General features: G+C 44.8%; 57 protein-coding genes (1 of these 57 cut by a window edge). 39 read left to right on the forward strand and 18 right to left on the reverse strand.

The window, feature by feature from the left end; genetic code table 11:
- The first annotated feature begins 153 nt into the window (after nucleotides 1–153).
- Both CDG61_RS03205 and CDG61_RS03210 read left to right on the forward strand, forming a co-directional pair.
- Nucleotides 154–1,005 (forward strand): methylated-DNA--[protein]-cysteine S-methyltransferase, encoded by an 852-nt coding sequence (locus CDG61_RS03205; protein ID WP_087551379.1) that lies wholly within the window; start codon nucleotides 154–156, stop codon nucleotides 1,003–1,005.
- A complete protein-coding gene (locus CDG61_RS03210; protein WP_087551366.1) occupies nucleotides 983–1,603 on the forward strand; it encodes an alpha-ketoglutarate-dependent dioxygenase AlkB family protein in 621 nt (206 codons plus the stop codon). The genes CDG61_RS03205 and CDG61_RS03210 overlap by 23 nt, the downstream gene beginning before the upstream one ends.
- A gap of 46 nt (nucleotides 1,604–1,649) precedes the next feature.
- Here CDG61_RS03210 and secB read toward each other — a convergent pair whose 3' ends face one another.
- The 4 genes from secB to rsgA all read right to left on the reverse strand — a co-directional run bounded on the left by secB (nucleotide 1,650) and on the right by rsgA (nucleotide 3,983).
- Nucleotides 1,650–2,108 (reverse strand): protein-export chaperone SecB, encoded by a 459-nt coding sequence (secB, locus tag CDG61_RS03215; protein ID WP_087551365.1) that lies wholly within the window; start codon nucleotides 2,106–2,108, stop codon nucleotides 1,650–1,652.
- A 39-nt stretch (nucleotides 2,109–2,147) separates the two neighbouring features.
- Nucleotides 2,148–2,402 carry a glutaredoxin 3 gene (gene grxC, locus CDG61_RS03220; protein WP_087513091.1) on the reverse strand — a complete coding sequence of 85 codons (255 nt, stop codon included), beginning with the start codon at nucleotides 2,400–2,402 and terminating at the stop codon, nucleotides 2,148–2,150.
- Nucleotides 2,403–2,423: 21 nt separating this feature from the next.
- Nucleotides 2,424–2,831 carry a rhodanese-like domain-containing protein gene (locus CDG61_RS03225; protein WP_087513090.1) on the reverse strand — a complete coding sequence of 136 codons (408 nt, stop codon included), beginning with the start codon at nucleotides 2,829–2,831 and terminating at the stop codon, nucleotides 2,424–2,426.
- Between the two features lie 93 nt (nucleotides 2,832–2,924).
- Complete coding sequence (gene rsgA, locus CDG61_RS03230; protein ID WP_087513089.1) at nucleotides 2,925–3,983, reverse strand: small ribosomal subunit biogenesis GTPase RsgA; 1,059 nt, start codon at nucleotides 3,981–3,983, stop codon at nucleotides 2,925–2,927.
- Between the two features lie 122 nt (nucleotides 3,984–4,105).
- Here rsgA and orn point away from each other — a divergent pair, with 122 nt between their 5' ends.
- The 4 genes from orn (at nucleotide 4,106) to CDG61_RS03250 (ending at nucleotide 8,520) form a co-directional block, all read left to right on the forward strand.
- On the forward strand, nucleotides 4,106–4,663 hold the full coding sequence (gene orn, locus CDG61_RS03235; protein ID WP_087513088.1) for an oligoribonuclease: 558 nt from the start codon (nucleotides 4,106–4,108) through the stop codon (nucleotides 4,661–4,663).
- Nucleotides 4,664–4,891: 228 nt separating this feature from the next.
- A complete protein-coding gene (locus CDG61_RS03240; RefSeq protein ID WP_087551364.1) occupies nucleotides 4,892–5,626 on the forward strand; it encodes a Bax inhibitor-1/YccA family membrane protein in 735 nt (244 codons plus the stop codon).
- Nucleotides 5,627–5,780: 154 nt separating this feature from the next.
- Complete coding sequence (locus CDG61_RS03245) at nucleotides 5,781–6,584, forward strand: enoyl-ACP reductase FabI (protein WP_087551363.1); 804 nt, start codon at nucleotides 5,781–5,783, stop codon at nucleotides 6,582–6,584.
- 127 nt (nucleotides 6,585–6,711) lie between these two features.
- Nucleotides 6,712–8,520 (forward strand): tetratricopeptide repeat protein, encoded by a 1,809-nt coding sequence (locus tag CDG61_RS03250; protein ID WP_087551362.1) that lies wholly within the window; start codon nucleotides 6,712–6,714, stop codon nucleotides 8,518–8,520.
- Nucleotides 8,521–8,591: 71 nt separating this feature from the next.
- Here CDG61_RS03250 and CDG61_RS03255 read toward each other — a convergent pair whose 3' ends face one another.
- From CDG61_RS03255 to CDG61_RS03285, 7 genes are all read right to left on the reverse strand, one after another.
- Entirely contained in the window at nucleotides 8,592–10,013 is a 1,422-nt protein-coding gene (locus tag CDG61_RS03255; RefSeq protein ID WP_087551361.1) for an efflux transporter outer membrane subunit, read from the reverse strand.
- A gap of 21 nt (nucleotides 10,014–10,034) precedes the next feature.
- Nucleotides 10,035–12,029: a MacB family efflux pump subunit gene (locus CDG61_RS03260; protein ID WP_087551360.1), complete on the reverse strand. Its 1,995-nt coding sequence runs from the start codon at nucleotides 12,027–12,029 to the stop codon at nucleotides 10,035–10,037.
- Between the two features lie 2 nt (nucleotides 12,030–12,031).
- A complete protein-coding gene (locus CDG61_RS03265; RefSeq protein ID WP_087551359.1) occupies nucleotides 12,032–13,375 on the reverse strand; it encodes a MacA family efflux pump subunit in 1,344 nt (447 codons plus the stop codon).
- A gap of 168 nt (nucleotides 13,376–13,543) precedes the next feature.
- Nucleotides 13,544–14,539, reverse strand: a complete 996-nt coding sequence (gene holA, locus CDG61_RS03270) for a DNA polymerase III subunit delta (protein ID WP_087551358.1) — start codon at nucleotides 14,537–14,539, stop codon at nucleotides 13,544–13,546.
- Nucleotides 14,540–14,545: 6 nt separating this feature from the next.
- The gene (gene lptE / locus CDG61_RS03275; protein ID WP_087551357.1) at nucleotides 14,546–15,085 is read right to left on the reverse strand and encodes an LPS assembly lipoprotein LptE; all 540 of its coding nucleotides are present in this window, start codon (nucleotides 15,083–15,085) and stop codon (nucleotides 14,546–14,548) included.
- A gap of 236 nt (nucleotides 15,086–15,321) precedes the next feature.
- Entirely contained in the window at nucleotides 15,322–17,943 is a 2,622-nt protein-coding gene (leuS, locus tag CDG61_RS03280; RefSeq protein ID WP_087551356.1) for a leucine--tRNA ligase, read from the reverse strand.
- 146 nt (nucleotides 17,944–18,089) lie between these two features.
- A complete protein-coding gene (locus CDG61_RS03285; protein ID WP_087551355.1) occupies nucleotides 18,090–18,404 on the reverse strand; it encodes a DUF4124 domain-containing protein in 315 nt (104 codons plus the stop codon).
- A gap of 691 nt (nucleotides 18,405–19,095) precedes the next feature.
- Here CDG61_RS03285 and CDG61_RS03290 point away from each other — a divergent pair.
- From CDG61_RS03290 to ilvC, 3 genes are all read left to right on the forward strand, one after another.
- The gene (locus tag CDG61_RS03290; protein ID WP_087551354.1) at nucleotides 19,096–20,823 is read left to right on the forward strand and encodes an acetolactate synthase 3 large subunit; all 1,728 of its coding nucleotides are present in this window, start codon (nucleotides 19,096–19,098) and stop codon (nucleotides 20,821–20,823) included.
- On the forward strand, nucleotides 20,820–21,311 hold the full coding sequence (ilvN, locus tag CDG61_RS03295) for an acetolactate synthase small subunit (protein ID WP_087513074.1): 492 nt from the start codon (nucleotides 20,820–20,822) through the stop codon (nucleotides 21,309–21,311). The genes CDG61_RS03290 and ilvN overlap by 4 nt, the downstream gene beginning before the upstream one ends.
- A 111-nt stretch (nucleotides 21,312–21,422) precedes the next feature.
- Nucleotides 21,423–22,439: a ketol-acid reductoisomerase gene (gene ilvC / locus CDG61_RS03300; protein WP_087513073.1), complete on the forward strand. Its 1,017-nt coding sequence runs from the start codon at nucleotides 21,423–21,425 to the stop codon at nucleotides 22,437–22,439.
- A 64-nt stretch (nucleotides 22,440–22,503) separates the two neighbouring features.
- Here ilvC and CDG61_RS03305 read toward each other — a convergent pair whose 3' ends face one another.
- Nucleotides 22,504–23,622: a hypothetical protein gene (locus CDG61_RS03305; RefSeq protein WP_087551353.1), complete on the reverse strand. Its 1,119-nt coding sequence runs from the start codon at nucleotides 23,620–23,622 to the stop codon at nucleotides 22,504–22,506.
- Nucleotides 23,623–23,798: 176 nt separating this feature from the next.
- On the opposite strand from CDG61_RS03305, the gene CDG61_RS03310 reads away from it, so the two are divergent.
- From CDG61_RS03310 to der, 13 genes are all read left to right on the forward strand, one after another.
- Nucleotides 23,799–24,608, forward strand: a complete 810-nt coding sequence (locus CDG61_RS03310; RefSeq protein WP_087551378.1) for an XAC2610-related protein — start codon at nucleotides 23,799–23,801, stop codon at nucleotides 24,606–24,608.
- 102 nt (nucleotides 24,609–24,710) lie between these two features.
- Nucleotides 24,711–25,997 carry a glycosyltransferase family 4 protein gene (locus CDG61_RS03315; RefSeq protein WP_087551352.1) on the forward strand — a complete coding sequence of 429 codons (1,287 nt, stop codon included), beginning with the start codon at nucleotides 24,711–24,713 and terminating at the stop codon, nucleotides 25,995–25,997.
- 32 nt (nucleotides 25,998–26,029) lie between these two features.
- Nucleotides 26,030–26,581, forward strand: a complete 552-nt coding sequence (locus CDG61_RS03320; protein ID WP_087551351.1) for a phosphatase PAP2 family protein — start codon at nucleotides 26,030–26,032, stop codon at nucleotides 26,579–26,581.
- A gap of 90 nt (nucleotides 26,582–26,671) precedes the next feature.
- Entirely contained in the window at nucleotides 26,672–26,872 is a 201-nt protein-coding gene (gene iscX / locus CDG61_RS03325) for a Fe-S cluster assembly protein IscX (RefSeq protein ID WP_087513069.1), read from the forward strand.
- A gap of 121 nt (nucleotides 26,873–26,993) precedes the next feature.
- A complete protein-coding gene (ndk, locus tag CDG61_RS03330) occupies nucleotides 26,994–27,425 on the forward strand; it encodes a nucleoside-diphosphate kinase (protein WP_087513068.1) in 432 nt (143 codons plus the stop codon).
- A 121-nt stretch (nucleotides 27,426–27,546) separates the two neighbouring features.
- Nucleotides 27,547–28,782 carry a 23S rRNA (adenine(2503)-C(2))-methyltransferase RlmN gene (rlmN, locus tag CDG61_RS03335; protein WP_087551350.1) on the forward strand — a complete coding sequence of 412 codons (1,236 nt, stop codon included), beginning with the start codon at nucleotides 27,547–27,549 and terminating at the stop codon, nucleotides 28,780–28,782.
- Nucleotides 28,757–29,605, forward strand: a complete 849-nt coding sequence (gene pilW, locus CDG61_RS03340) for a type IV pilus biogenesis/stability protein PilW (protein WP_087551349.1) — start codon at nucleotides 28,757–28,759, stop codon at nucleotides 29,603–29,605. Before rlmN ends, pilW begins: the two co-directional genes overlap by 26 nt.
- Nucleotides 29,596–30,384 carry a helix-turn-helix domain-containing protein gene (locus CDG61_RS03345; RefSeq protein WP_087551348.1) on the forward strand — a complete coding sequence of 263 codons (789 nt, stop codon included), beginning with the start codon at nucleotides 29,596–29,598 and terminating at the stop codon, nucleotides 30,382–30,384. Before pilW ends, CDG61_RS03345 begins: the two co-directional genes overlap by 10 nt.
- 25 nt (nucleotides 30,385–30,409) lie before the next feature.
- Entirely contained in the window at nucleotides 30,410–31,531 is a 1,122-nt protein-coding gene (gene ispG, locus CDG61_RS03350; RefSeq protein ID WP_087551347.1) for a flavodoxin-dependent (E)-4-hydroxy-3-methylbut-2-enyl-diphosphate synthase, read from the forward strand.
- Nucleotides 31,532–31,534: 3 nt separating this feature from the next.
- Nucleotides 31,535–32,830 (forward strand): histidine--tRNA ligase, encoded by a 1,296-nt coding sequence (gene hisS, locus CDG61_RS03355; RefSeq protein WP_087551346.1) that lies wholly within the window; start codon nucleotides 31,535–31,537, stop codon nucleotides 32,828–32,830.
- 29 nt (nucleotides 32,831–32,859) lie between these two features.
- Entirely contained in the window at nucleotides 32,860–33,558 is a 699-nt protein-coding gene (locus CDG61_RS03360; RefSeq protein ID WP_087551345.1) for a YfgM family protein, read from the forward strand.
- Nucleotides 33,558–34,706, forward strand: coding sequence for an outer membrane protein assembly factor BamB (gene bamB / locus CDG61_RS03365; protein WP_087551344.1), 1,149 nt, complete (start codon nucleotides 33,558–33,560; stop codon nucleotides 34,704–34,706). Before CDG61_RS03360 ends, bamB begins: the two co-directional genes overlap by 1 nt.
- A gap of 170 nt (nucleotides 34,707–34,876) precedes the next feature.
- Complete coding sequence (gene der, locus CDG61_RS03370; RefSeq protein ID WP_087551343.1) at nucleotides 34,877–36,289, forward strand: ribosome biogenesis GTPase Der; 1,413 nt, start codon at nucleotides 34,877–34,879, stop codon at nucleotides 36,287–36,289.
- A gap of 107 nt (nucleotides 36,290–36,396) precedes the next feature.
- On the opposite strand, the gene CDG61_RS03375 is transcribed toward der, so the two are convergent.
- A complete protein-coding gene (locus CDG61_RS03375) occupies nucleotides 36,397–37,170 on the reverse strand; it encodes an SDR family oxidoreductase (RefSeq protein ID WP_087551342.1) in 774 nt (257 codons plus the stop codon).
- Nucleotides 37,171–37,272: 102 nt separating this feature from the next.
- Here CDG61_RS03375 and mazG point away from each other — a divergent pair, with 102 nt between their 5' ends.
- From mazG to yjgA, 9 genes are all read left to right on the forward strand, one after another.
- On the forward strand, nucleotides 37,273–38,040 hold the full coding sequence (gene mazG / locus CDG61_RS03380; protein ID WP_087551341.1) for a nucleoside triphosphate pyrophosphohydrolase: 768 nt from the start codon (nucleotides 37,273–37,275) through the stop codon (nucleotides 38,038–38,040).
- 2 nt (nucleotides 38,041–38,042) lie between these two features.
- The gene (locus tag CDG61_RS03385; protein ID WP_087551340.1) at nucleotides 38,043–38,468 is read left to right on the forward strand and encodes a ComEA family DNA-binding protein; all 426 of its coding nucleotides are present in this window, start codon (nucleotides 38,043–38,045) and stop codon (nucleotides 38,466–38,468) included.
- A 136-nt stretch (nucleotides 38,469–38,604) separates the two neighbouring features.
- Nucleotides 38,605–40,059 (forward strand): polynucleotide adenylyltransferase PcnB, encoded by a 1,455-nt coding sequence (gene pcnB, locus CDG61_RS03390; RefSeq protein ID WP_087551339.1) that lies wholly within the window; start codon nucleotides 38,605–38,607, stop codon nucleotides 40,057–40,059.
- Nucleotides 40,056–40,541, forward strand: coding sequence for a 2-amino-4-hydroxy-6-hydroxymethyldihydropteridine diphosphokinase (folK, locus tag CDG61_RS03395; protein WP_087551338.1), 486 nt, complete (start codon nucleotides 40,056–40,058; stop codon nucleotides 40,539–40,541). Before pcnB ends, folK begins: the two co-directional genes overlap by 4 nt.
- Nucleotides 40,542–40,584: 43 nt before the next feature.
- Nucleotides 40,585–41,394: a 3-methyl-2-oxobutanoate hydroxymethyltransferase gene (gene panB / locus CDG61_RS03400; RefSeq protein WP_087513054.1), complete on the forward strand. Its 810-nt coding sequence runs from the start codon at nucleotides 40,585–40,587 to the stop codon at nucleotides 41,392–41,394.
- Nucleotides 41,395–41,396: 2 nt separating this feature from the next.
- Nucleotides 41,397–42,242: a pantoate--beta-alanine ligase gene (panC, locus tag CDG61_RS03405; RefSeq protein WP_087551337.1), complete on the forward strand. Its 846-nt coding sequence runs from the start codon at nucleotides 41,397–41,399 to the stop codon at nucleotides 42,240–42,242.
- A 27-nt stretch (nucleotides 42,243–42,269) separates the two neighbouring features.
- On the forward strand, nucleotides 42,270–43,121 hold the full coding sequence (gene rapZ / locus CDG61_RS03410) for an RNase adapter RapZ (protein ID WP_087551336.1): 852 nt from the start codon (nucleotides 42,270–42,272) through the stop codon (nucleotides 43,119–43,121).
- Complete coding sequence (locus CDG61_RS03415; protein ID WP_087551335.1) at nucleotides 43,118–43,387, forward strand: HPr family phosphocarrier protein; 270 nt, start codon at nucleotides 43,118–43,120, stop codon at nucleotides 43,385–43,387. Before rapZ ends, CDG61_RS03415 begins: the two co-directional genes overlap by 4 nt.
- 2 nt (nucleotides 43,388–43,389) lie before the next feature.
- Complete coding sequence (gene yjgA / locus CDG61_RS03420) at nucleotides 43,390–43,929, forward strand: ribosome biogenesis factor YjgA (RefSeq protein WP_087513050.1); 540 nt, start codon at nucleotides 43,390–43,392, stop codon at nucleotides 43,927–43,929.
- A 136-nt stretch (nucleotides 43,930–44,065) separates the two neighbouring features.
- On the opposite strand, the gene CDG61_RS03425 is transcribed toward yjgA, so the two are convergent.
- A complete protein-coding gene (locus CDG61_RS03425; RefSeq protein WP_087551334.1) occupies nucleotides 44,066–45,712 on the reverse strand; it encodes an acyl-CoA synthetase in 1,647 nt (548 codons plus the stop codon).
- Between the two features lie 222 nt (nucleotides 45,713–45,934).
- Nucleotides 45,935–46,981 (reverse strand): AraC family transcriptional regulator, encoded by a 1,047-nt coding sequence (locus CDG61_RS03430; protein WP_087551333.1) that lies wholly within the window; start codon nucleotides 46,979–46,981, stop codon nucleotides 45,935–45,937.
- Nucleotides 46,982–47,100: 119 nt separating this feature from the next.
- On the opposite strand from CDG61_RS03430, the gene CDG61_RS03435 reads away from it, so the two are divergent.
- The 5 genes from CDG61_RS03435 to infC all read left to right on the forward strand — a co-directional run bounded on the left by CDG61_RS03435 (nucleotide 47,101) and on the right by infC (nucleotide 54,003).
- Nucleotides 47,101–48,813: a neutral/alkaline non-lysosomal ceramidase N-terminal domain-containing protein gene (locus CDG61_RS03435; protein WP_087551332.1), complete on the forward strand. Its 1,713-nt coding sequence runs from the start codon at nucleotides 47,101–47,103 to the stop codon at nucleotides 48,811–48,813.
- A 23-nt stretch (nucleotides 48,814–48,836) separates the two neighbouring features.
- The gene (locus CDG61_RS03440; RefSeq protein WP_087551331.1) at nucleotides 48,837–50,123 is read left to right on the forward strand and encodes a D-arabinono-1,4-lactone oxidase; all 1,287 of its coding nucleotides are present in this window, start codon (nucleotides 48,837–48,839) and stop codon (nucleotides 50,121–50,123) included.
- Between the two features lie 15 nt (nucleotides 50,124–50,138).
- Nucleotides 50,139–51,305, forward strand: coding sequence for an alanine racemase (locus CDG61_RS03445; RefSeq protein WP_087551330.1), 1,167 nt, complete (start codon nucleotides 50,139–50,141; stop codon nucleotides 51,303–51,305).
- A 218-nt stretch (nucleotides 51,306–51,523) separates the two neighbouring features.
- Nucleotides 51,524–53,446, forward strand: coding sequence for a threonine--tRNA ligase (gene thrS, locus CDG61_RS03450; protein WP_087513044.1), 1,923 nt, complete (start codon nucleotides 51,524–51,526; stop codon nucleotides 53,444–53,446).
- Between the two features lie 71 nt (nucleotides 53,447–53,517).
- Nucleotides 53,518–54,003 carry a translation initiation factor IF-3 gene (infC, locus tag CDG61_RS03455; RefSeq protein ID WP_394357279.1) on the forward strand — a complete coding sequence of 162 codons (486 nt, stop codon included), beginning with the start codon at nucleotides 53,518–53,520 and terminating at the stop codon, nucleotides 54,001–54,003.
- Between the two features lie 100 nt (nucleotides 54,004–54,103).
- Here the strand turns inward: infC and CDG61_RS03460 are convergent, their stop codons facing one another.
- Complete coding sequence (locus CDG61_RS03460) at nucleotides 54,104–54,502, reverse strand: hypothetical protein (protein WP_087513042.1); 399 nt, start codon at nucleotides 54,500–54,502, stop codon at nucleotides 54,104–54,106.
- A 327-nt stretch (nucleotides 54,503–54,829) separates the two neighbouring features.
- Between CDG61_RS03460 and CDG61_RS03465 the strand changes: the two genes are divergently transcribed.
- The 3 genes from CDG61_RS03465 to CDG61_RS03475 are packed head-to-tail and all read left to right on the forward strand — an operon-like array spanning nucleotide 54,830 to nucleotide 56,338.
- Nucleotides 54,830–55,447 carry a glutathione S-transferase N-terminal domain-containing protein gene (locus CDG61_RS03465; RefSeq protein WP_087551328.1) on the forward strand — a complete coding sequence of 206 codons (618 nt, stop codon included), beginning with the start codon at nucleotides 54,830–54,832 and terminating at the stop codon, nucleotides 55,445–55,447.
- A gap of 42 nt (nucleotides 55,448–55,489) precedes the next feature.
- Nucleotides 55,490–55,879 (forward strand): hypothetical protein, encoded by a 390-nt coding sequence (locus CDG61_RS03470; RefSeq protein ID WP_087551327.1) that lies wholly within the window; start codon nucleotides 55,490–55,492, stop codon nucleotides 55,877–55,879.
- Nucleotides 55,880–55,912: 33 nt separating this feature from the next.
- A complete protein-coding gene (locus CDG61_RS03475) occupies nucleotides 55,913–56,338 on the forward strand; it encodes a YqaA family protein (RefSeq protein ID WP_087551326.1) in 426 nt (141 codons plus the stop codon).
- Between the two features lie 370 nt (nucleotides 56,339–56,708).
- On the opposite strand, the gene CDG61_RS03480 is transcribed toward CDG61_RS03475, so the two are convergent.
- Complete coding sequence (locus CDG61_RS03480; RefSeq protein WP_087551325.1) at nucleotides 56,709–57,440, reverse strand: energy transducer TonB; 732 nt, start codon at nucleotides 57,438–57,440, stop codon at nucleotides 56,709–56,711.
- 91 nt (nucleotides 57,441–57,531) lie between these two features.
- Nucleotides 57,532–57,671, reverse strand: partial view of an MFS transporter gene (locus tag CDG61_RS03485; protein WP_087551324.1) — the end only. Its footprint extends 1,120 nt past the window's final position; 140 of the gene's 1,260 nt are visible here — the last part of the coding sequence; its start codon lies beyond the right edge, outside the window; the stop codon is at nucleotides 57,532–57,534.

Consider the following 57,671-nt stretch of genomic DNA (forward strand, 5'->3'; position numbering starts at 1 on the left):
AAGCCGCGTGTTCATCATGCGGTTTTTTTATTAATGTCTGATGTGATGGCAGAGAAAACTGCGCATGATCTGGATTTTGCAGACTGGAACAGACTGATACAGTGTGCTTAGGATTTTCATGAATCCATACCTGTCAGGACACTGGAGATGAATATGCAGCAGCAAAGACAGTTTGAACGGATTGCCAGTGCAATAGAATTCATTCAGCATAATTTTAAAACTCAGCCCAGTCTGGATGAGGTTGCTGCCCATCTGCATCTGAGTCCTGCGCATTTTCAGCGGTTATTTACTGAATGGGCAGGAACCAGTCCCAAGAAATTTTTACAGTACATCAGCCTGAATTATGCAAAACAGCAGTTACAGCAAAACTCTGTGCTCGAGAGTGCTTATGCCACAGGTCTGTCCAGTCCCAGCCGCCTGCATGACCTGTTTATTCAGATTGAAGGTATGACACCTGCTGAATATAAAAGTGGTGGGAAAAGTCTGAACATTCATTATCAGTTTGCTGATACGCCCTTTGGTAGGGTACTGATTGCGTCCACGGGTAAAGGTATCTGTCATATGTCATTCACTGATCTGTTGATGAGTAATGATATGAAGGCACTGGACGGCTTGCGGGCAAAATTTCCTGAAGCAACTTTTGTAGAGCAGCAGGACAGTTTTCAGCAGCATGCACTTGCGATGTTTCAGTCAGAACAGACTGAGTTTTCACAGATTAAACTGCATCTGAAAGGGACAGATTTTCAGCTGAAAGTCTGGGAATGCCTGTTGAAAATTCCAATGGGTCAACTGAGCAGTTATGGTGAAATTGCTGCCCGAACAGGAAAGCCAAAAGCATCCCGTGCTGTTGGAACAGCTGTTGGCTCAAATCCCGTGGCTTTTTTAATCCCTTGTCACAGGGTGATTCAGGCAACAGGAATACTCGGTGATTATCACTGGGGAAGTGTCCGTAAAACGGCAATGATTGGCTGGGAGGGAGCACATGTTCACTCAGAAGGACAATGATTCTCAGCCACTAGGCAGTTTGTTGCCTTATGAGGGGTGTGCCGAGTACTACGGCAAAGTTTTTGATGAGCAGGCAGCCAGTCTCTTTTTTGAAAAGTTGCTGAGTAATATTGACTGGAAACAGGACAAAGCCATTATTTTTGGTAAAACCATTTATACCCAGAGAAAAGTTGCGTGGTACGCAGAGCGACCATTTTCCTATACGTACTCCAGAACAACGAAACATGCGCTGCCGTGGACAGCTGAACTGCTTGAAATTAAAACGGTGGTGGAGCAGCTGACAGGGGAGCGTTTCAATTCCTGCCTGCTGAATCTGTACCATTCGGGCAATGAAGGAATGGCATGGCACAGTGATGGTGAGACTGAACTGAAAAAAGGGGGAGCAATTGCGTCAGTCAGCTTTGGCGCCGTGCGGAAATTCTGCTTTAAGCATAAACAGAGCAAAGAAAAAGTGGATGTGACACTTGAGCATGGCAGTTTACTGGTGATGAAAGAAAATACGCAGACTCACTGGTTGCACAGGCTTCCACCTGCAAAGAAAATCGAAACCGCACGCATTAACCTGACGTTCAGAATAATGACTGAAAACGGGCAATAAAAAAGACCGCATAAAGCGGTCTTTTTTTCTGAGTTCAGACTGAAACTTAAGCCTGACCTTCAGCAGCAGCGCCCTGAGCACGCTCAAGGTTCGCTTCAAACTCTGCATCAAAGTTGATTGGAGTCAGAAGCAACTGAGGGAAGCTGCCTTTGGTAACCATGTCATTCACAGCTTCACGCAGGAACGGGAAAAGAATGTTCGGGCAGTATGCACCTAAGATGTACGGAAGACGTTCTTCTTCAACACCATCCACCAGGAAAATACCAGACTGAGTCACGTCAACAATAAAAGCAGTCTCACCAGCATTGTTTGCCTGTACCACAACTTTTAAAGCCACTTCAAAGTGAGTCGGATCAATTTTTTCAGCCGAAGATGAAAGATTGATATTTAACTCTGGTTGCCATTCCTTCGTGAATACCTGTGCCCCAGGAACCTCAAATGAAATATCTTTTGTATAAATACGTTCTAATGCCAGTTGTGGCTGAACCTGTTGTTCTTCACTCATTCTTTAATCCTTAATTATGAAGACATAATCATCTGATGTTTATGCCAGTAATTCGTCAAGTTTACCTTCACGTTCCAGTGCATACAGCTGGTCAAACCCACCGATGAACTGTTCGTTAATGAAAATCTGAGGAACTGTACGGTGTTTAGTGCGCTGCATTAACTCCATACGGACTTCAGGTTCTTCATTGGATAAATTGATTTCTTTATATACCACACCTTTACGCTCAAGAAGCTGTTTTGCGCGGACGCAATATGGACATACAGAAGTTGAATAAATAGTGACTTCAGCCATTTTAAATCTCCTTAAGCGAAATTATTTGCTTTTAACCAGTGGTAAGCCCTGAGCTTTCCAGTTGTTGACACCACCGTCAAGACGGTAAGCATCTGCATGACCCACCTGCTGTAATGCAGTACCGGCAATCTGACCCAGATTACAGATAAAGACCAGCGGACGGTCTGTTGCTTTTAACTCTTCAAGATGTTTGGTCAGCTGGCTGTACGGAATATTGCGGCTGCCACTGATGTGACCTTCACGAAAATCCTTGGCATCACGCAGATCAATCAGCATGGCATTTTTTGCTTTGACTAAAATACCCAGTGATTGTGCTGAAATTTTACGACCGTTACGCTGTCCTTCAAGAACGAAAAACAGAACAATCAGAACCGCGAGTGTTCCAAACAGGAAGGGGTGATTCCCCATAAATTCGAACCAGCGTTCCACAAGTCACCTAACTACAATTTAAAATTGCCAAGAGTATAGCTCATAAATATGGCGATCAAAATCACCGCTTCAAGGGCTGGGAATGAATAAAACCTAATTTTTTTGCTGAGCTTCAACAATTTCATCGGTTAAGCGTAAAAAACTGTCCAGCCGACGGGCTAAAATTTCGCCATCCTGCACAGCCTGACGTAAAGCACATTGCTTTTCATGCTTATGGGTGCAGTTGCGGAACTGACAGTAGCCGAGCCGGTTTTCAATTTCAGGAAAGCCGCGCTGAACTTTTTCAGCATCCAGATGCCACAGACCAAATTCACGGATTCCCGGTGAATCAATCAGTGCGCCGTTTTCGCCAAAACGGATCAAACGGGTGGATGTAGTCGTGTGCTGACCCAGTGCGGAGTTCTCAGAAATAATATTGGTTTTCTGTGCTGCATCCGGCACGATGGCATTGATCAGAGAGCTTTTTCCGACGCCAGACTGCCCAACAAAAGCAACCGTTTCACCGTCCAGACGCTGCTGAAGCTCTGTCAGATCTCCCATGGAATGAGTCTGCATGACTTCATAACCAAGGTTCTGATACTCCTGGATCAGATCCAGTACCGGATCATTTTCCTGAAGCAGGTCAGTTTTATTCAGTACCAGCAGGGCAGCAATATCCGCTTCTGCGCAGGCAACCAGATAACGGTCAATCAAACCCGGTGCAGGTTCAGGCAGTGCTGCAAATACAATCACAATCAGACTGATGTTGGCAGCCACAGGTTTGACTTTATGATAACGGTCAGGTCGGGTCAGCAGGGATGTACGGGGTTGAATCGCAGTAATGATTCCAAGCCCTGTGTTTGGATCAGCCTGCCATTTTACACGGTCACCTGTGACCAACAGTTCAAGGTTGGTACGGGTGTGACATCGCCACACGCTGCCCAGTTCGATGGCTTTCCAGGCAGGCTCAGGTTCGCCTTCAGCAACGGTCGGTTTTTCAGGATGCACCTCAGGTACAGAAAGTGCCTGTACTTCAAGCTGTCGTCCATAATGCTGGACAATCAGACCTTCAAGGTCACTGGAAGTATCTGCTTCTTCCTGACGTGTCTTGTGTTGCTTATGAATGCGGCGCTGCTGCTGTTCAGTCAGTCGACGCTTGCGGATTAAAGCCATTCATTTCCTAAAACCGTGAACTCAGGTAGGCAAAAATAGCATGAAGCAGGGTATCAGTTACAGCCAGAAAGCAATTAATTTGCTACTATTGATGTTTTACAGCCTAATAAGATTGCACATTTATGAGCAGCACACCTGATACCCGCCTGATCTGGATTGACCTTGAAATGACAGGTCTTGATACTGACAACGACCGGATCATTGAAATTGCAACGATTGTTACGGATGATAATCTGAATATTCTTGCGGAAGGTCCTGTTCTTGCGGTGCATCAGTCCGATCTGATTCTGAATGCAATGGATGAATGGAATACCCGTCAGCATGGTCAGTCAGGACTGATTGAACGTGTACGTCGCAGTAAACTGACTGCTCAGGATGCAGAACAGCAGACGCTTGAGTTTCTGAAAAAATGGGTCAGCCCAAAATCATCACCGATGTGTGGTAACTCCATCTGTCAGGATCGTCGTTTTATGCACCGCCTGATGCCAGAACTGGAACAGTTCTTCCATTACCGTAATCTGGATGTTTCTTCGGTGAAAGAACTGGCAAAACGCTGGCGTCCAGAAATCATGGGTGGTCTGAAAAAGAATGCTTCGCATCTGGCAATGGATGACATCCGTGACTCGATTGCGGAACTGAAATACTACCGTGAATATTTCTTTATTATGAATAAAGACTGATGCAGATAAAAAAGAGGCGGAAGCCTCTTTTTATTTTTTAAATACATGAAAGCTAATAATTTAAGGCAATACCTGTAAGCTAAAAATGCGTTATAGTTCACGGAAAATTTGTGATGAATTTTTTTTCAGTTATAGTACAGAGTATCTTTGAAATTAAACCTTAGTCTGACATTGTATTGAGTAAGTGTTTCCCTTTCCCTGTTTTTAAATTATAAAAATGAGAGCGTTATGCAAAGTAATAACCCGATTTTAACCCGTGTGGAAGCCACAACTGACTTCAGTCAGCCGATGACCGTCCGTGGTGCAATTCAGAAATCTGTGCTGTTGACCGTCATTGCTGCTGTGCTGGGTCTGGGCGTGTTTCTCTACAGCTTTATGACACAGAATGTTTCTATGGCTTATGCGGCTGCACTGGTCGGTGGTATCGGTGGTTTCATTCTGGCACTGATCACGACATTCAAACCGAATACAGCGCCTGTACTGGCAATCCCTTATGCTTTTTTTGAAGGTGCATTTCTGGGCGGTGTTTCGGTCATTTTCCAGCTGCGTTTTCCTGGTGTACCGCTTCAGGCATTACTTGCGACCTTTGTGACTACACTGGTGATGTTTGGTCTGTACCGTTTTCAGATTATCCGTGCCACAGAGAAATTCAAAGCAGTGGTCATGTCTGCCAGTATTGCGATTGCGCTGGTATTCGTGGTGCAGATGATCATGCGCCTGGCATTTGGTTCGAGTATTCCTTATCTGTTTGAAACCAACCTGCTGGGTATTGGCTTTGCAGCATTTGTAGCGGTGATTGCATCTTTGAACCTGATTCTGGATTTTGATCTGATTGAAACAGGGGCATCTCAGTACGCACCTAAGGCTTATGAATGGCTGTGCGGTATTGCAATGCTGGCGACGCTGGTGTGGATGTATTATTCATTCATGCGTCTGCTGAGCATGTTACAGGGTGACGACTGATCTCCCTTAAATTTTAAGTTGAATGACTGATCGCTCTTTGAAAGGGCGATTTTTTGTTTATCTCTGCAGGATTTAAAAAAAGTCGCATTATGCAATTTCTTAAATACCTGAGACAGGGCATTATTGTCGTCAAATTACTTTAAGTGAGATTCACATGGCACAAGGACTACTGGCAGGTAAGCGTTTTCTGATTGCGGGTATTGCAAGTAAATTATCCATTGCTTTTGGTATTGCACAGGCATTACATCGTGAAGGTGCTGAACTGGCTTTTACTTATCCGAATGAAAAACTGAAAAAGCGTGTGGATGAATTTGCAGCGCAATTTGGTTCTGAGCTTGTCTTTCCTTGTGACGTTGCGGTAGATGCCGACATTGACAGTGCATTTGCAGAACTGGCAAAACACTGGGATGGTCTGGATGGCGTGGTGCATTCAATTGGTTTTGCACCTGCGCATACACTGGATGGTGACTTCACTGACGTGACTGACCGTGACGGTTTCAAAGTTGCACATGACATCAGTGCATACAGCTTTATTGCAATGGCACGTGCTGCCAAGCCTTTACTGGCTGCCCGTCAGGGTTGTCTGCTGACACTGACCTATCAGGGTTCTGAATATGTGATGCCAAACTATAACGTAATGGGCATGGCAAAAGCATCGCTTGAAGCAGGTGTCCGTTATCTGGCATCCAGTCTGGGTGCAGAAGGTATCCGTGTCAATGCGATTTCAGCAGGTCCGATCCGTACACTGGCTGCATCAGGCATTAAATCATTCCGTAAAATGCTGGATGCCAATGAAAAAATTGCACCACTGAAACGTAATGTCACCATTGAAGATGTGGGTAATGCCGCACTGTTCCTTTGCTCGCCGTGGGCAAACGGTATTACTGGTGAAATCCTGTATGTTGATGCTGGCTTTAATACGGTTGGTATGAGCCCTTCAATGATGGATGATGAATAAGTTTCTGTTCAAGTCTGACATTATTGAAAAAAGCGCCTGATTTCAGGTGCTTTTTTTATGGAAAAATTTAAAATAGACTGAAGCTGTTTTTAAAAATAAAAGAAACAATAATTTCTGGGGAAAGCTGATGTGGTTTTTACTGGTACTGATTTTAGCGATAGGTGGTCTGGCCTTCTGGATGTGGAAACGTCCTGACCCTGTTACACGGGATCAGAACAATGTTCAGAGCGAACTCTGGTTTGAACAGCTGGAGGCACAGCTCGGTTATGCAGAGGAACTTGTGAACAGTGGGACTGAAGCTGATCATGAGCGTGCATATCAGATTTATACCGATCTGGGGCAGAAGTATGAACTTCCTGATGCATTCATCAATATGGCTGCCATGCAGCTCAAGGGGCAGGTGAAATCACCTGATGTACAGACCGCGGTGGCTCAGCTGGAAAAAGCATACCGTATGGGCAGTGATGTTGCCGCTTTTCGGTTGGGTGAAATCTATGACTGTGCTGACTATGGGCGCGAAGATAAAGAAAAAGCAGCCTATTGGTATCAGCATGCCATTGCGAAAGGCAATACAGATGCTCAGTTTCAGATGGCAATCAAATTTATGCAGGGCGATGGAGTGGAAAAAGACGAAGCCCGCGCCATGAAAATTCTGAAAAATAATGCCGAGCAGGGCAATGCGGCATCGCAGTATATTCTTGGACAGCATTTCTGTGCAGAAGGTCCTGAGCAGGATTTTATTGCAGGGCATGGTTATCTGCATCAGGCTGCTGAAAACCGCCATCTGGATGCAACGCTGATGCTTGCTGAGCATTACAGTTGTGGGATTGGGGTTCCTGTAAATTCTGCAACAGCTTTAAAATATGCCAGAAACAGTGTGGAACTTGGAAGTACCCAGTTTGCCTATCCTTATTACCTGGCTGTCCTGCGTAGATTGTTTGATATCGAACAGCAGCCTGTGGTGGTCAGCCAGCTTGAAAAAATGGCAGAAAAGAAAGACAGCATGGCACTGAGCCTGCTTGGAACTGCCAGTTTTAATGGATGGGCTGTTCCCTGTGATAAGCAGCGTGCTTTTCAGTTATGGTCTGAGGCGGCACATGCCGATGATCTGATTGCATTATGCAGTATTGCAGCGCTGTATTTTGAGGGGGATGTCGTTGATAAAAACACCCAGAAAGCATTTGGCATTTATCAGCATGCACATGCTATAGAAGCTCAGATGACCAGTAAAATGGGACTCGGAATCTGCTATTTACTTGGGGAAGGAGTTGCACAGGATCACAATCAGGCAAAAGAGCTGATCAGTGATGCCGCTGAGAGTTATATGGGCTATAAAGTCGAGACTCAGGCGGATATCTATTATGCACTGGGGCTGTATTACAGCAGTGAACTGATTCCAGTCATGAACGGCATACGTACCCGTCAGTATCTTGAATATGCCTATATTTCAGGTTCAGAAAAAGCAGCCTGTAAACTGGCAGGCAATTATCTGAAAGGATTGGGTGGGCTTGAGCAGGATGATACTCAGGCATTCAAATGGTATGAAAAGGGTGCTGAGCGTGGCGACCAGGAATGTTATGCCCAGCTGGGTATTCTGTATCTGTCTGGACAGGGCACTGAGCAGGATTATGCGCAGGCTTTGCACTGGCTGAAACGGGCTGAAGAACATCAGGACAGTCTGGCAATCAATCATCTTGCAGAAATGTATGAAAAAGGATGGGGGGTGGAAAAAGACCTCAGCTATGCTGTCAGTATGTATGAAAAGGCAGCAGCGATGAATGAGCCTGAAGCCTGTTATCAGCTGGGACGCTTATATTTACAGGGAGAAGGTGTAGTGAGGAATCTTGCGGAAGCGAGAAACTGGCTGGATAAAGCCCGCTCACTGGGCTATGAAAAAGCAGAACAGCTGTATCAGCGGCTGGATGAATATTTCTGATCATATTCAGACCCTGTAAAAAAGAGCCTCATCGGAGGCTCTTTTTTTATGATGGATGTATGAGTGTTTATTCAACTGTTTGATTCAGAGCCTGGGAGCTGTTTGACAGGACTGCCACCCAGTGCCTGCATGAGTGTGACGTAAGCGTTGTACTGACTCTGTCTGGTCTGAACCAGCGTCAGTCGTGCATTACGGGTTGTCTCCTGTGCATCCAGCAGGTTTTTCAGGGCAATCGCGCCATTTTTATAACGGACCTGAGTCAGGCGTTCAGTCTTTTCTGCCAGTTCAAGATTACGTTGCTGTAAGGCAACCTGTTTGTCCAGTTCACTGCGGGCAGAAAGTGCATTTTCAGTATCTGCAAAAGCCTGATATAAAGTCTGACGGTACTGGATAATGGCTTTTTCATAATCCAGTTCACTGATCTTCAGATCTTTTTTCATGTCATTGTATTGAAGAAAAGGCAGGCTTAGACTTGCCCCAAGGGACAGTGCAGGATTCTGCAGGAGCTGCGTCAGCGATGTACTGCTTGCCCCCAGATTGCCCGTCAGACTGATGGACGGATAATAACTGGCTTTGGTGGCATCTTTATTTGCCAGTGCTTTGCGTAAGCGCAGTTCAGCTGCATTTAAATCGGGACGACGTGAGAGCAGGCTTGCTGGCAGACCTGCTGAAATATTCGGTAAGCTGACACGTGGCAGCCGCTGTGGTTCCTGAATATTCAGCTGCTGTACAGGAATATTGAGCAACACCGCCAGTGCGGTACGTGCTTCGACACGCTGCTGATCAATCTGGCTCAGACTGGCTTTCTGACTTTGTACAGACTGTTCAGCCTGGGTCAGATCCAGTCCGGAAACTGCACCTGCTTTATACTGGGCACGAACCAGTTCATAGGTTTTCTGTGTGGATGCCAGATTCTGCTGTACGGTGCTGTAGCGTTCATTTAAATAACCGAGCTGCCAGTAGAGGTTGGCTGTGGTTGCAACCAGGCTCTGACCGGTTGCCTGCAGATCCTGTTCGGTTGCTTTGGCTTCCCACTGACTGGCTTCCGTCTGACGGGCAAGTTTTCCAAACAGATCGACCTCATAGCTTACACCACCACTCAGAGACAGACCTTTAGAGGCATCATCACCTGAATGCAGGTCTACACTGTGTCCGGCAGAAACACCTGAACTGACCCGCACTCCCTGTTTATTTGCAGTGAGTCCAGCCTGTAAGCGGGCTTGCTGTAAATTGATACCTGCTACTGCCAGGTCACTGTTTCGGGTCATGACCTGATCCACCAGCTGGTTCAGCTGACTGTCACCGAACAGTGTCCACCACTGATCTGCATAGAGATCATTCTGAATCTGTTTGCTGCTGGCTTTGTTATAGGCAAAATTTTCGGGAATGCTGACTGCAGGTGCCTGATAAGGTGTTTTCACCACGGCAGCACATCCGACCAGACTGCTTCCAAGAACAAGGGCAGCTGTAAGTTTTGTTAAATTCATCTGCATGAGAAATTCCTTATTTCCTGGTTATTCACGGGACAGTGCATCGACAGGGTCAAGCTGTGCGGCATTGCGTGCTGGAATGAATCCGAAGACCACCCCAATCAGTGTGGAGCAGACAAAGGCAGCAATAATGGATGTTGTGGAATACGCCATCTGGAATGTGCCTTTGGCAAAGTGTCCGATAATCTGACCAATACCCAGGGAAAGCAGCACACCGAGAATACCACCTAAAATACAGACCAGAATGGCTTCAATCAGGAACTGTTGCAGAATGTCAGACTGACGTGCTCCAACTGCCATACGAACCCCAATTTCCTGAGTCCGCTCAGTTACAGACACCAGCATGATGTTCATGACCCCAATTCCCCCGACCACCAGGGAAATGACTGCAATAGCAGATACCAGCAGGGTCATGGTCGCCGTGGTCTGCTCAATGGTTTCACGGATACTGTCAGAGTTCTGCGTAAAGACATCCTGTGCGTTGTGCCGTTGCTCCAGCAGCGCCAGAATGGCATTTTCAGCCACAGCACTCGGGTATTCATCTTTCACACGGACAGTGATGTTACGCACATTGGACTGACCCAGCATACGGCTCATGACCGTTGAATAAGGCAGATAGACATTCAGACTGTCCGAATTCCCCATCATGCTTTTCTGAGCTTCAGTGACACCAATAATCCGGCTCGGTAAATTTCCAAGCAGAATCACCTGACCGACAGGGTCGGTACCATCTGCAAAGAAAGTGTTTTTTGTATTGTTGTCAATGACAACATCCTGTGCCAGCTGATAGACACTCTGTTTGTCAAAAGCCTGACCCTCAGCGAGGTTGATCCCTTTGACGTAGAAAAAGTCATTGCCGACACCATTGACACTGATGGATGCTTCTGTGTCCTTGAAGCGACCCGTCACACTGGAACTGACTGAAGGGCTGACACCATCGACATAAGGCTGTTCAGCGAGTGCTTCTGCGTCGGCAGGAATCAGTGTTTTTGCTTGAGCCGTTTTAGAGTTGTCACCGAAACCACGCCCCTGGAAAATGGTAATGGTGTTGGTACCCAGGCTGCTGATATTTTCCAGAATCTGTTTCTGTGAACCATTTCCGAGTGCGACGACCGAAACGACCGACGCAATACCGATAATAATTCCGAGCATGGTGAGGAAAGTCCGCATGCGGTGTGCATTCATCGCCAGCAAGGCCATATTGAATGCTTCACCAAAACGGTCGAAAGTCGCCCGAAGAACCGAAGATTTTTTCTGTTTCTCGATTCCATCAGCCTCAATGAGCTGCTCGGTATGACCTTCTGTTTCAGGTGTGTTTGGACGGTCGGAGATAATATTACCGTCACTGATTTCAATAATACGGGTCGCATTTTTTGCAACATTCAGATCATGTGTGACCAGGATGATGGTGTGACCTTTGGCATTCAGCTCACGTAAAATACGCATCACTTCAATACCACTGTTTTTATCCAGCGCACCGGTCGGTTCATCTGCCAGAATGACATCGCCGCCATTCATCAGGGCACGGGCAATGGATACACGCTGTTGCTGACCACCTGAAAGCTGATTGGGACGGTTCTGTGTTTTGTCACCCAGACCCAGTTCCGTCAGCAGTTCATGTGAGCGTTTCTGACGTGCAGCAGGATCAACTCCTGCATAAATTGCAGGAACTTCGACGTTACCTGCGGCGGTCAGGTCTCCGAGCAGATGATAACGCTGGAAAATAAAACCGAAATATTCACGGCGTAACTGTGCCAGCTCATCGGGTTCAAGTTTACCGGTTTCACGACCATTGACCTTGTAACTGCCTGAATTCGGTTTGTCCAGACAGCCCAGGATATTCATCAGGGTCGATTTACCAGAACCTGACTGTCCCACAATGGCAACCAGTTCCCCTGGATAAATCTTCAGGTTGATGCTTTTTAAAATCTGAATCGTGGACTCACCCGCAGGGAACTCACGAATCAGATTGCTGACCTCAAGCAGAGGCTGCGTATTCTGACTGTTGTTCTGATCCATGCTTAGAATCTCATTGGGCCGTTTTTATTGCTGCGCTTCGCAGAATCATTTGAAGTATCAGAACCATCGGCAATGATCACCTGATCGCCCTGCTTCAGTCCACGTAAAATCTGAGCAGTGACACGGTTGTTCAGACCGACCAGTACCTGTTTACGTTTTGCTGTACCGTCTGCCTGAAGAACACGGGCAACAGAGACAGATGCTTTGCCTTGGTCAATCAGTGCCTTTTCATCAGGACTCAGTTCGAGGCGTTCAGGACGGTCACTGTTCTGAGCACCTTCTTTATTCTGTGATGGCTTTTGAGCAGATGTATTTTTATCTGAACTGTTTTTTCCAGCTGCACGCTGAGGGCTTCTTGCAGCCTGCAAAGCTGAGGAAGGCAGGGTAAGTACGTTTTTAGCTTCAGCCAGAATAATATAAACCTGAGCGGTCATATCAATGCGCAGTTTGCCATCATCATTAGGCACATCAAACAGAGCATTATAATAAACTGCTGTGCTGCTTGATGATGACGTCGAGCTGTTGCTGCTTTCAGTGTTGATGGAGTCTGGCGCAGGTTCCACCTGACGCAGAGTTGCATAGCGTTTTTTCTCACTGTCACCTAAAGTGGTGAAATAGACTTTCTGATCTTCTTCAACTTTCATGACATCTGCTTCAGAAATCTGTGCCTTAATGGTCATGGTGTCGAGTTTTGCCAGTTTGACAATGGTTGGCGCACTTTGATTGGCGTTTACGGTCTGACCTTCTTCCGTCACAATGGCAACCACAGTTCCATCAATTGGCGCAACAATCTGTGTATAACCCAGATCTTCTTTCGCGGTTGCAAGAGTCAGTCGGGACTGTTCAATCTGCGCATTCATGGAAGCAATATCGGCCTGCGCTGTTTTAAATGCAGCGACCGCACTGTCCAGTTCGGATTTTGATGTGGCATCCTCTGCATACATATTTTTCTGGCGGATATATTCAGCTTCTGCTTTGGCTAAATTTGCCTGTTTGGTTGCCAGCTGAGCCTGCTGGTTTTTAATGCTGGCTTCTGCTGTTTTCAGATCATTGGTCTGACGGACAGAGTCAATCTGAGCAATCAGCTGCCCCTGTTTTACCTGATCTCCCAGTTTGACATACATGCGTTTGACCTGACCGGATACCTGCGCACCGACACTGACCATTTTGGTGGCTTCCAGATCACCGGTTGCAAGCACAGAGTCTTCAATATCCCCACGTGAGACTTCAGCGGTAATATACTGAGGTTTAACGTCTTTCGGTTTCAGAAATGTCCACGCAACTGCTGCAATAATGGCAAGGCAGACGGCAATAAGTATAACTTTGGCTGGTTTTATTTTTGGCATGATATACACAGTCTGGTCAGAATGAAAAATTGATCAAATTATAAGGTCGAATTGAGGAGAAAACGTGAATTTTTTAAGGAATTGAAAATGATTATTATTTATTTGGTCAATGAGGTTTAAATTACTGATCAAAATACAGAATATTTCATCTGTATTTCTGATCTGAGTTTAAGCAATATCACTGAACAGAGGTTTTCCACAGAGGCTGGAAATTGCTTGCTGAATCAGATGTTCAGGATTTTCATTGCCAATGCCTTTAATGGAAGCGTCAATTCTGAGTAACAGCGCAGGCCAGCTTAAAAAGACAGCAGGATTCAGTCTGCGCAATGCCTGTTGATAGACACTGATTTTATTTTTCCAGATCCCGAGTTGCAGGGCATTCTGAGGCTGTTCAAACAGCTGCATCAGTAAGCGCATTTCTTTACTGATACTCCACAGAATCAGAGTCATGGCTTCACCGGAGGCAATCAGGTACTGAAAAATTTTGATGGACTGCGCCAGGTTGCCATCCAGCAGGGCATCGTTCAGGTCATATGTTGTATAACGTGACTGATCCTGTAAACATGAGTAAAGATGATCAATCTGAATCACACCAACATCAGCAAAGGTATCACTGACCCGCATCAGGCTGTTTTTAGCTGCAAGCAGGTTATGTTCATGATGCTGTTCCAGCCATTGCCAGGCATCACTCGCGAGCCTGATTCCCAGTTTTTCAGCTTCAAGCCCTAAGATTCGCTGTCTGTCCTGCGGATAATTTGCAGTTAAAGGAACCGTGACACCATTGGCTTCAATCAACTGAAAAAAACTGGATTTGAGGCTGTTGCTGTCCTGTTTGGGCATGACCACAAGCAACAGATTGTGTTCATTCTGCTGAATGTAGCTCTTCAGCAGTTTGAGACTGCTGGCATCAGGTTTGATATTGCCATGCACTTCAACAGCCAGTTGTGTTGAAAACAGAGAGAGACTGTTTAATGCATTAAAAACGTTTCTCCAGTCGCCGACATTGCTGATGTCATAACGCTGGCGTTCAATTTCGTGGGTGGACCAGCTTTTACGGAATGCATCCAGCAGATTCTGCTCAAGTAGAGGCTCCTGACCATGCATAATCCAGGCACCACGTGCTTCATCCACACGTTTCAGTGCCTGAAGATAGTCCATTTTCATGCTGTATTATTCCGCAGCTTTCTGAGGTGCAGGCTGAGAATCAACTGCTTTTGGTAAGCGGTTTGAAGAAATCTGACGGACAATCTGCTGTGCAATGTCATCCATGATGACCTGTTTCAGGTATTTTTCTTCCTGATCATCGGTGTTGACTGTAGCCAGGTCGTACTGATAACTGCGTGAAGCTGTAATAGTCCGTGGTTCAGTCACAGGATTACCCTGAGCATCTTCAATACGGAATGTTACGCTTAGACGAAGCAGTGTTTCGACCAGTTTACCGTTCAGTTCAAGACGACGTGGAGTGTAGTCCAGTACACGCAGAATATAGGCATTCGGAGAGTTACTGATCTGTACGCCAGCTGCACCGAGGTAAATAGCCAGTTTCTCATGCAGTTCCTCTGCTTGTTCAGGTACGGCAAGATTCATATGTGTATAAGCAACCGGTGTCGCGGACGGACTGGTTCCTTTCAGGTGAAAACCACATCCTGTCAGACTTGCACCTAAGCCCAGGGTTAAAACAACTGCTGCTATACGTTGCGCCAGATGCATGCTGTGTCCTCTGCGGAAAGTTTTAAAATATGTTCTGGAATATTTTCCATGATGACAGGGATTGTAAAGTCAAAGCCCGTTGACTGGCAACGGGCTTTGTAGGCTTTTAGTTCCTTCTCCCTTTGGGATGAGGAATATTTTCCGCAAGAGGATGAGGGTGCTTCAATTTATAAAGACCTCTCCCTTGCGAAGCCCCATGCTTCTCATCTCCTGAGAGGAGAGGGGATACAAGGCTTTTAAACCACCAGATTCACTAACTTATTCGGCACAACAATTTCTTTCTTGGTTGGACCAGTCAGGAACTGCTGTACTTCAGGTAATGCTTTTGCCTGTGCCAGAATATCGTCTTTAGAAGCATCAACAGATACTTCCAGTTTGCCACGAAGTTTACCGTTTACCTGAACCACGATGGTCTGGGTATTACGGGTTAAGGCAGACTCATCTACAGCAGGGAACAGTGTGCTGTTCAGTTCAATACCGAACTCAGCCAGTAAAGTCTGACTCAGGTGAGGTGCAAACGGTGCAAGTAAAGTCAGTAATACTGTAATGGCTTCACGCTCAACAGCAACATCGTTATTGTCTTTTGCTTCAAACTTATTGGTGGCATTCATCAGTTCCATCAAAGCAGCAATCGCTGTGTTGAAGGCATGACGACGCTCAATGTCATCACCGACTTTCTGGATGGTCTCGTGAGTTTTACGGCGTAAATCCTGAGCATCGGCAGAAAGAGCAGTTTTGTCGATATCAGAAGCAGCATTGCCTTTTTCAAGGAAACCAGCAGCCAGGCGCCATACACGTTTCATGAAACGGTTTGCACCCTCAACACCTGCATCTGACCATTCAAGTGACTGATCTGGTGGTGCAGCAAACATCATAAACACACGTGCAGTATCTGCGCCGTACTGATCAATAATCGCTTGCGGGTCGATACCGTTGTTTTTGGATTTGGACATTTTTTCCTGTCCGCCAACAGTCACTTCTTGACCATCACCCTGGTATTTGGCAGAAGTGATACGACCTTTTTCATCACGCTCCAGGTCGATGTCAGCAGGGTTAAACCATGTTTTCTTGCCTGATTCAGCTTCGCGGTAGTAAGTATCCGCAAGCACCATACCTTGAGTAAGAAGATTGGTGAATGGCTCGTTGCCCTGTACCACGCCTTCATCACGCATTAACTTGTGGAAGAAACGTGCATAAAGTAAATGCAGGATGGCATGTTCAACACCACCAATGTATTGATTCACTGGCAACCAAGATTGCGCAGCTTCAGGTTTAACTAAACCGCCCGTAAAGTCAGGAGAAGCATAACGTGCATAGTACCAGGAAGATTCTACAAAAGTATCTAAAGTATCGGTTTCACGACGTGCTTCGCCACCACAACATGGGCAAGTCGTCTGGTAGAACTCAGGCATTTTGTTCAGAGGGTTACCTGAACCATCGGGTACAACATCAGTTGGTAAAACAACAGGAAGTTGTTCTTCAGGTACCGTTACTTGACCACATTTGTCACAGTTGATCATTGGAATCGGACAACCCCAGTAACGCTGACGGGAAACACCCCAGTCACGTAAACGGAACTGAACTTTCGCATTTGCCAAAGTCTGTGGTTCTAATTTTGCAAGGATTGCATCATAAGCCGCCTGGAAGTCTAAACCGTCAAACTCTGCTGAATTAACCAGTTTGCCTTCTTTAGAGCCATACCATTCCTGCCATTCAGTTGCGGAATAATCCGCATCATCAGCGCCTTTGGCATCGATGACTTGTTGGATTGGCAAGTTGTATTTATTAGCAAACTCAAAATCACGCTCATCATGCGCAGGAACAGCCATGACTGCACCTGAACCGTATGACATCAATACATAGTTCGCGATCCAGACAGGTACTTCTTCACCTGTGATTGGATGTTTTACTGAAAGACCTGTTGCCATACCTTTCTTTTCAGCAGTGGCAAGATCAGCTTCGGCAACTGAACCCATACGGCATTCTTCAATAAATGCTTTGAGTTCTGCATTATTTTCTGCTGCTTTTAACGCCATCGGATGTTCTGCTGCAACCGCAACATAAGTCACACCCATCAAGGTATCGCCACGTGTGGTATAAACCGTCAAACCATCTGCATAAACATCAGGTTGTGCTGAAGGGAAAGTGATTTCCATCCCTTGTGAACGACCAATCCAGTTACGTTGCATGGTGAGGACTTGTTGTGGCCAACCATCTTTTAAAGTATCTAAATCGTCTAATAATTCCTGTGCATAGTCAGTGATGCGGAAGTAGTACATAGGAATATCGCGTTTTTCAACCAATGCACCTGAACGCCAGCCACGACCATTTTCAACCTGTTCATTTGCCAGAACAGTCTGGTCAACCGGATCCCAGTTCACCGTTGAAAGTTTACGGTAAATTAAGCCTTTTTTATAAAGCTGAACAAATAACCATTGTTCCCAGTGATAGTACTCAGGCGTACAGGTTGCAAATTCACGATCCCAGTCGACTGCAAGTCCCAGTTTTTTCAGCTGGTCACGCATATACGCGATATTTTCAAAAGTCCATTTTGCAGGAGCGACCTGATGTGCAATTGCAGCATTTTCAGCAGGTAAGCCGAAAGCATCCCAACCCATTGGCTGGAGAACGGTTTCGCCTTTGAGGCGGTGGAAACGGCTGATCACATCGCCAATGGTGTAGTTACGCACATGACCCATATGCAGTTTGCCGCTTGGGTAAGGGAACATCGAGAGGATATAACGACGTGGACCTTCTACAGTGTCGGCAACTTTGAATGATTTGCGATTTTCCCAGTCTTTCTGGACAGCTGGTTCAATCGCACTGGCTTGATATTCAGGGTCAATATGAGTAGTCATAAACGTAATAGAGAACAATGGTTAAAAACTGTGGCACACAGCATAGCGCAAAATACACTGAAAAGTGAATTTTGGACTGTGCCTTATGCAGGAAAAAGTAAAAGAATTTGAGTGAAGCTGAAATTCAGCAGATGCTGCTGATCAGATTATTCACCCCGAGCCTGGTCCAGAGCTTTGTTGGCTTCCTGATGTTGAGCCGCCCTTGCTGCTGCCTCGGCTGCTTCATACGCTTCAGGCGCAGCAGAAGACGATGTTGCCTGCGGGGCAGGGGCTGTGCTGTTTTTCCAGCCATAGGTGCTGACTTTTGACCTGGCTTTTGCCTGTTTGGGTGGTGGTGTCTTTGTATAGTGGGTTGTGCCGTTTGCATCCACCCATCTGTAATATTCCTGTGCCTGAGCGGTGTTCAGAAAAATCAAAGACAGTGCGGTCAGGCAGCAGCTTTTAAATACAGTTGAAATCATGGTTCAGTCCCCGTCATCATCACGCTGAATATACAGACTGTGAGATGAATTTTAAAATAAGTTTACTGTGTATTACTCATCTGCTCCTGGCTTCAGCCTCATTTTTTTGATCAGAATATTGTGTTTTATATGATCAGGGTGGCTGAATGGAATGCAGACACAGACCGAAACATTATCCTGTCCACACTGTATGTATTCAGCTGTGCGGTTAAAACAATGATTCAATTTATTTATATAATTTATACCTGTTTTTTATGAAAATGAAGACACATCGTCTGAGAAGCAGTGGTGCGCAGGCTATGCGGTGAAACTGCCTGAATCTCAGTCAGGGTTAAAAATTGAACGGTCTGTAAATAAACAGGAAAAAGCCAGTTTTTAAACTTGACAACTGTGTCTTAAACCACAAAAATGCTCACTTCGGTTTTATATGCCTTCATTCGATCACCCTTCGAATAAGTGTCATGTTGCGTAATGGGCATTTTCTCTAGCCGAGAATATGAACAAAGCAGGAAAACATGTTTATCCCAACATGTTTGAGATCATATATTGCTTAAACGGCAGTCAGATCAGATTTTTTTCCCATTGCTGCAAAAACTGAGAAATATGTGTGCTATAACAGGCAAACAATTCAATGAATGAAATGCTGTCAGTGCCTCCCACTTGACGGCTGATAAGACTAGGGTGAATCACGTTGGAACTTTTATCTGGTGGTGAAATGCTCGTTCGCGCATTGGCGGACGAAGGCGTTGAACATGTTTTTGGATACCCAGGCGGCGCAGTTCTTCATATTTATGATGCGCTATTTCAACAGGAAAAAATAAATCATTACCTCGTACGCCATGAGCAGGCTGCCGGACATATGGCAGATGCATACTCGCGCGTAACAGGTAAAACCGGTGTGGTTCTGGTCACTTCTGGGCCAGGCGCAACCAACACGGTTACTCCGATTGCAACGGCTTATATGGACTCCATTCCAATGGTAATCCTGTCTGGTCAGGTTGCGTCACACTTAATTGGCGAAGATGCATTCCAGGAAACAGATATGGTCGGTATTTCCCGTCCTATCGTTAAACACAGTTTCCAGGTACGTCATGCCAGTGAAATTCCTGCGATTATTAAAAAAGCATTTTATATCGCGTCTTCAGGTCGTCCAGGTCCTGTGGTTGTTGATATTCCAAAAGATGCAACGAATCCAGCAGAAAAATTTGCTTACGAATATCCTGAAAAAGTGAAGATGCGTTCTTATCAGCCACCGCATCGTGGTCACTCAGGTCAGATCCGTAAAGCTATTGATGAGCTGATCAATGCAAAACGTCCTGTGATTTATACCGGTGGTGGTGTGGTACAGGGCAATGCATCTGAGCTTCTGACAGAACTGGCACATATACTGAATTATCCTGTCACCAATACCTTGATGGGTCTGGGTGCTTTCCCTGGTAATGATCCACAGTTTGTGGGCATGCTTGGAATGCATGGAACGTATGAAGCCAATATGACTATGGCAAATGCAGACGTGATTTTAGCAATCGGTGCGCGTTTTGATGACCGTGTAACCAATAATCCGGCTAAATTCTGTCCAGATGCGAAAGTCATTCATATTGATATTGACCCGGCAACGATTTCAAAAACCATCATTGCGCACATTCCTATTGTGGGTGCGGTTGAGCCTGTACTTCAGGAAATGCTGGTTCAGTTGAAACAGATGAATGTTTCAAAACCAAATCCAGAAGAAATTGCATCATGGTGGTCTCAGATCAATGAATGGCGTAAAGTTCATGGTCTGCGTTATGAAGCTGGTGAAAACGGGGTAATGAAGCCTCAGCAGGTGGTTGCTGCTCTTGATAAAGTAACCAACAGCCAGGCAATCATTACTTCAGACGTTGGTCAGCATCAGATGTTCGGTGCGCTGTACTATACCTATGTACGTCCGCGTCAGTGGATCAACTCAGGTGGTCTGGGCACAATGGGCGTAGGCTTGCCTTATGCAATGGCAGCAAAGCTGGCATTCCCTGATCAGCAGGTTGTCTGTATTACCGGTGAAGCATCCATTCAGATGTGTATTCAGGAACTGTCTACATGTAAGCAGTATGGTCTGAATGTGAAAATTCTGTGCCTGAACAACCGTGCTTTAGGTATGGTGAAACAGTGGCAGGATATGAACTACGAAGGTCGTCATTCAAGCTCGTATGTTGAGTCACTTCCTGATTTTGCAAAACTGATGGAAGCTTATGGTCATGTCGGTATTCAGATTGATCATGCAGATGAACTTGAATCGAAACTTGAAGAAGCAATGGCGATTAATGATAAATGCGTATTTATCAACGTCATGGTTGACCGTTCAGAACATGTATATCCAATGCTGATCGCTGGTCAGTCCATGAAAGATATGTGGTTATCTAAAGGGGAGCGTACAGAATGAGACATATTATCTCCGTACTCGTTGAAAACGAAGCAGGCGCGCTTTCCCGTTTAGTGGGTTTATTTTCTCAGCGTGGCTATAACATTGAAACTTTAAATGTTGCGCCGACTGAAGACCCGACCATGTCCCGACTGACACTGACCACTTATGGTGATGATCATCAGATTGAGAAAATCACCAAGCAACTGAATAAACTGGTAGAAGTGGTGAAGGTTGTTGATCTGTCAGAAGGTGCGCACATTGAGCGTGAGCTGATGCTGATTAAAGTCAAAGCACTGGGTTCTGCCCGTGCAGAGATCAAGCGCACAGCAGATATATTCCGTGGGCAGATCGTTGATGTCACACCGACAACCTATACGATCCAGATCGCGGGAACAACAGATAAGCTGGATGGCTTTATTGATGCACTGGCAGAGAACACCATTCTTGAAGTGGTGCGTTCAGGTGTATCCGGTATCGCACGTGGCGAAAAAGTTTTAACTATCTAATTTTATACATTCCGATTATCCTCTCTTTCTGAAAAGGAGAGGGTCTGGTTCAGTGAAAACGAAAACACACACCAGACTGAAAGGAAACAAAGCATTTTAGCGGAGACAGCAATGCAAATTTTTTACGATAAAGACTGTGACTTATCTATCATCCAGGGCAAAAAAGTAGCGATCATCGGTTATGGTTCACAAGGCCATGCGCATGCGCTTAACCTGAAAGATTCTGGCGTGGACGTAACTGTAGGTTTACGTGCAGGTTCTGCTTCATGGAAAAAAGCTGAGAATTCAGGTCTTAAAGTGTCTGAAGTTCCTGCTGCTGTTGCTCAGGCAGATGTGGTAATGATTCTGACTCCAGATGAGTTCCAGTCTCAGCTTTATCGTGACGTAATTGAGCCGAACATCAAGCAAGGCGCTACTCTGGCATTTGCTCACGGTTTCTCTGTTCTTTATAACCAGGTTGTTCCACGTGCTGACCTGGACGTAATCATGGTTGCTCCAAAAGCACCTGGTCACACAGTACGTTCTGAATACCAGCGTGGTTCAGGTGTTCCTGACTTAATCGCGATTCACCAGGATGCTTCTGGTAATGCACGTAATGTAGCGCTTTCTTATGCTTCAGGCGTAGGTGGCGGTCGTACAGGTATTATCGAAACTTCTTTCCGTGAAGAAACTGAAACTGACCTTTTTGGTGAGCAGGCAGTTCTTTGTGGTGGTGCTGTTGAACTGGTTAAAATGGGCTTCGAAACTCTGGTTGAAGCTGGTTATGCTCCAGAAATGGCTTACTTCGAATGCTTACACGAACTGAAACTGATCGTTGATCTGATGTTTGAAGGCGGTATCGCGGACATGAACTATTCAGTATCAAACAATGCTGAATATGGTGAATACGTAACTGGCGTTGAAGTTATCAATGAACAGTCTCGTGAAGCAATGCGTAATGCACTGAAACGTATTCAGTCTGGTGAATATGCGAAAATGTTCATTCAGGAAGGTGCGTTGAACTATCCTTCAATGACAGCTCGTCGTCGTCAGAACGCGGCTCATGGTATTGAAGTGACTGGTGGTAAACTGCGTGCGATGATGCCTTGGATCCAGGCAAATAAAATCGTAGATAAAGAGAAAAACTAAGTTTTAGTTTGATCTTAAAAAAACCCACTCGATTGAGTGGGTTTTTTTATACTGGATTATTCAGTTACTGTTCAGGAATCAGTCGAAAACTGTCCTGGTCGATGAAGTAATCCTGGAAATAGCCTTGCTTGAGCTGGATTGTGTATTTCTGACCGGTTTTTAAGTCTGATCTGTACCATTGCCAGTCTTTATGAACATAAATATCAGTTAAACCGCTTGTTTCTGCAAGCTCTGGACTGAGTGACCATTGCTGTGAATGCTGATCAACCGAATTTAAATACATCTGAGTTGTCACGATGGCTGCATTATGCTCACTGTAAATCCGGTTCAGCTGCAATGCTCCAAAGTACAGGCAGGGCCCAAGTAAACAGCCACTCAGAAGGGCGCTGAAAAATGGATATTTTTTGCCTTCAGTCCGAATGATCAACCAACTGAAAAGTATGGAAACAATAATAAAAGGTATCATCAGATTCCATGCTTCTACTGCAAAATGTAAGCCTTGCAGCACCATTGGGCTGACAAGCATTGCCGCAAATCCGATCAGTAAGGCAACAGCTGTAATCAGTAATGGTGAATAACCGATATCCTGTTCCTGACGGGATTTTTTCAGCAACTCCAGTTCTTCAGTAGATGGGTTTTCGTTGAATGTTTCTAGGTTGAGTTGCCAGTGATATTTAAGGTTCACTAAAATTTCTCTGGATTGTTCTTCAGAAAACTGAGACATGTTCAGTAGTGTCAGTGGGGGTCTTAGGGTTTGATGAAAAAAACCGGAGCGAGCGGGTGAGTGATTGTTGAAACGCAGTAAAGCCCGTTTTTGCCAGAACAGAATGTGGTTCTCAGCTTTGTACATCCGGAGCAGCCGGTAGAGTTTCAGTATGGCTGTGTGATTGGGTGGGAGCTGCAGATAAACAGGCTCCGTCAGTGAGCTCAGCTGTGTCTCGCTTTTAAACAGGAGTGAGTGCATACAGCAGCGCTGGTCAGTCAGAATAAATTTTAAAGTCAGATAATGAATGCTGAAACCGACGCTGATGATGATATAGATGAAACGAAACCAGTCAGTCTCATTGTGTTCAAAAGATACTCGGAGAAGAAATAATACGATGACACTGTAGATAATCCCCAGATAAATGGCTTGCTGTGGACGGCAGCTGTACAGCGTGGATTCCCCAGGATTGACTTGCATGTTTATTCTTAACTTATTATAAATTCTGCTTATTGTATTGTTATATATGGTTTTAATGAATAGGTGGTTCTGCTGGAAATAAGAAAATTTGAACATTCTGTAGTAAAAATATTTTTTACGGACTGTTCGGCTATGTGACATTATTGAATGAACTGAATTTCACGCTGGATGGTTTTATGAGTATTAAAGCAGTATTGAGTATTCTGATTTTGCTTGGCTGTGCCTCATCCCTCAAAGCTGAAACTGTCTTTGAGAGTGGATTGACTCAGTTACGTGATGTGACGGTTTATATGCAACGTATGCTGAAATCCACAGATGATCGGTACTTACTCGATATTTACTCAGGCGTCTGGAACCCTCACGGCACATTGTTTAATCTTGAAAATGGTCGTGCAGTCAGTTTTGAAGGGTTTCAGAAAGGTAACCGAATTGAAATGAAATCATTTAACCCTGAACTTGGAGATGCTGCAAAAGGAATGTATAGCCTGAGTGGTGATCTGAATGCACAGTCTGGAGAAATGTCTGCATTATTCAGCCAAAGAGATGGGATTTCTGAAAATATCAGTTTTAAACCGATGGTACAGGTATCAGAGCGTCCAGCTTTTGTATTTAAACTTTATGGCTACTGGGATGATAAAGCATATAAGCATTATATTAAGCGCATAGATGTTCAGGATAAAAGAACGGGTCAGACTGTTCAGCAGCTCGATGGTTTTTCTGCATTTGCTTATGGGATTAATTATAAAGATATGAATTTTGATGGTTATTTTGACCTGGTGCTGGATGATGCATCTGAGGGCAAACGACTGGAAGATAACTATCAGATTTACTGGATGTATAATCCGCAGACTAAAAAATTTCAGAGATCTCCTCAGCTTGAAAAGATCAAAGGCTCTGCGCATCTGGATGGTGTAAACAGGCAGGTGAGCTTTGGAAATGGGCAGAATTATCAGGTGGAAAAGGGGCTGTTCAGAAGAATTCAATAACAGCCAGTATGTCAGTTGATTTCAGCAAACTGTCATATAAACAACATCAAAATGAAAAAAAGCAGCGCTAAGCTTGTGTAAAAATCAAGATATAGGTGTGGAATGTCAAATATCTACGCTGCTGAATTGCTAAAACAACAAGATTTTCCAGATAATTTTAAATTCTACTTTAAAAAGACCGTCGGCTCGAATGTGGTACATCGGGCTGATCAGGCACTTGAAAAACTGGTCAGACCCCGCCTGAAAATTGCCATTGTAACTGAAACCTGGCCACCAGAAATTAATGGTGTTGCGATGTCCTTATTGCAGTTGAGTAAAGGGCTGCAGGCATCAGGGCATAAAATTTTATTGATCCGCCCATCACAGTTGCATTCATGTGCTGACTTTAAACCTGATCGTGAATGTCTGGTGAAAGGGCAGAGCATTCCTAAATATCCTGGTCTGAAGTTTGGCTGGCCACAGTTTATGAAGCTGTCCGCTGAGCTTGATGATTTTCAGCCCGATGTTGTACACATTGTCACTGAAGGGCCTCTGGGGCTTGCTGCGTTGCAGGCTGCCAGAAGCAGAAAACTGCCTGTATCCAGTGGTTTTCACTCAGCCTTTCAGGACTTCAGTCGTTTTTTTGATCTCGCATTTTTTGTGAAACCTGTACAGCGTTATCTGCGCTGGTTTCACAATGCAACTCATCTGACCTGTGTACCGAGTAAGGACACAGAGGAAGCACTGCGTGAATTTGGTGTGAAATGTCCGCTTGTTGTGGTTGGGCGAGGGGTGGATACGGAAAGATTTTCACCTGCGCATCGCTCTGAAAAAATCCGCCGGCAGTGGGGTGCGACAGAACAGACCCGCGTCATGATTTATGTGGGTCGGGTATCACCGGAAAAAGAAGTGAATGTCCTGATTGATGCCTATAACGCCATGAAAAAAATGGGCAAGGCAGATATTAAGCTGGTTGTGGTCGGTGATGGACCAGATAAAACCCGACTTGAGCAGATACATAAAAATACCGATATTGTGTTTACTGGAAGTCTGGGTGGCAGGGATCTTGCTTCTGCATATGCAAGTGCAGATGTCTTTGTCTTTGCAAGCCAGGTGGAAACATTTGGAAATGTGGTACTGGAAGCCATGGCGAGCGGATTGCCTGTTGTCGCTTATGACTATGCCTGTGCGGCACTGCATTTAAAACATGAAGTATCAGGCTGGTTAAGCCCAATAGGGCAGGCTTCGGCATTGATCCAGCACATGTATCAGTTACCTGAAAATAACGTGTTGCGGCAAATGGGAGCTGTGGCACGTGAAAAAACCCTGCAGGCAGGGTGGAACTATCCTGTTCAGCAGTTTGAACAGGCGTTGTATGCGGTTGCGAAGGAGACGCAAGTGACGTCCTGAAATTTAAGCATCGTGCTTAAAGGAGTGTATCCATGAAATTTAAGAATGCAAAAATAAGAATACTTGACCTGGATCTGAAAGGTTGTCTGTATCTGAATAATTTTTCTCATTCAGACCAGGTGTCGCAGTTTTTTAAAATTATCAGTCGTCTCGGAGATGGTCTTTTCTGGGGCAGTATGCTGTTCATTGTCTGGGCAATGAAAGGACTGGCGTTTTATGTTCAGCTGATTTACCTGGCTCTGGGCTGTCTGATCGGTACCATGATTTATAAAGTCCTTAAAAGTAAAACAGTCAGACCACGACCTTATCAGGTGCATCAGGTCATCCGCATGGGTGAGCGGCCACTGGATCACTTCAGTTTTCCATCTGGACATACTCTGCATGCCGTTATGGTAACGACTGTACTGGGTTATGTAGCACCTGTACTGTTGATTGTGATGCTGCCTTTTACCGTACTGGTTGCACTTTCCAGAATGGTGCTGGGACTGCATTATCCAAGTGATGTTGCGGTGGGTGCTGTGATCGGTGCTGTAGTCGCTACCGCTGTGATTTTCACTGCACCTTATCTGAATATCGTGCTGTAAAGATTGTATATACAGGTTAGGTACTGGTGTTTAAAGACTGAAATTTGTTAAAGTACAGCATCGAATTTTTTACAGTACGCAGGATAAGTCATGGGCTTACGCTGGACAGATACCATTGATATTGCAATAGAGCTGTATGAAGCTCACCCTGATGTAGACCCTCAGTGGATCCGTTTCACTGACCTGCATGCCTGGGTATGCGCATTACCGGACTTTTCAGACAGTCCAGAAAAATCTACAGAAGGTCTGCTGGAAGCGATTCAGATGGCGTGGATAGACGAAGCCAGCTGAAAGCACCAGGCAGTACGTCGAAAAAATCGGGTTTTTTTACATATCAGCTGCTGAAATCAGCCTGTTATTCGGTATAATGCGGCAAAATTTTCACGTCTAATTTGACATAAGGAGCCAATCAATGGCTATTGAACGTACTTTATCTATCGTTAAACCAGATGCTGTTGGCAAAAACCACGTTGGCGATATCTTTGCCCGTTTTGAAAAAGCTGGTCTTAAAATCGTTGCAACTAAAATGAAACACCTGTCTAAAGCTGAAGCTGAAGGCTTCTATGCTGAACACAAAGAACGTGGTTTCTTTGGTGACTTAGTTGCATTCATGACTTCAGGTCCAGTTGTTGTTTCAGTTCTTGAAGGCGAAAACGCAGTTCTTGCTCACCGTGACATCCTTGGCGCAACTAACCCTAAAGAAGCTGCTCCAGGTACAATCCGCGCAGACTTCGCTGTAAGCATCGATGAAAACGCTGCTCACGGTTCTGACTCTGTAGCATCTGCTGACCGTGAAGTTAACTACTTCTTCGCTCAGACTGAGATCTGCCCACGTACTCGTTAATTCGCAGTATTCAAACCAGATAAGTGTTATTATACTTATCTGGTTTTTTTATTTCTTGAGCTTCATCTGCTTATTTATTGAGCATCTCCTGTCTTTTAAAATATGGTTTAGGTAATTACACATGAGTACCGAAGTGACTGCTTCATCCGTTATTTCTGCTGAACAGCAAACATCAGTATCCGTTTCTGCGCAGAAAGAACCTGTACAAAAAGTGAATTTACTGGGTATGTCCAGGGCTGAACTTGAAAAATTTTTTGAAGATATGGGGGAGAAGAAATTTCGTGCCAGTCAGGTCATGAAATGGATTCATCAGTTTTTTGTCACTGATTTTGCTGAAATGACCAATATTTCAGGCAAGTTACGTGAAAAACTGGAAAAAATCTGTGAAATTAAAGCGCCAGAAGTGGTGCATAAAAACTATTCCAAAGACGGTACCCGAAAATGGGTGTTCCGTGTCGGTGATGGTGAAGGCTCACTCGTTGAAACTGTACTGATTCCTGCTGAGCACCGCAGTGGTTTACGCCGCACCTTGTGTATTTCATCGCAGGTGGGCTGTGCACTGGACTGTTCATTCTGTTCTACAGGTAAACAGGGCTTTCAGCGTGATCTGACTCAGGCAGAAATCATTGGTCAGCTGTGGATGGCAAACTATTCCTACATGGAAGATGTGCCTGTGCTTGAGCGTGAACGTTCTGTGACCAATGTCGTGATGATGGGCATGGGTGAACCGCTTTTAAATTATGATGCTGTTCTGAACTCAATGCGTACCATGCTCGACGACTTTGCTTATGGTATGTCAAAACGCCGTGTCACGCTGTCCACATCAGGTGTTGTACCTAAAATTGATCAGATGGTGAAAGATATTGATGTGGCTCTGGCGATATCACTGCACGCACCAAATGACGAACTGCGTAATGAACTGGTTCCCATCAATAAGAAATATCCGCTGGAACAGTTGATTGCAGCGTGTCAGCGTTATATTGCCAAAGATGGCAATGAAAGTTCACGTAAACACGTGACGATTGAGTATGTCATGCTGGATGGTGTCAATGATCATCCTGAGCATGCGCAGCAGATGATTAAGCTGTTGAAAAATCTGCCAAGTAAAATTAATTTAATTCCTTTTAATCCGTTTCCGCATGCGCCATACGGACGTTCAAGCCGTAACCGGATTATTTCTTTCCAAAAAACTTTGTCTGATGCAGGATTTGTGTGTACGATTCGTCAGACACGTGGTGACGATATTGATGCAGCTTGTGGTCAGCTTGTTGGTCAGGTTGCAGATCGTACCCGTCGTGCAGAGCAATGGAAAAAGAAAATTTCAGAAAAAAATGAGATATTGCGTTCGCAAGGCTAGATCAAGGGGAAGTCAATTGGGTAAGTCTGTTTTAAAAATTGCATTTATAACAACAGTCTGTATATCAACAGTGTTGATTTCAGGCTGTCAGACTCCCGCTACAATTGGACAGAAAGATCCTGAAAAAGCAGTCAAAGTCAGATCTCAGCTGGCGGCTGAATACATTCGCAGTGGTGATCTTGATGCAGCGAAACGAGCACTGGATCAGGCACTTGAGTCAGATCCACGTGATGCAAATGCCAATATGATGATGGGTATCCTGTTACAGCAGGAAGGCAGTAAAATCAGCATGGAAAAAGCTGACAGCTATTTCCGCCGTTCCATCTCATCAGATTCTAAAAATGCGCAGGCGCGTAACAACTATGGTACGTACTTATATCAGGTTGAGCGTTATAATGAGGCGGTTGAACAACTGAGTATTGCGGGAGCAACGCTTGGATATGATCAGCGTTCAAGAGCACTTGAAAATCTTGGACGGGTATATCTGAAGCTGGGAGATCAGGCGAGTGCTGAAAAAGCATTCAGACAGGCACTCCAGGCAAACCGTAATTCTTTTGTTTCAATGCTGGAATTATCAGAAATTCTTTATCTGAACCAGCAGGCTGAATCCGCAGGGAAGCTGTATGAGCAGTTTGTCCGTGCAGTCGGTCAGAAAAATCAGGGAGCGCGTGCATTATGGATCGGTATCCGCATCGCACGGGCCAATGGCGATAATCTGGGAATGCAGGTGCTGGTCAATCAGTTACGGGCTCTGTTTCCAGACAGCCAGGAATACCAAAGTTATTTGAAATTACAGCACAGTACTGAGGCCGTATGGAAGTAAATCCTAATTCACAGCAACCAACCGGTTCAAGCACAGCAACCAACGCATTAGGAAATGTTCAGCGTCCAGGTGAATACTTACGTCAGATTCGCATGAATCAGAAGCATGAATTAAATGTAGTTGCAGCAGAACTGAATATGCCGCTGAAAACCTTGACTGCTCTGGAACAGGATGATTACAAATCATTGCCTGAACCGGCATTTATCAAGGGTTATTATCGTACTTATGCGAAATATCTGAAGGTGGATGCTTCAACGATCATTCAGCGTTTTGATGAAATTTATGCAAATGATACAGGTCTGTTACCGAATCATGCCCTGAATAATTCTCCAATTAAAATTATGGGGAAACTGCCAGGTTCAAACAGTGAACGTAACAGAAAATGGCTGAAGCGCAGTCTGATTGCAGCTGTTGTTGTTGTGGTACTGGCTGGACTGGTGATGCTGATCCAGAACTGGACATCATCCGGTTCTAACTCAGAAGCACCTGTAGCTGAAGAGCCGGATGTTCAGGTATTGAGTATGAACGGTACAGAAGCAGTTTCAGGTGATCAGTTAAAGCTTGAGTTCAGCCGTCCGACTTCAGTCAATATCGTGGATTCTACAGGTAAGGTCCTTGCGACAGGTCGTCAGGCTTCAACACTGGCTGTCAGCGGTGAAACACCATTCCAGATCCGTCTGGATGATGCAGCAGCAGTGTCATTAAGCTTAAATAATGAAAGTATTTCATTGTCTCCATATACTGTAAACGGCAAAGCAGAATTCCGTTTATCACGTTAATGCAGGCGAACAGCAGAGCAATATAATGATTGAGAATCCAATTAAACGTCGACCTACCCGTAAAATCCGTGTTGGTTCAGTTTATGTCGGGGGGGATGCACCAATCAGCATCCAGAGTATGACCAATACTGAAACCTGTGATGTCGATGCGACAGTTGTACAGATTCAGCGTTGTGCAGATATCGGTGCAGATATCATGCGTGTTTCTGTACCGAGTATGGAAGCCGCTGAAGCTTTTGGTGAAATCCGTAAGCGTGTAAACGTACCGCTCGTTGCAGACATTCACTTTGATTATAAAATTGCACTGCGTGTTGCAGATCTTGGTGCAGACTGCCTGCGTATTAACCCGGGTAATATCGGTTCAGAAGCGAAAATCCGTGAAGTGGTTGCTGCTGCACGTCATAACGATATTTCCATGCGGATTGGGGTCAATGCAGGTTCACTGGAAAAAGATATTCAGAAAAAATATGGAGAACCGACAGGTCAGGCACTGCTTGAATCTGCCATGCGCCATATTGATATTCTGAACCGTCTTGATTTTCATGAATTTAAGGTCTCTGTAAAAGCATCCAATGTGTTTTTAACCATGGATGCCTACAGATTGCTGTCCGAACAGATTGATAACCCATTGCATCTGGGTGTCACAGAAGCTGGGGTGTACCGCACAGGCTCAGTGAAGTCAGCCATTGCACTGGGTGGTCTGCTGATGGAAGGCATTGGTGACACCATGCGTATTTCTCTGGCAGCAGAACCTGAAGAAGAAATTAAAATCGGCTTTGATATTTTAAAATCGCTTGGTTTACGTTCCAACGGCATTAACTTTATTGCCTGTCCGAGCTGTTCGCGTCAGGAATTTAATGTTATCAAAGTCATGCAGGCGCTGGAAGAGCGTCTGGAAGATGTCCGTACCCCAATGGATGTCTCTGTGATTGGCTGTAAGGTCAATGGACCTGGTGAAGCCAAGGAAGCTGATATTGGTGTGGTGGGTGCTGCACCCCGTTCGCTTGTTTATCTGAATGGTGAAAAAAGCCATTTGATTGATACAAATCAGTTGGTTGATGAAATCGAATCCATGGTTCGTCAACGTATTGTAGAGCTTGAAGAAGCTAAATCGAAAGAGATTATCCGTACAAGTTTTTCTGAGTAAATCATGAGTTCAATTGTTGCAATTAAAGGTTTTAATGACGTACTTCCATCCCAGTCCGCTGCGTGGAGACGTCTTGAACAGCATCTGGCTTCCATTATGGATGCTTATGGTTACCAGCAGATTCGTCTGCCGATAGTTGAACAGACGCATCTGTTCAAACGTTCAATCGGCGATGCAACGGATATTGTCGAAAAAGAAATGTACACATTTTTTGATAAAGGTAACCCGCCTGAGTCTCTGACTTTGCGTCCTGAGGGGACAGCAGGTTGTGTACGTGCGATGGTTGAACATAATCTGCTGCGTGGTGCAACACCACGTGTCTGGTATGTTGGTCCAATGTTCCGTTATGAAAAACCGCAGAAAGGACGTTACCGTCAGTTCCACCAGTTCGGCGTGGAAACTTTTGGCGTGGCAACACCTGATCAGGATGCGGAAGTGATTCTGCTGACTGCGCGTTTATGGAAACGCATGGGTGTGGCAGACAAAGTGCAGCTGGAACTGAATACACTGGGTGAGTCTGAAGAACGTGCAGAATACCGTGCAGCACTGGTTGAATTTCTGACTGCACACAAGGCTGATCTGGATGAAGATTCTCAGCGTCGTTTAAGCACCAACCCACTGCGGATTCTGGATTCTAAAGATGCTAAAACACAGGCAATTTTAGAACATGCACCAAAACTTCATGACTTTATGAGTGAAGAAACCCTACAGCATTTTGAGCAGTTGAAGCAGTATCTGACTGATGCGGGTATTTCTTTTGTCATTAATCAGAAACTGGTCCGTGGTCTCGACTATTACAATAAAACCGTGTTTGAATGGACAACGACGCATCTGGGTTCACAGGGTACAGTCTGTGCAGGTGGACGTTATGACGGTCTGGTTGGACAGTTGAAAGGTAAAGCAGATCAGTCTGTACCTGCGGTTGGTTTTGCAATGGGTATGGAGCGTTTATTGCTTCTGCTTGAACAGGTTGAAGACAACACACCTGTCCGTGAATGTGATATTTTCCTGGTTGCAGATCCTGCATCACAAGGTAAGGCACTGGTACTGGCAGAGCAGATCCGTGATCAGCTGGAAGCTGCGGGCAGTACAATCCGTCTGAAAACAGGTTCACAGGGTTCAATGAAGAGTCAGATGAAAAAAGCTGATCAGTCAGGGGCTGTTTTTGCAATGATTCTGGGTGAGCGCGAGTGGGAAGCACAGCAGTTGTCTGTGAAGGAACTTGCAACAGCTGAACAGAATGATGTTGCAATTACTGATATTGTTACATTTGTCATGGGCAGATTTTCTGCAAAATAAGCCGAAAATATAAGGGAAAAGGTAGTCGTATGAGCGCGTTAAGTGAAGAAGAACAACTTGATAATTTAAAATCTTTCTCCAAAAAGTATGGCTCTGCCATCGTCAGTGGGATTTTAATTGCGTTGATTGCCTTTTTCGGCTGGGAGTACTGGCAGAAGAAAACACTGGCAGAAAACCAGATGAACACAGCGAAAGTTCAGCAACTGATGGATGATGCAAATGCTGCCAATGGTGCAAATGCTTTTAATGACCTGTCTGCTACTGCGGATAAAATCGTGAAAGAAGCACCTGATTCAGCACAGGCCATTCAGACACAGTTTCTGATGGCAAAACTGGCTTTTGATAAAGGCGATTATGCAGCTGCTGAAAAAGCACTGAAGAAAGTTGAAAACTCAAAAGTGAAAGATGAAGGTCTGATCCAGGTGTTGAAACTGCGCCTGGCTTATGCTCAGCTTGCTCAGAAAAAATATGATGAATCTTTAAAAACGTTGACAGCAGTCACTGATCCGGCATTTAAAGCAACGGCTGAAGAAGCCCGTGGCGATGTCTATGTTGCAAAAAATGATGTCGAAAATGCTAAAAAAGCATATAAGAGCGCATGGGATGTATTGCTTGAGCGCAAACAGGAACGTCAGATTTTACAGATTAAACTCGAAAGTGTAGGCGTTCTGGTGGATGATCCGGATATCGAACGCCCAGTTCTGAATACACAAGTGGAAGCATCTTAATGGATATAAAATATAAAATACCGTTTGCTTTAACCGTGCTGGTCGTTGCACTGGCAGGATGTTCGAGTAATAAAGTCAAAGTCGAAGAAGTAAAGCCGAATCCACTGCCTAAACTTGTACAGAGCAAGACCCTTGTTCCTGTCTTTACGCATTCTGTGTCCGCAACTTCTGTCAAAGATCCATTACGTTTACAGATGGATGTAGAAAATGGCGTGATTTTTACGGTTGAGCCTAAAGGTGAAGTATCTGCATTCCGTGGTAAAGACCGTCTGTGGCAGAAAAAAATCAGTAAATCAGGTCTGAGTGCCGGTGTTGAAGCTGGTGAAGGCATGCTGATTACCGGTAATGAAAAAGGGCAGATTTTTGCACTTGATCAGGCAACCGGTGAGCAGAAATGGACAGCGCAGCTGGCGGGTGCGGTGCTTGCACCATCACTGATTCAGTCTGGGCGTGTTGTGACCGTCAGTAATGATGGCACAGTCTATGGGCATGATCTGGCAACTGGTCAGCAGCTATGGACGTATAACCTGCCGAATGTTCAGTTCAGCCTGCGTGGTATGGCGAAACCGGTTGCACTTGATGCACAGACAGCCATTATTGCGTCTGCCAATGCCTATGTATATGCCCTGGATATTTTAAGTGGTGTGCCGCGTATGCAGCGTCGTGTAGCTGTCAGTGACGGGCGTTCTGATATTCAGCGTCTGAATGATATTGATGGTGACCCTGTTATCGCAGGTCAGTTCCTTGTGACAACCAGCTTTCAGGGGCAGGTGACTGTGACTGATCTTGCAACCCAGCAAGTGATCTGGAGTGAAGACTCAAGCAGTATCCGCCGTCCAGAGGTTGCAGGTAATGCTGTTTTTGTTGCAGGTGCAGATGGTAAAATTACTGCTTACGAAATTACGACAGGGCAGGAGCTTTGGCAGAATGACAGTCTGCTGAACCGTAAACTGAGTAATCCGGTCATGCTGGGTCAGGATCTCGTTGTGGGTGATTATGAGGGCGCACTGCACCTGATTAACCCTGCAAATGGAGAGCTGACCGGTCGTGCTAAAACCAGTGGTGAAGTCCGTTCACTGCGTGTTGTAGACAATCAGTTATATGTATCCACGCAAAAGGGTGCATTCAGCGTCTGGCAGAACCGTTAATTTTTTTTCTGCCTTGTGCTAAACTATAGCGCTGATATTTAATTTTTTTAAAATTCTCGGGGTTTTGATTATTCAGCCCCGAGTTTTTATTCAGGTTTTACCCTATTTTTCTTCTATTGTTTCTGATGTTCAGACCAGCCCGCTGTCTGATTCTGAATTAAGGTTAATCTATGAAACCCGTAATTGCGCTCATTGGTCGTCCGAACGTCGGAAAATCAACTTTATTTAACCAGATTACCAAGAGCCGTGATGCTCTGGTAGCTGACTTCGCAGGTCTGACCCGCGACCGTAAATATGGCGATGCTGTATTTCAGAATAAATCCTTTATTGTGGTCGATACTGGGGGTATTGGCGAAAATGAAGGGGGTATTGACTCCTACATGGCAGAACAGTCCAAAACTGCCATTCATGAAGCCGATATTATTATATTTGTGGTAGATGCGCGTGCAGGTCTGCTTGCTTCAGATGAGCAGATTGCCCGTGAACTGCGTACCCTGGGTAAAAAAGTTTACCTGGTTGCTAACAAAGTGGATGGCGTACATGCCGAAGCTGCACTGGTGGAGTTTTTCAAACTCGGTATGGGCGAGCCAATGCAGGTTGCAGCCAGTCATGGTCGTGGTGTTCAGCAGATGCTGGAAGACGTACTGGCTGATGTACCTGAAGATGAAAATCCAGAAGAGCATGATAAACATACAGGGTTGCGTTTAGCGATTATTGGTCGTCCAAACGTCGGTAAATCGACGCTGGTGAACCGTCTGCTGGGTGAAGAACGTGTTGTGGCATTTGACCAGCCAGGAACAACGCGTGACTCGATTTACATCCCATTTGAACGTGATGGTCGTCAATACACTCTGATTGATACTGCGGGTGTGCGCCGTAAAGGTAAAGTCGATGAAATGATTGAGAAATTCTCAATTGTGAAAACTTTACAGGCAATGAAAGATGCACATGTTGTTGTAATTGTTGTAGATGCACGTGATGGTATCGTGGAGCAGGATCTGCACCTGATTGGCTATGCGCTTGAAGCTGGTCGTGCCATGGTGATTGCGATCAACAAATGGGACAATATGTCTGATTATGACCGCAAACAGTGCAAGCTTGATGTGGATCGTCGTTTTGACTTTATTCCATGGGCTAAAATCCATCTGATTTCGGCATTGCATGGTACGGGCGTTGGTGATTTATATCCATCCATTCACCGTGCTTATGATTCTTCGCACCTGAAAGTATCACCTGCAAAAATCACTCAGATTTTAAATGATGCAACCGACGCTCATCAGCCTCCAATGGTACAGGGTCGCCGCATTAAAATGCGTTATGCGCATATGGGCGGTCAGAATCCACCGACGATTGTCATTCATGGTAATAAAGTGGATAAAACCCCTGCGGATTACCGTCGTTATCTGGAAAACGTGTTCCGTAAAGTCTATAAACTTGAAGGTACACCGGTCAAAATCGAATTCAGAACCTCTGAGAACCCGTTTGAAGGTCGTAAATCTCAGATTGATGAACGTACTGCTGCCCGTAAACGCCGTTATGTTCAGAAATTCAAAAAGGCTGAAAAGAAATTTAAACGTGGCTAAGTGCTGAAAAATGCATAGTTACAATAAAAAACCAGTATCCGGTGATGCTGGTTTTTTATGGGCAGTACTGATGTTCAGCATTACTGGATTGCGATAAGCGCTCAGTATTATTTACGCCGTGCAATCAGCAGATTACTTAAACGGTTTACGAACTGAGGACTGACACTGGACAGCCCAAACAGAACTTTGGTTTTTAAGCCAACGGGCAGATGCGTTGCTGTAAACAGGGTATCTTTTGCTCTGGCTCGGCTGTATACATCCTTTGCGACGTCTGAGGCGGTTAAATGTACGCCCATGTTATCAATGCTTGCAGCATCCATATTTTTTACCATGGCAGTCTGTACAAACAGAGGCATCACATCCAGTACACGGATGCCGTATTTTTTCCATTCGATATCCAGTGCTTCAGTAATCCCACGAACAGCAAATTTACTGGCAGAGTAGGACACCAGGTCAGGTTGTCCATAGATGGCTGAAGCTGACGACAGATTGATGACCCGTGCAAAGGATGCTGTTTTTAAAAAAGGTAAAGCCGCATGACAGCCATTGAGTACACCTTTAATATTGATATCCACCGTCCGGTGATGTGACTGAATATCGGTATTTTCAAATGCCCCTGAATAAAGAATCCCTGCATTATTCACAAGAATATTCAGCTCACCTGCCCATGCGGTAAATTCGGTCAGCGCTGCCTGCCACTGTGCATAGTCAGAAACATCGAGCAATCCTGCTTTGGCATTGTTTCCCAGTTGCTGCGCAAGCTGTTCGGCCTGGGAAATATTGATATCATAGATACCGACTTTATAACCCTGTTGATGGAACAGGGTTGCAATGGCTGCCCCAATCCCCTGTGCAGCCCCACTGATAAAGATACTTTGCATGTCTTTTGCTCCCTGTTCTGTATTGTTCTGATTTTTTTAATGCAGACTGAGCATAGCAATAAAACCTGTAAATATGAACCTGAAACATGCTGAGGAATTCCCATGGAACAACTGCTGAATATCATGAAAGAACTTCGGGAAAAATGTCCCTGGGATCGCGAACAGACACCTCAGAGTCTGACCCGCTACGCCATTGAAGAAGCTTATGAAGTTGAAGATGCTGTAAGAAATGGTAATGCCAGTGATGTGCGGGATGAACTGGGTGATCTGCTGTTGCAGGTGGTGTTTCAGTCACAGATGTACAGTGAGCAGGGGGCATTTGATTTCTCTGATGTGGTGCAGGCGATTACAGATAAGCTGATCCGTCGGCATCCTCATGTATTTCAGGCTGAACAGTTTGCAGCTTTAAGTCCGGAAGAAGTGTCTGAGCTTTGGAAACAGATCAAGCAAAAAGAAAAAGCAGGTCAGGCGGTTTCCAGGCTGGACAGTATCAAGCATGGACCTGCCATTTCTCAGGCTGAACAGATCCAGCAGAATGCAGCACAGATCGGATTTGATTTTGAAGATGTTGCAGGTGCTTATGCCAAACTGGAAGAGGAACTTTCTGAACTGAATCAGGCTGTTCAGCAGCAGAATTCCGATGAAATAATGGCAGAATTCGGTGACTGCCTGTTTTCACTGATCAATGTTGGACGTAAACTTGGCGTTTCTGGGGAAATGGCTCTGTTAAGAACCATTCATAAATTTAGAAGTCGCTTTGCTTATATTGAAGATCAGGCTGGTCATCAGAATAAAAAAATTGAAGAACTGAGCCTCGAAGAAATGGATCAACTTTGGGAGCAGGCGAAAAAACAATTAAAAACAGGCTAAAAATGACAATCAAAGCCCATACATTTTATCAGTTTATCTGTATTTTTCTGTCCGCTGTACTGTGGAGTTTTCAGGGAGTGCATGCTCAGCAGTTTGATCAGCAGTATCTGAAATGGAAAGCTGAGCAGGAAGCACAGGATCAGAAATTAAAAGGCAATACCGCAGACTATTATCTGTCCAGACCCACAGTTACAACTGTTGGAAGTTCAAAAAAAACGGCTGCAGCAGCAACAGGAAATAAAGTCAGTCTGAACAGTGCCACACTGGAACAGCTTCAGCAGCTTACAGGTGTCGGGCAGAAAAAAGCTCAGGCAATCATTGATTACCGACAGAAAAATGGAAAATTTAAATCGGTGGAAGAGCTCGATCAGGTCAAGGGAATTGGTCCTGCGCTGATGGAGAAAAACAGAGCCAGACTGGCTTTATAGGTCAGGTGAAGCAGGAAAATTTTGCAGCAGACAATCTTTCAGGTATCTGGATAATCAAATTGCCCTTTGATGGTGTTAGTTATATGATTAGCAGCATCTTAAGAATTTTACGTTCAGACGTAGGAGACAACGTCTTTTGCAAACTTTGCGCGCGTCAAAATGCGGTTTATCAACTGCAATGTTACCCGCTTCAATACTCGATGTTATTGATGCTTTAACCAAGGCAGGCTATGAAGCCTATATCGTAGGCGGTGGTGTCCGTGATCTGATGCTTGGGCTTAACCCTAAGGATTTTGATGCCGTCACCAATGCAACTCCTGCTCAGGTAAAAGAAGTTTTTGGACGCCGTTGCCGGATTATTGGGCGGCGTTTTGAGCTTGCCCATGTCTATGCTGGACGTGAGCTGATTGAAGTGGCGACTTTCCGTGCTCCACCTAAAAAGGCTGTGACTTCTGCGGCAGGAATGATCCTGCGTGACAATAACTGGGGCAGTATTGAACAGGATTTTGCACGTCGCGACTTTTCCATCAATGCACTGTATTACCAGCCACGCAAAGGTGAGGTGCTGGATTTCTGTAATGCAGTCGATGATATCAAGCATAAGACTTTGCGTTTACTGGGTGATCCGGCATTACGTTTTGAAGAAGATCCCGTTCGTATGCTGCGTGCATTGCGTTTTGCAGCCAAGCTGAATTTTCAGATTGATGATTCCATACTGGAAGTTTTCATACCTGAAATGACTGAACTGCTGCGGGATGTGTCTCCGCACCGTCTTTACGATGAATCTCAGAAACTGTTTACCATGGGGCATCTGCACCGTGTTTTACCGATGCTGATTGATTTTGGGATATGGAAACAGCTGTTTGCAGAGATCAAGCCGGATATCACGGACTTTATTGGCAAGGCTGCAAAAAATACAGATCAGCGGATTCAGATCGGGAAAACCATTAACCCGGCATTCTTCTATGCGGTTCTGTTGTGGAAACCATTCCTTGAACGTTGTGAGTTTTACAGTGCAAAAGGAACAGTTCCAGCTGAAGCCCGTGCTCAGGCAGGACTGGATGTACTGAAAAGACAGGCGACCCGAACCATCATTCCACGTTTTGCGGAAACATTCATCCGTGAAGTCTGGGAAATGCAGACCCGTTTACTCAACCCTAAACCGCAACAGATCGAGTCACTGTCTGGGCATGTGCGTTTCCGTGCAGGTTTTGACTTCCTGTTGTTGCGTGAAAACTCAGGGGATGATTCAACGCAGGGCATGGGGGCATGGTGGGATGCTTATCAGACCATGAGTGCGGACGAAAAAGAAAAGGCGATTGCACAGTACAACCGTAAGCGTTCGCGCAGTCGTCGTAAAGCGGCGCAGGATGAAGCTCCCGACTCCAGAACCTCTGAAATTGAGCCTCTGGTGCAGGAAACAGAATCCCGTGGGCGCCGTCAGCGTAAGCCGAAAACATCGACTGAGAGACCTGTACGTTCAGATGTACGTGTCAATGAAGACGGCAGTATTGGTGCAGATCACCCGATTATGAAGCGTAAGCGTGTCCAGCGTGATTTAAGTCAGGTTGTTTTTGGGCCGACACAATGATCACCACATATATCGGGATGGGCAGTAATTTAGGTGATTCGCAGAAAATTCTGAGTGAAGCTATTGTCCAGCTGCAACAGCTGGGCACAGTGCGAACATCGAAACTGTATCAGAGTCCTCCAATGGGACCACAGGATCAGCCGAATTATCTGAATGCCGTCGCTGAGCTGAAGACGGAACTTGATGCGCATGCCTTGCTGGATGAGCTGCAAAGAATAGAACAGGAATCAGGTCGTGTCAGGCTGCGTCACTGGGGTGAGCGTACACTTGATCTTGACCTGTTGATTTATGGTGCAGAACAGATTAAAACAGAGCGTCTGACTGTGCCACATCCTGGTGTCATGGAGCGTGACTTTGTGGTGATCCCATTGCTTGATCTGGATCAGTCCATTCGGATACAGGATCAGCCATTAAAAACTTTAGCCATTGTCAAAAATCCGGTACTTGATGTACTGGCTGATGAAAACTGGGCAAAAATTTAATTTAGTAAGCATATTTTGCATTTTCCATAGAAGGAGCATCTGCATGATCAGTTTAAGCGATCTAAAAAAATTCAAGGCGGATGGAAGAAAGTTTTCCTGTTTGACCTGCTACGATGCGAGCATGGCAAAAGCAATGGAAATTGCTGAAATTGATACGATTCTGATTGGTGATTCACTGGGAATGTGTATCCAGGGACGTGATTCGACACTCCCTGTCACTGTTGATGATATGGTCTACCACACTGCTGCAGTGCGCCGTGGCAATCAGCATGCATTTATTCTGACTGATTTACCGTTTATGAGTTATGCAACTCTGAATGATGCACTGATCAGTGCTAAAGCTGTGATGCAGTCAGGTGCGCAGATGGTCAAAATTGAAGGCGGTGAATGGCTGAGTGAAACTGTGCAGGTTCTGACCCGTAACGGTATACCGGTCTGTGTTCATCTCGGACTTACACCACAGTCAGTACACGTATTTGGTGGCTATAAACTTCAGGCACGTACCCGTGAAGCAGCGGACAGGCTGATTGCAGACTGTAAAGCTGTTGTGGAGGCAGGTGCTGCCGTTTTACTGCTCGAATGTGTTCCTGCACAGCTCGGTAAGGAAATTACCGAACTGTTTCCTGAAATCCCTGTCATCGGTATTGGTGCAGGTGTGGAAACAGATGGTCAGGTGCTGGTGGTACAGGATATGCTGGGACTGACTTTTGGTCGTGTTGCAAAATTTGTCCGTAATTTTATGAAGGAACAGGCAGGGGAAACTGCAATTGTAGATGCTTTTAAAGCATTTCATGTTGCGGTTCAGGATGGTTCTTTCCCCGCGCCAGAACATACTTTTCAGGTTGAGCTGTAATCATGAAAACAGAAACTACCATTCAGGGGCTGAGTGCATCACTGAGTCCTGCCCGTGCTGCTAAAAAGCTGATCGGTTTTGTACCGACCATGGGTAACCTGCATGAAGGTCACCTGAATCTGGTTCGTGAAGCACGTAAACTGTGTGATGTGGTTGTTGTCAGTATTTTTGTCAATCCGATTCAGTTTGGACCAAATGAAGATTTTGATAATTATCCACGTACCCTGGATCAGGACAGTAAACTGCTGGCTGAAGTGGGTTGTGATATTGTTTTTGCTCCTTCGGTTGAACAGATGTATGGCAAAAAACCTCGTCTGACCAATATCAGCGTGGGTGAAATCACCAATGATCTATGTGGTTTACAGCGTCCAGGTCACTTTGATGGTGTTGCTGTGGTCGTGACCAAGCTGTTTAACATCGTACAGCCGAATTATGCATTTTTTGGTCAGAAAGATTATCAGCAGCTGGCTGTGATCCGTCAGTTTGTTCAGGATCTGAATATTCCACTGGAAGTGATTGGTGTACCGATTGCCCGTGCCGCAGATGGACTTGCTCTCAGTTCACGTAATGGCTATCTGAGCGAAGAACAGCGTCAGACGGCGCCTGTGATTTTCCAGACCTTAAAACTGGCAGAGCAGCAGTTACAGCAGAAGACCTCACTGGATGAAGTGTTAGTAAATATTAAAGCAGCATTGACACAGGCAGGTCTGGTTGTGGACTATGTGGAAGCACGAACTCCTGAACTTCAGAAAACTTCTGAATTTAATCAGGATCTTGTATTGTTCGTTGCAGCAAAACTGGGCAAAACCCGCCTGATTGATAATCTGCAGGTAAAATTTACCGCATAAATTACGCTATGAAGGAATAGCATTGCCATGAAGCGCATATTAATTGTTACAGGACAGTCAGGCTCAGGGAAGTCGTCTGCATTGCAGGTACTGGAAGATCTTGGATATTACTGTATTGATAATCTGCCCCTGGCATTGCTGCCTGAAATTGTGGCGAAACTCGATCATGAAAATAATCTTGAACAGCTGGCTTTAGGGGTCGATGTCCGAAGTACCCGTGAAGATCTTCAGGAATTTGACCATGTTTTTGAACAGTTACAGAAACATGGTTCAGTTGATATTGTCTATCTGACCACTCAGGATCAGGAACTGATTGCAAGGTTCAGTGCATCACGTCGTCCACATCCGTTATCAAGCCGTTTTAAAAGTCTGAATCAGTGTATTCAGGAAGAAAAAACGCTGCTTCTGCCGATACAGCTTCGTTCGACAGTGCATATTGATACCACAGATAAAAGTGTGCACGACTTAAAAGATACCCTGCTTTCAAGGTTGGGTCAGTCTGATCGGCTGATTGTGATTTTGCAGTCATTTGGTTATAAACATGGCATTCCACTGGATGCAGATTATGTTTTTGATGTCCGTCATCTGCCTAATCCGCACTGGGATCTGGAACTGAGAAAATTTTCTGGACTGGATGAACCGGTCAGGGAATTTCTCGAAAACAGCACTCAGACCAATGAAATGTTTGAAGATATTTACCACTTCCTGGATAAATGGCTGCCTGCCTTTGCAGAAGGGCATCGTCATTATATGACGGTATCCATTGGGTGTACGGGTGGACAGCATCGTTCTGTTTATATTGTAGATAGACTAAAAAAGGCTCTTGAGGCAAAATGGTCTGTTCAGGTTTTACATAGAGAAATGAAGCACTGGTCATGATTGACACAACTGTTGACGTAATTAATAAACTGGGTTTACATGCGCGTGCGTCAGGAAAGCTCATCGAAGTTACCACCAAGTTTCGTTCTTCGATTCAGATTGGTAAAGGCGACAAGCTTGTTGATGCAAAAAATATCATGTCCCTGCTGATGCTTGGCGCAGGCAAGGGTACAACCTTAAGACTGGTGATTGATGGTGCAGATGAAGAAACCGCTTTATCTGACATCAAGGCACTTTTTGCAGCAAAATTTTACGAGGCAGATTAATCGTGGCACGTCGACCGAACCGCTTTACAGATGAAGACTTTGAATCACTGGATGGGCGTGCAAGTAAAACTGAACAGAAAAAAGCAGTACAGCGTATGGCTGCACTGGGTGAACAGCTGGCAGAACTGCCAAAAAAGCAGATTGAGGCATTGCCTGTCGAGGAACGCCTTATAGAAGCTTTGCTGGATGTTCAGCTGATTTCATCTTTTGAAGCACGTCGCAGACAGTTTCAGCGTATTGGGAAACTGTTACGCAATGAAGATGAAACGGTCATTCTCTCTTACCTGACCCCAAAACAGGGAATGAAAAAAACTGCACAGCTGCAACGCTGGGTGGACCGTATTATTGCTCAGGGCGATCCGGTCATTAATGAGTTCACTAAAATGCACAATGCAGCTGAACGTCATACTTTACGTCAGCATCTGTTGCGTATTCAGCGTGATGTGACCAAAGCAGCTCCTCCTGAGGAACTGGAAGCTTCAAAGCTGAAACTGTTTAACTATGTACAGCAGGTTGCACTTATTTCAGATAATTCAAAATAAGTGAACTGAAGCTGAAAAATTCGACCTGATCAGGTCGTTTTTTTTATTCTGAATATGCCCAGAAACTGTTTTACTGTAATAAAAAAGCCTTCATTAAAAATGAAGGCTTTTTTGTCAGAGCTGATACAGCGGAGGATTAATTAAACTCACCGATTGAACGTTCTTTTGCCCAGTCACGAAGTACGAACTTCTGTAATTTACCTGTCGATGTTTTTGGAATTTCACAGATCACAACATCTTTCGGTACTTTAAAGCGGGCAAGATGCTGTTTACAGAACTCAATAACTTCCTCAGGGGTTGTTTCTGCCCCTTTTTTCAGTTCAATGAAAGCACAGGGTACTTCCTGCCAGCGTGGATCAGGCTTGGCAACAACAGCTGCCGTCATAATGGCAGGGTGCGTATACAGAATTTCTTCAACTTCAAGTGATGAAATATTTTCACCCCCTGAAATAATAATATCTTTGGAGCGGTCCATGATTTTGGCATAACCGTCTGGCTGACAGACGGCTAAATCACCGGTATGGAACCATCCACCTTTGAATGCTTCTGCGGTGGCTTCAGGGTTTTTCAGATAACCTTTCATCACAATGTTGCCACGGAACATAATTTCACCCATGGTTGTACCATCATTCGGTACAGGCTGCATGGTTTCAGAATCTAGAACACGCATACCATCCTGCAGAGGATACGGTACGCCCTGACGTGAATGCAGCTGAGCCTGTTCCTGAATGGACAGATCACTCCAGCCCGCCTGAGATGCACACAAAGCGGATGGACCATAGGTTTCAGTCAGACCATATACATGGTTTACCTGTACTCCGATATGATGCATACCTTCAATGATTGCCGCAGGAGGTGCAGCACCGGCCACCATCACTTCAACACGGTGTGTAAACTTGATCTGCTGATCTTTTGGTGTGTTGATCAGCATGGACAGCACAATTGGCGCACCACAGAAATAATCCACCTTATACTGATCAATCAGTCTGAAAATCAGTTCAGGATCAATTTTGCGCAGACAGATATTTGTGCCGCCATTGGCAGCAACAGTCCATGCAAAACACCAGCCGTTGCAGTGGAAAAGAGGCAGTGTCCATAAATATTTACAGCGAGGTGTCATACCGCAGGCAATGATGTTGCTTGCAGCATTGATATAAGCACCCCGATGGTGATAAACCACACCTTTGGGATTACCTGTAGTGCCAGATGTATAGTTCAGACTGATGGCATCCCATTCATCTCTAGGTAAATGCCATTCAAAATCCTGATCACCTTCTGCAAGCCAGTCTTCATACTCAACCTGACCGATACGCGGTGTTGAGTCATTGTTTTCATATTCAGCATCTGCAACATCAATAATGTAGATATCCTGCGGTGCGAGAGCTACAGCTTCCTGAGCCAGTGCGGCAAACTCAGGGTCGACCAGCAGGACTTTGGTTTCAGCATGTTCAAGCATGAATGCAATGGTTTTTGCATCAAGACGGGTATTTAAGGTGTTGAGTACAGCGCCCGCCATAGGTACCGCAAAGTGGGCTTCCACCATGGCTGGAATATTCGGCAGCAGAACGGAGACAGTGTCATTTTTCTGAATACCGAGTCGGTTCAGCTGATGGGCAAACTGTCGGCAGCGGGTGTATGTTTCCCGCCATGAGATACGACGTTCGCCATGAACAATGGCATCCTGATGAGGGTAAATATATGCCGCACGCTCAAGGTAGCGTAAAGGGGATAATGCTACAAAATTTGCGGGTGTACGCGGTAATTCATCATATGCGCTGACCATTGCAGAAACTCCATCTCTGTATTTGTTTTATCTCTGATTAAAAGATATGCATTTTAAGTGCCGCTTGCATTAATGCTTTAGTCGAGTATTTTTTACATCATTTTAAGCTGTTGAAAATTAATAATTTAAAAATAATATATTGAAAATACTGAACTGCTGGGTTCTCAGATTTGCTTTTGCTCTGAAATTAAAATAGTCAGAATGACCGTCAGAACAGACGGATTATTCAGAAGAAATCATCAGTTTTTTAAAGTCTGAAGGTGCCTGTCCTGTCCAGCGTTTAAATGCTCTGCGAAACTCCCGAAGTTCACTGAATCCTAGCTGTTCGCTGACCGTGCTGATGGAAATATCCTGCAGTAACAGTTCTTTGGCTTTACGTTCAAGAACCTGCTGGCGGATCTGCTGAAAGCTGATGTTTTCCATCAGCAGCATTCTGCGTAAATGTCTTTCACTGATTTTCATGTGTTCAGCTGCCTGAAGCATATCGAAACGATCCGGTAAATGCTGTTCAATCAGATAATCCAGTACGCTGGCATACTTATTCTGATTGATGGTCTGTATATCCTGCATCAACTGATCACACATACGGATAGCGGTGCTGAAATTTGCCATGCTGTAAGTGCGGATCTGTCTTTGCAGCAGTGAGGAGTGAAATGTCAGGGTATTTTTTGCAGAAGAAAAATGCACCGGACAGCCAAAATGCTGAAGGTAGGGCTCAGTATCGGCGGGGCGTGGAAAACTCAGGTGAATTGCAATCAGATCATCATGATCACCCAGCATGGCATTCATGCAGGTGATGATACTTGAAAAAAACTCATCGCAGAAAAAACGGTAAAGGTCACCACAGGGATAGCGTTCAGTCACAACCACAGCCAGCGTACCGTCTTTGTCCATCTGATAGTCCATATCCAGCACACTGCCAGACACAGGATGGTACTGCATCCCGGTTGCCAGTGCCTGCTCAAGCGTCTGGCATGACTGCATGGCAAACCCCAGAATGCCCATGGACATCAGACCTTCAGTGATACCCACTTTTACTCCAAGAGCAGAATCACGCAAGTCAGCCAGCGCACGCCGTACAACCGTACAGATTTCCTGAAATGAGATGAATCCTGTCCCTTGCTTGATCTGAGCAATGTCGAGGCTGATCCCATCCATCCAGTGCATATATTCAATGTGCTGATTTTCAGCATAATGAAGCAGTCCGGAAAGCAGAGCAGGTGGAATGAAATGATGTTTTTCGGCAAAGTCCTTTTGCTGTCTGGGCATGTGTCCTTTTATCCCCCCATGAAATGGTGCAATAAACCCTTACTTGATATTGCACCATTTTGTTTAACTTTTAAACTAAGAATTGTCTCTATAAAAATAATCATACAAAAGGAATTTTTATGTTTCAGGCAGGATGGAGCAGGCAGGAAATTCAGATCGAAGCTAAAGGCTATGCCATGTTTGGCTATGGCTCATGGCAGCATCGAGCATACAAAAAACGGACGCCGTTATATGTCAGAACGGTGGTGATTCAGGATCATCAGGAGAAGCCGCTGATTTTCAGCTGTCTGGATTTTGGCTGTATTACTCATGCCATGCGTTCAGAGGTTGTGGCTGAACTGAAAAAACTGATGGCAGATCTGTTCTGTGAAGAACGTTTTGTGATGACAGCAACACATACACACTCAGGTCCTGGCGGCTGTGCTTATGAAGCGCTGTATAACATGCCTACTCCGGGTTTTGTCCCTGAACATCTGCATGCTGTGGTTTATGCAACGGTCAGCAGTATTCAGCATGCTTTTAAAGTGATGGGACGTACAGAAATCTGTATGAGTACAACACATTTTTCGGAAGATGTTCCTGTGGCATGGAACCGTTCCTTAAATGCCTGGAACCGTAATCCAGATGTTCAACATCGTAAGGAAACGGAAACACATCTGGCGATGAACAGGGAAATGCAGCTGCTCGGGTTTTATCGGGATGGGCAGTTACATGCTTTCATTTCGCTTTTTGGAGTGCATGCCACCTGTCTGAGTAATACGCTGAATGCTCATGATGGTGACAATAAAGGCTATGCAGCTGGGTACTCAGAGCAGTATCTGCTGGAACAGGGGGTGCATCATCCGGTTGCAATTTTTGCTCAGGCAACAGCAGGCGACATTTCACCTCATTTTCATGGGAAAAATCAGCTGAAAATCAGACAGGCGATCAAAGGTGAGCAGGAATATCAGTATGCTCAGAAGAATGGACGCTACCAGAGTGAGCAGGCATTACAGGCACTGATGAAACCTGGCACTGTTTTAAGTGGAAAACTGGATGCTGTACTCAGTTATACCGACCTGAGCAACGTGGATATTCCTCCGGAGCTTTCGCATGGTGTTAAACACGCACGAACCAGTATTCCCTGTCATGGGGTGGCTTTTTTTGCAGGAACACCTGTCGATGGACTTGGTGCTGCGAAGCCGATTGTTCGGGTTATGAGTTTTTTGAGTCAGCAGTATAAAAAGAAAAAACTGAACGACAGTACAGCCAAAGATTTTGATTTCTATCAGCAGTTGTTTGCATCGCAGGGTGTTAAATCCATTTTGATGGAATCTGGCATCAAGCGGATTCTGGGTAAACCACTTGGCTTTGCTCCAGGATTTATTGATCCACTGGTCAATGAAATAAACAGACAGGTCAAAGCAGGTGCAATCAGGGAAAGTCCATTGGTACCTTCAGTGGTTCCATTGCAGATGATTCAGATTGGTCAGTTGAGAATTGTGTGCTGTCCGGGGGAGTTCACCACCACTGCCGGAAAGCGTGTGCTTGAAACCATTGTGCAGAACACCAGTGATCAGCCTGTCTGGCTTGCATCTTACTGCAATGATTATATGGGCTATGTAACGACCTATGAGGAATATCAGGAACAGGCATATGAAGGCGGTCATACATTGTTTGGACAATGGACCAATGCTGCCTTCCAGCTGAAATTCAGTGCTCTGGCGCAACAGCTGGAAAATACGGAAGCCCAGCGTCAGCATGACCGAACCACCCGACCTGCTGAAGTGCCGCTTCAGGAACTGTTGAAACGTACCAATCGGGGTAATCTGAAAACAGCGGTTTCTGAATAGAAAAATAAAGATAAGGAAATTTTATGAAACAGACTGAACAACGGCAGACATGGTCCAACTGGTCGGGCTATCAGCAAGCCAGTCCACAACAGATTTTAAAACCACAAAGTCTGTCTGAACTGCAGGATATTGTCCGTCAGAGCGATAAAATCAGGGTTGTGGGGGCAGGACATTCCTTTACACCACTCGTCTGCACAGATGCAACGCTGTTGTCACTTGATCATCTGAGTGGTGTGGTCAGTGCCGATGAGCAGAACAGTATTGCAGAAGTCTGGTCGGGCACCCGTCTGTTCAATCTGGATCAGTACCTGCAGCCCATCAATCAGTCCCTTATGCAGCAGGGTGATATTGATCAGCAAAGCCTTGCAGGTGCGGTATCGACGGGAACACATGGAACGGGTGCTGACATGCAGTGTATTTCTGCCTATGTACAAAGTTTTGAGTTGCTGACTGCATCGGGTGAGCTGTTACAGTGCAGTCCCACAGAAAATGCTGAAATTTTTCAGGCAGGGCGGGTGTCTCTGGGCAGTTTTGGTGTGCTGACAAAAATTTCAATGCAGAACAAACCTCGATATAAGCTGAAAGAGCATGTTGAACTTTGTCCACTTTCAGAAGTGGTGCAGCATATTCAGCAGTGGAAAACTGAACACCGTCATATTGAATTTTTTGCTTTTTCACATGCAGAGCAGGTCATGCTGAAAACACTGGATATCACTGAGGAGGATACACAGCCACGTAAAGAGTCATTTCCTTCAGAAGATACATTGCTGACCCTATGCTGTGAACTGACCCGAATGTTTCCTTCACTGAATCCAAAATTGCAAAAGCTGCTGGGTGTCTTTGTGAAACCCACAACTTGTGTGGACTGGTCGAGCAGAATATTTCCGACACCCCGTAATACACGGTTCAATGAAATGGAATATCAGGTTCCTGTTGAACTGGGCATATCCTGCTTACAGGAAATTCTGACTGCGCTTCAGAAGTCAGGGCAACAGACTTTTTTCCCGATTGAGTTTCGCTTTGTGAAAGGGGATGATATCTGGTTGAGTCCATTTTATCAGCGGGATTCGATTTCCATTTCTGTGCATCAATACATTAAGCAGAATCCGAAACTGCTGTTTGATGAAATTGAACCGATTTTACAGCGTTATCAGGGGCGACCTCACTGGGGCAAAATGCACAGTCTGAATGCGGGACAGTTAAGGATGCTGTATCCGAAGTGGGATGACTTTCTGCAACTCAGAGCGCGTCTTGATCCAGAAAAGAAATTTCTGAATCCATATTTACAGCAATTATTTTATGCAGAATAACAGGTTGGCGATGACATGAGTCAGGAACTATATTTTCAGCAACTGAACCGTGATTTAAAAAAGCAGGGAACCGGCTTACCGCAACTGATTATTGACAGACAGTGTCTTCAGCAGAATATTCAGTATATTCAGCTGCAGTTCAGACAGGCTGTTCATCTTCAGCCCCGCCTGGTCGTCAAGTCACTTGCATGTCTAGAGTTGTTGCAGTTACTGAGTGAACAGCTTTCAACACAGCGCTTTATGGTCTTTCATTTGCCACAGTTGATCCCTCTGCTGGAAAATTTCTCAGAAGCCGATGTGCTGTTTGGCAAGCCGATGCCTGTACATGCCGTACAGCTTTTTTATCAGCATTATTCTCAGTGGGGAAATGCTCAGATTCAGTGGCTAGTTGATACACCTGCACGTCTGCATCAGTATCTGGAAGTGGCTCAGCAGTATGCAGTGCAGCTTCAGATCAATATTGAAATTGATGTGGGTTTACACCGTGGAGGAATCAGGACTGAACAGCAGATGGCTGAAATGATGGATATTGTTCAGGCACATCCACAGCATCTGAAATTCAGTGGTCTGATGGGTTATGACGCACATGTGACGAAACTGCCTTCCATTATTAAAAAGGCACAGGTGGCTTATGAGGAGTCTCAGCAGATTTACGCAGGTTTTATTGATTATCTGCAAAGGACTTATCCTGCACTGTGGCATGACCAGCTCTGTCTGAATGGTGGAGGAAGTCCAAGCTTCAGTTTTCACGTGAAACATAGCGTCTGTAATGACCTGTCATTTGGTTCCATGCTGGTTAAACCCGGTGACTTTGACAATGAGTTTTTAAAGCCTCTGCAGACAGCAATGTGGATTGCAACACCTGTCATTAAAGAGCTGCCGCTTACACGTCTGCCAGGTATGCCTTTACTGGAAAAAATTCCACAAAGGTCTAAAGCACTGTTTATTTATGGTGGTTACTGGATGGCAGATTATGTCTATCCGCAAGGCAGTCATCCTCATGTGTTGTACGGGCGCAGTTCAAATCAGGAACTGGTGAATGTCCCCAGACATGCTCAGACAGGTGTGGATGATTATGTCTTTTTGCGTCCAACACAGAGTGAAGCGGTAATTCCACAGTTTGCGGTGCTATGGCTGTATAAAGACAGACAGTTTGAAGCCTGGCAGACATTCAGGGAATAGTCATGGCAGCATTTTTAAACGGTGCTGTAAGTTTTCAGCTCTGGTTTTCTGTTTGTCCAATATAAATTTCTGACAAAGGTTTATCAAAAAGCATTAAAGGTGTAAAATTTCCTCACTTTTTTGTTCCACCGATTTTATCTTTTGAGGATTTTCCTCGATCATAATCTCGCGGTGATATGCTCTATTGTACGGGGCATCACTCCTTAAGGATTTTAAATATGCCTGTTATCACATTGCCAAATGGCGATCAAAAACAATTTGATCAAGCAGTTTCCGTGATGGAAGTTGCTCAAAGTATTGGACCTGGACTTGCGAAAAATACGCTTGCAGGTAAAGTGAATGGTCGCTTAGTCGATGCAAGTGATTTAATTACCGAAGACGCAACACTGGAAATCATTACCCCTAAAAATCAGGAAGGTGTTGAAATCATTCGTCACTCATGTGCTCACCTTGTGGGACATGCGGTAAAACAACTTTTCCCTGAAGCCAAAATGGTGATCGGTCCTGTGATTGAGGACGGTTTCTATTATGACATCTTCAGTCAGAAGCCATTTACGCCAGAAGATATGGCTGCCATCGAAGCACGCATGAAAAAGCTGATCGATGAAGATTATGACGTTATTAAAAAAATGACACCGCGTGCTGAAGTGATCAAACTGTTCACTGAGCGTGGCGAAGATTACAAATTACGTCTTATTGATGATATGCCTGACGAGACTCAGATGGGTTTGTACTATCATCAGGAATACGTGGATATGTGCCGTGGTCCGCACGTACCGAACACTAAATTCTTAAAATCATTCAAACTCACTAAAATGTCCGGTGCTTACTGGCGTGGTGATGCGAAGAATGAACAGCTGCAGCGTATTTACGGTACTGCCTGGGCAGACAAAAAAGAACTTGCAGCGTATATCAAACGTATCGAAGAAGCAGAAAAGCGCGACCACCGTAAAATCGGTAAAGCTTTAGACCTGTTCCATATGCAGGAAGAAGCACCAGGTATGGTGTTCTGGCATGCCAATGGCTGGACCATTTACCAGGTACTTGAGCAGTACATGCGTAAAATCCAGCAGGACAATGGTTACGAAGAAATCAAAACACCGCAGATTGTTGATTTTACGCTGTGGGAAAAATCAGGTCACGCTGCCAACTATGCAGACAACATGTTTACGACTCATTCTGAGAGCCGTAGCTATGCTGTAAAACCAATGAACTGCCCATGTCACGTACAGGTATTTAACCAGGGCTTAAAGTCTTATCGTGATCTGCCAATCCGTCTGGCTGAGTTTGGCTCATGTCACCGTAACGAGCCATCGGGTTCATTACACGGCATCATGCGTGTACGTGGATTTACTCAGGATGATGCACACATTTTCTGTACCACTGAACAGATCGGTAAAGAAGTTGCTGACTTCATTAAACTGACTCTGGATGTGTATAAAGACTTCGGTTTTGAAGAAGTACAGATGAAACTCTCTACACGTCCTGAAAAACGTGTGGGCGATGACAAACTGTGGGACATGGCTGAAAAATCTCTGGCGGATGCGCTGGATGAAGCAGGTCTGGCGTGGGATTTACAACCAGGTGAAGGCGCATTCTACGGTCCGAAAATTGAATTCTCTCTGAAAGACTGCTTAGGTCGTATCTGGCAGTGCGGTACTATTCAGTGTGACTTCAACCTGCCTGAACGTCTGGAAGCGTCTTATGTCACTGAAGACAACGATCGTGACCATCCTGTGATGCTGCACCGTGCAATTCTTGGCAGTTTCGAGCGTTTTATTGGTATACTGATTGAACATTACGCAGGATTCATGCCGCCGTGGCTGTCACCAGTTCAGGCATGTGTCATGAATATTACCGATTCTCAGGCGGAGGCTTGTCAGCAAGTTGTCGCAAAACTTAAAGAAAATGGCATTCGTGCGATTTCAGACTTGAGAAATGAGAAAATCGGATTTAAGATTCGTGAGCGTACATTAGAGCGTATTCCTTACTTGCTGGTACTGGGTGATCGTGAGGTAGAGGAAGGGACTGTCAATGTCCGTACTCGCTCTGGAAAAAATTTAGGGACTATGTCAATTGATGCATTTATTGACCTGGTTAAAGCAGCCGTAGCCGAACGTGGCCGGTATATTGTGGAGTAAGAAAGATTAAACAGCCTGACCGTAACCAACAACAAGGTGCTAAAAGCAATCGTCCTGCATTAAACGACGAAATCAAGGCGAAAGAAGTTCGTCTCGTCGCTGCGGATGGAGAACAGAAAGGTATCGTAACGCTTGCAGAAGCGTTGCGTGCTGCTGAAGATGCAGATCTTGACCTTGTTGAGATTGTGGCAAATGCAGAACCACCTGTTTGTAAAATCATGGATTTTAACAAACATTTATTTGACCTGAAGCAAAAGCAGAAAGATGCTAAAAAGAAACAGCATCAGGTTCAGGTGAAAGAAATCAAGTTACGTCCTGGTACAGATGTTGGTGATTACAACGTTAAGTTGCGTGCTATTCTCAAGTTCCTTGAGGAAGGTAACAAAGTCAAAATTACTCTACGTTTCCGTGGTCGTGAAATGGCTCACCAGCAGCTGGGTCTGGCTCAATTACAAAAAATTGAAGCAGATGTAGCTGAAGTGGGTATCGTTGAACAGACTCCAAAAATGGAAGGTCGTCAGATGGGTATGTTACTTGGTCCTAAAAAGAAAAAGTAAGCCTGTTTTAGATCTTAAAAAAGCACTGCTCTCAGCAGTGCTTTTTTTATTGCTGTGAAAAATAAGTCTGAATTGAATTTCACTTCTGATAAATGAATGCTTATTGATTTGAGACTGGCTTATTTCCCGCTTCTACAATTGGAATATTGGCCTCTGTTGGTACATAAATAATCTGTTGAATTTTACCATCACGTAAGGCTTCACCAAATGCACCAATAAATTCCTGTTTACGGTACTCAGGATAATCTTTAGCCGCCTGACCGACCAGTTTAATGGCTTCGGCACGCAGTTTTGCACTTTCCAGCTCAGCTTTTGCAACCTGTACCTGGATCATTTTTGATTGTTCTGCTTCAGCTAAAGCGGCTTGTCCATCCATTCCTTGTTTCCAGACTTTGTAGTGTGGCCATCCGAACATAAACAACAGGATGAGCACAATAAAGAAGAAGCCACCAATGAGTAAAACAAATATATCTATGTTTTTTTGTCTGACGTAGTTCATATCTGACCTTTAAAATTTATTGAACTGGCAGGTGAATGAGAAGTAATTTTTAAAGCTTCAGTTCTGTTTAAATTGAATATAGGTGAAATAATTTAGGGGTTAAAGAAAAGAATGTATTATTTTGGGATGGAATTTGGGTGGTTTAACTTAGCTGATTTATCAGTTTTGCAAATGGTGAGATTTCTAACGAAAGATAGTCTATATATTTAATTTTTTATCAGTCAGAGTTGCATAAACTTATACAGTGATCTTCTTAAACTATGTTATAAAATAAAGTATTCATATCATAAAATTTAGAAAATATGCGAGAAAGCGGAAGGATGAAATATGATTGATCTGTATTACTGGGGAACGCCCAATGGTCATAAAATTACCATCGCACTTGAAGAAATGGGACTGGATTATCAGATTTTCCCGATCAATATTTTAGAAAATGATCAGTTTCAGCCTGACTTTTTACGTATTTCGCCAAACAATAAAATTCCTGCCATTGTGGACCAGCATGGACCACGCGGAGAACCGATTTCTGTTTTTGAATCAGGCGCAATTTTACAGTATCTGGGGCGTAAAACAGGTCTCTACTATCCTGAGGATGAGCAGGAACGTGTTGAAGTGGAGCAGTGGCTCATGTGGCAGATGGGTGGTTTTGGTCCTATGCTCGGGCAGAATCATCACTTTTCCAAATTTGCCAAAGAACAGATTCCTTATGCTGTAGAGCGTTATGTGACGGAAACGAAACGTCTGTATGCGGTACTGAATAAACAGCTGATTGGACAGAAGTATGTCGCAGGGGAATATTCAATAGCAGATATGGCAATCCTGCCCTGGATACTGCGACATGAATGGCAACAGATAAACCTTGAGGATTACCCTTATGTTAAAGAGTATGTTGAGCGTTTAACTACCCGTCCTGCTGTGCAGAAAGCATTATCCATTAAAGTCTGAGAGACGAAGGCCGGTCACGATGCTTTACAGGAACTGAGCACAGTGAAACAGACCACTTATGTTCAGCACTGGTTGCTGTCCATAACGGCTATGCTGTTGCTGGCAGGAATAAGTGCTGTCATGCAGCTGGCTTATTCTGTTGATCGGATGTGGCAGTTGAGCCTGATTTTATATTCACTGACAGGACTGATCTTTGCGACAGTATTTGCGTGGTTTCAGTCCGGGCTTCATCTGCTATGGAAAGATACCACTATTGCTGTGGGTTTATTGGCAGGCAGTCTGATACTTTTACAGTATCTATTCTGGCACAACGGCATAGACTGGTATGCTGTGTCTGAAGGTCGTTATCACCTGAGCGTATATGAACAGATGCTGTACACTGGAGCTGTTTCAGTCTGCCATTTATTTACTCCATCTTTATCTATATGCTGAAACGTTTTCCTGACAGTGATCAGCACTGAAATCATGGCTTATTTACTCCTTTTTCTGTCCGCTTTCGGAGCTGCTACCTTATTGCCCTTACAGTCTGAGGCTGTACTGGCAGGTTTGTTAATGGAAGGAAAAAGTTCAGTCGTTTTGCTGCTGTTGGCTGCCAGTCTGGGCAATATCATGGGTTCCTGCGTCAACTGGTGGCTGGGTTATAAAATTGAACATTATAAAAATAAAAAGTGGTTTCCTGTTTCTGAGAACCAGCTCCAGCGTGCCCAACTGACCTATGCAAAATACGGCTACTGGTCGCTTTTACTGAGCTGGCTGCCTGTTATTGGTGATCCGATCACCCTGATTGCAGGATTGATGCGGGAAAATTTTCTACGTTTTCTTTTTATAGTCAGTGTTGCAAAAACAGGTCGGTATCTGGTGATTTATCTGATATTTGCAGGTCTGGTTTAGACGGGTGGATTCCTGCATTAATCCATGTGTAAATCCATCTTTCATGAATGATTACAGGTGTCAGTATTTATGTAGATTGACATAAATACGTAGCACTTATGCAGCATTGATGATTTTATGATCCAGTTCAGCAATGCCCGAGCTTTCTGTAATGTTGATATTTTTAATGTATGGATTTTTTGAGAACAGTATTTTCCTGGAATCCTGAAAAAGGAAATATGATGGTTTTTCCCCTGAAGCACAGAGAAGCCTACGCTCAGTTGTGGGCAACCTGTACAGTCAAAAGCTGTAGGTTGATTGTGAATCTGTTTTTATAAGTTTTATCATTATAATGTGGAGATAACTGACGGTATCTCCACATTGAATCACTTCAATGACAGCTGATGGATGAAAATCTGATTTCATCTTTCAGTTTTGATTTTTTATAAATCCAGAACTTTCGAGGAACATCGACCTGAGCTGTGGAAACAGCCTGTTTTACTTGCTGGTCCAGTGCGTAGATACCTGATCCCTGCGTGATTTTGACTGATTTGACATGACCATGTCGGTTGGTTTTAAAGCTGAATTTTACAGTGCGGTCATGTTTGTTGAGCAGTTCGGAATTCAGTTCCAGCTGTGGCTGACTGCGATAACGGAATGCCGTTTTTTTATCTGTCTGTTGTGCCAGCCAGACTTTGGAGTCAAAACTCAGATCACAGATTTCAGTATTGTCCTGATCAACTTTTAAGTTAAACACCTGATAACCAATCACAGGCAATGCATTATCGTCATCCATATAAGGTTTAACTGTTGCCAAGCGCACTGCTGTAAGCAGAATTTCATCCAGTTTTTCCAGTCCGGTACTTTCCTGTACGGTGGCTTTGGTGACTTTTCCTGTTGTATCGGCATAAACACGGATAATTGCATTACGGTTCTGATCTTTTAAATCTTCATTTTTAAATGCTGGTCGAGGGAAGCGGTTCCACTGAATACGGGTGGTTAAATGCGGTGACTGTGCTGAACTTTTCAGAACAGAAAGCTGTGGTGAGTTTTTTGGCTCAGCACTGATGGCTGAACTGAGGGGGAGGGCGAGCAGCAGTGGAAATGCGAAATGTAGTTTCATAAAAATATCTTGGGCAGAGTGATGAGGCAGATCTGAAGTTCAGCGCGAAGTATTTCCTGAATTGGAAAACCCCGCAAGCGCTGAAGCATTTTTATTTCTGTGGGTTTTCGCCTTTAGTAATATCCACTCCAAATAAATCTTGAGTTTTTGTCCAGCTGATCACGACCACCACAAGGGTTATACAGCCACCAAATACCGTTGCAAAGACCGTTCCCATATATCGGGCTGCCA

Source organism: Acinetobacter sp. WCHAc010052 (assembly GCF_002165295.2).
Classification (GTDB): Bacteria; Pseudomonadota; Gammaproteobacteria; order Pseudomonadales; family Moraxellaceae; genus Acinetobacter; species Acinetobacter chinensis.

Coding starts and splice junctions, on each gene's coding strand:
- CDG61_RS03205 (WP_087551379.1), top strand. CDS start 154: ATGCAGCAGCAAAGACAGTTTGAACGGATTGCCAGTGCAATAGAATTC.
- CDG61_RS03210 (WP_087551366.1), top strand. CDS start 983: ATGTTCACTCAGAAGGACAATGATTCTCAGCCACTAGGCAGTTTGTTG.
- secB (WP_087551365.1), bottom strand. CDS start 2,108: ATGAGTGAAGAACAACAGGTTCAGCCACAACTGGCATTAGAACGTATT.
- grxC (WP_087513091.1), bottom strand. CDS start 2,402: ATGGCTGAAGTCACTATTTATTCAACTTCTGTATGTCCATATTGCGTC.
- rsgA (WP_087513089.1), bottom strand. CDS start 3,983: ATGGCTTTAATCCGCAAGCGTCGACTGACTGAACAGCAGCAGCGCCGC.
- orn (WP_087513088.1), top strand. CDS start 4,106: ATGAGCAGCACACCTGATACCCGCCTGATCTGGATTGACCTTGAAATG.
- CDG61_RS03240 (WP_087551364.1), top strand. CDS start 4,892: ATGCAAAGTAATAACCCGATTTTAACCCGTGTGGAAGCCACAACTGAC.
- CDG61_RS03245 (WP_087551363.1), top strand. CDS start 5,781: ATGGCACAAGGACTACTGGCAGGTAAGCGTTTTCTGATTGCGGGTATT.
- CDG61_RS03250 (WP_087551362.1), top strand. CDS start 6,712: ATGTGGTTTTTACTGGTACTGATTTTAGCGATAGGTGGTCTGGCCTTC.
- CDG61_RS03255 (WP_087551361.1), bottom strand. CDS start 10,013: ATGCAGATGAATTTAACAAAACTTACAGCTGCCCTTGTTCTTGGAAGC.
- CDG61_RS03260 (WP_087551360.1), bottom strand. CDS start 12,029: ATGGATCAGAACAACAGTCAGAATACGCAGCCTCTGCTTGAGGTCAGC.
- CDG61_RS03265 (WP_087551359.1), bottom strand. CDS start 13,375: ATGCCAAAAATAAAACCAGCCAAAGTTATACTTATTGCCGTCTGCCTT.
- holA (WP_087551358.1), bottom strand. CDS start 14,539: ATGAAAATGGACTATCTTCAGGCACTGAAACGTGTGGATGAAGCACGT.
- lptE (WP_087551357.1), bottom strand. CDS start 15,085: ATGCATCTGGCGCAACGTATAGCAGCAGTTGTTTTAACCCTGGGCTTA.
- leuS (WP_087551356.1), bottom strand. CDS start 17,943: ATGACTACTCATATTGACCCTGAATATCAAGCCAGTGCGATTGAACCA.
- CDG61_RS03285 (WP_087551355.1), bottom strand. CDS start 18,404: ATGATTTCAACTGTATTTAAAAGCTGCTGCCTGACCGCACTGTCTTTG.
- ilvN (WP_087513074.1), top strand. CDS start 20,820: ATGAGACATATTATCTCCGTACTCGTTGAAAACGAAGCAGGCGCGCTT.
- ilvC (WP_087513073.1), top strand. CDS start 21,423: ATGCAAATTTTTTACGATAAAGACTGTGACTTATCTATCATCCAGGGC.
- CDG61_RS03305 (WP_087551353.1), bottom strand. CDS start 23,622: ATGCAAGTCAATCCTGGGGAATCCACGCTGTACAGCTGCCGTCCACAG.
- CDG61_RS03310 (WP_087551378.1), top strand. CDS start 23,799: ATGAGTATTAAAGCAGTATTGAGTATTCTGATTTTGCTTGGCTGTGCC.
- CDG61_RS03315 (WP_087551352.1), top strand. CDS start 24,711: ATGTCAAATATCTACGCTGCTGAATTGCTAAAACAACAAGATTTTCCA.
- CDG61_RS03320 (WP_087551351.1), top strand. CDS start 26,030: ATGAAATTTAAGAATGCAAAAATAAGAATACTTGACCTGGATCTGAAA.
- iscX (WP_087513069.1), top strand. CDS start 26,672: ATGGGCTTACGCTGGACAGATACCATTGATATTGCAATAGAGCTGTAT.
- ndk (WP_087513068.1), top strand. CDS start 26,994: ATGGCTATTGAACGTACTTTATCTATCGTTAAACCAGATGCTGTTGGC.
- rlmN (WP_087551350.1), top strand. CDS start 27,547: ATGAGTACCGAAGTGACTGCTTCATCCGTTATTTCTGCTGAACAGCAA.
- pilW (WP_087551349.1), top strand. CDS start 28,757: ATGAGATATTGCGTTCGCAAGGCTAGATCAAGGGGAAGTCAATTGGGT.
- CDG61_RS03345 (WP_087551348.1), top strand. CDS start 29,596: ATGGAAGTAAATCCTAATTCACAGCAACCAACCGGTTCAAGCACAGCA.
- ispG (WP_087551347.1), top strand. CDS start 30,410: ATGATTGAGAATCCAATTAAACGTCGACCTACCCGTAAAATCCGTGTT.
- hisS (WP_087551346.1), top strand. CDS start 31,535: ATGAGTTCAATTGTTGCAATTAAAGGTTTTAATGACGTACTTCCATCC.
- CDG61_RS03360 (WP_087551345.1), top strand. CDS start 32,860: ATGAGCGCGTTAAGTGAAGAAGAACAACTTGATAATTTAAAATCTTTC.
- bamB (WP_087551344.1), top strand. CDS start 33,558: ATGGATATAAAATATAAAATACCGTTTGCTTTAACCGTGCTGGTCGTT.
- der (WP_087551343.1), top strand. CDS start 34,877: ATGAAACCCGTAATTGCGCTCATTGGTCGTCCGAACGTCGGAAAATCA.
- CDG61_RS03375 (WP_087551342.1), bottom strand. CDS start 37,170: ATGCAAAGTATCTTTATCAGTGGGGCTGCACAGGGGATTGGGGCAGCC.
- mazG (WP_087551341.1), top strand. CDS start 37,273: ATGGAACAACTGCTGAATATCATGAAAGAACTTCGGGAAAAATGTCCC.
- CDG61_RS03385 (WP_087551340.1), top strand. CDS start 38,043: ATGACAATCAAAGCCCATACATTTTATCAGTTTATCTGTATTTTTCTG.
- folK (WP_087551338.1), top strand. CDS start 40,056: ATGATCACCACATATATCGGGATGGGCAGTAATTTAGGTGATTCGCAG.
- panB (WP_087513054.1), top strand. CDS start 40,585: ATGATCAGTTTAAGCGATCTAAAAAAATTCAAGGCGGATGGAAGAAAG.
- panC (WP_087551337.1), top strand. CDS start 41,397: ATGAAAACAGAAACTACCATTCAGGGGCTGAGTGCATCACTGAGTCCT.
- rapZ (WP_087551336.1), top strand. CDS start 42,270: ATGAAGCGCATATTAATTGTTACAGGACAGTCAGGCTCAGGGAAGTCG.
- CDG61_RS03415 (WP_087551335.1), top strand. CDS start 43,118: ATGATTGACACAACTGTTGACGTAATTAATAAACTGGGTTTACATGCG.
- CDG61_RS03425 (WP_087551334.1), bottom strand. CDS start 45,712: ATGGTCAGCGCATATGATGAATTACCGCGTACACCCGCAAATTTTGTA.
- CDG61_RS03430 (WP_087551333.1), bottom strand. CDS start 46,981: ATGCCCAGACAGCAAAAGGACTTTGCCGAAAAACATCATTTCATTCCA.
- CDG61_RS03435 (WP_087551332.1), top strand. CDS start 47,101: ATGTTTCAGGCAGGATGGAGCAGGCAGGAAATTCAGATCGAAGCTAAA.
- CDG61_RS03440 (WP_087551331.1), top strand. CDS start 48,837: ATGAAACAGACTGAACAACGGCAGACATGGTCCAACTGGTCGGGCTAT.
- CDG61_RS03445 (WP_087551330.1), top strand. CDS start 50,139: ATGAGTCAGGAACTATATTTTCAGCAACTGAACCGTGATTTAAAAAAG.
- thrS (WP_087513044.1), top strand. CDS start 51,524: ATGCCTGTTATCACATTGCCAAATGGCGATCAAAAACAATTTGATCAA.
- CDG61_RS03460 (WP_087513042.1), bottom strand. CDS start 54,502: ATGAACTACGTCAGACAAAAAAACATAGATATATTTGTTTTACTCATT.
- CDG61_RS03465 (WP_087551328.1), top strand. CDS start 54,830: ATGATTGATCTGTATTACTGGGGAACGCCCAATGGTCATAAAATTACC.
- CDG61_RS03475 (WP_087551326.1), top strand. CDS start 55,913: ATGGCTTATTTACTCCTTTTTCTGTCCGCTTTCGGAGCTGCTACCTTA.
- CDG61_RS03480 (WP_087551325.1), bottom strand. CDS start 57,440: ATGAAACTACATTTCGCATTTCCACTGCTGCTCGCCCTCCCCCTCAGT.